General features: G+C 73.9%; 52 protein-coding genes and 2 pseudogenes (1 of these 54 cut by a window edge). 25 read left to right on the forward strand and 29 right to left on the reverse strand.

From position 1 onward, the window contains the following. A pseudogene (locus tag ACZ6EM_RS32950) lies at positions 1 to 131 on the reverse strand (electron transfer flavoprotein subunit beta); the annotation flags it as partial. A gap of 370 nt (positions 132 to 501) precedes the next feature. Here ACZ6EM_RS32950 and ACZ6EM_RS32955 point away from each other — a divergent pair. After that, positions 502 to 1,773: a hypothetical protein gene (locus ACZ6EM_RS32955; protein ID WP_465773975.1), complete on the forward strand. Its 1,272-nt coding sequence runs from the start codon at positions 502 to 504 to the stop codon at positions 1,771 to 1,773. Further along, positions 1,770 to 2,339 carry a hypothetical protein gene (locus tag ACZ6EM_RS32960; RefSeq protein ID WP_465773976.1) on the forward strand — a complete coding sequence of 190 codons (570 nt, stop codon included), beginning with the start codon at positions 1,770 to 1,772 and terminating at the stop codon, positions 2,337 to 2,339. The genes ACZ6EM_RS32955 and ACZ6EM_RS32960 overlap by 4 nt, the downstream gene beginning before the upstream one ends. On the opposite strand, the gene ACZ6EM_RS32965 is transcribed toward ACZ6EM_RS32960, so the two are convergent. Beyond that, positions 2,308 to 4,473, reverse strand: a complete 2,166-nt coding sequence (locus tag ACZ6EM_RS32965) for a tetratricopeptide repeat protein (protein WP_465773977.1) — start codon at positions 4,471 to 4,473, stop codon at positions 2,308 to 2,310. The two genes, ACZ6EM_RS32960 and ACZ6EM_RS32965, sit on opposite strands and share 32 nt — an antisense overlap. Positions 4,474 to 4,585: 112 nt before the next feature. Between ACZ6EM_RS32965 and ACZ6EM_RS32970 the strand changes: the two genes are divergently transcribed. Beyond that, on the forward strand, positions 4,586 to 7,786 hold the full coding sequence (locus ACZ6EM_RS32970) for an AfsR/SARP family transcriptional regulator (RefSeq protein WP_465773978.1): 3,201 nt from the start codon (positions 4,586 to 4,588) through the stop codon (positions 7,784 to 7,786). A 402-nt stretch (positions 7,787 to 8,188) separates the two neighbouring features. Here the strand turns inward: ACZ6EM_RS32970 and ACZ6EM_RS32975 are convergent, their stop codons facing one another. From ACZ6EM_RS32975 to ACZ6EM_RS33010, 8 genes are all read right to left on the reverse strand, one after another. Next, the gene (locus tag ACZ6EM_RS32975; protein ID WP_401053675.1) at positions 8,189 to 8,995 is read right to left on the reverse strand and encodes a family 1 encapsulin nanocompartment shell protein; all 807 of its coding nucleotides are present in this window, start codon (positions 8,993 to 8,995) and stop codon (positions 8,189 to 8,191) included. 38 nt (positions 8,996 to 9,033) lie between these two features. After that, complete coding sequence (locus ACZ6EM_RS32980; RefSeq protein ID WP_465773979.1) at positions 9,034 to 10,089, reverse strand: Dyp-type peroxidase; 1,056 nt, start codon at positions 10,087 to 10,089, stop codon at positions 9,034 to 9,036. A 15-nt stretch (positions 10,090 to 10,104) separates the two neighbouring features. Next, the gene (locus ACZ6EM_RS32985; RefSeq protein ID WP_401055154.1) at positions 10,105 to 10,236 is read right to left on the reverse strand and encodes a hypothetical protein; all 132 of its coding nucleotides are present in this window, start codon (positions 10,234 to 10,236) and stop codon (positions 10,105 to 10,107) included. 254 nt (positions 10,237 to 10,490) lie between these two features. Beyond that, on the reverse strand, positions 10,491 to 11,114 hold the full coding sequence (locus tag ACZ6EM_RS32990; RefSeq protein WP_401055155.1) for an FMN reductase: 624 nt from the start codon (positions 11,112 to 11,114) through the stop codon (positions 10,491 to 10,493). After that, complete coding sequence (locus ACZ6EM_RS32995; RefSeq protein WP_401055156.1) at positions 11,111 to 12,217, reverse strand: LLM class flavin-dependent oxidoreductase; 1,107 nt, start codon at positions 12,215 to 12,217, stop codon at positions 11,111 to 11,113. Before ACZ6EM_RS32995 ends, ACZ6EM_RS32990 begins: the two co-directional genes overlap by 4 nt. 186 nt (positions 12,218 to 12,403) lie before the next feature. Continuing rightward, the gene (locus ACZ6EM_RS33000) at positions 12,404 to 14,695 is read right to left on the reverse strand and encodes a M9 family metallopeptidase (RefSeq protein ID WP_465773980.1); all 2,292 of its coding nucleotides are present in this window, start codon (positions 14,693 to 14,695) and stop codon (positions 12,404 to 12,406) included. Positions 14,696 to 14,982: 287 nt separating this feature from the next. Beyond that, on the reverse strand, positions 14,983 to 17,274 hold the full coding sequence (locus tag ACZ6EM_RS33005) for a M9 family metallopeptidase (RefSeq protein WP_465773981.1): 2,292 nt from the start codon (positions 17,272 to 17,274) through the stop codon (positions 14,983 to 14,985). Positions 17,275 to 17,595: 321 nt separating this feature from the next. Beyond that, positions 17,596 to 18,165: a DoxX family protein gene (locus ACZ6EM_RS33010; RefSeq protein ID WP_380452029.1), complete on the reverse strand. Its 570-nt coding sequence runs from the start codon at positions 18,163 to 18,165 to the stop codon at positions 17,596 to 17,598. Positions 18,166 to 18,374: 209 nt separating this feature from the next. On the opposite strand from ACZ6EM_RS33010, the gene ACZ6EM_RS33015 reads away from it, so the two are divergent. Then, positions 18,375 to 18,971 (forward strand): TIGR03086 family metal-binding protein, encoded by a 597-nt coding sequence (locus tag ACZ6EM_RS33015; RefSeq protein WP_401051040.1) that lies wholly within the window; start codon positions 18,375 to 18,377, stop codon positions 18,969 to 18,971. Between the two features lie 251 nt (positions 18,972 to 19,222). Further along, positions 19,223 to 19,681, forward strand: a complete 459-nt coding sequence (locus ACZ6EM_RS33020; RefSeq protein WP_452180192.1) for a hemerythrin domain-containing protein — start codon at positions 19,223 to 19,225, stop codon at positions 19,679 to 19,681. A 33-nt stretch (positions 19,682 to 19,714) separates the two neighbouring features. Here ACZ6EM_RS33020 and ACZ6EM_RS33025 read toward each other — a convergent pair whose 3' ends face one another. Continuing rightward, positions 19,715 to 20,503 carry a VOC family protein gene (locus ACZ6EM_RS33025; RefSeq protein WP_359912392.1) on the reverse strand — a complete coding sequence of 263 codons (789 nt, stop codon included), beginning with the start codon at positions 20,501 to 20,503 and terminating at the stop codon, positions 19,715 to 19,717. A 121-nt stretch (positions 20,504 to 20,624) separates the two neighbouring features. Beyond that, positions 20,625 to 20,729, reverse strand: a pseudogene (locus ACZ6EM_RS33030) (Uma2 family endonuclease); the annotation flags it as partial. Positions 20,730 to 20,994: 265 nt separating this feature from the next. Here ACZ6EM_RS33030 and ACZ6EM_RS33035 point away from each other — a divergent pair. The 4 genes from ACZ6EM_RS33035 to ACZ6EM_RS33050 all read left to right on the forward strand — a co-directional run bounded on the left by ACZ6EM_RS33035 (position 20,995) and on the right by ACZ6EM_RS33050 (position 25,663). Beyond that, positions 20,995 to 21,672, forward strand: a complete 678-nt coding sequence (locus ACZ6EM_RS33035) for a TetR/AcrR family transcriptional regulator (protein ID WP_401051035.1) — start codon at positions 20,995 to 20,997, stop codon at positions 21,670 to 21,672. Between the two features lie 147 nt (positions 21,673 to 21,819). Next, positions 21,820 to 23,346 carry an MFS transporter gene (locus tag ACZ6EM_RS33040; protein ID WP_465773982.1) on the forward strand — a complete coding sequence of 509 codons (1,527 nt, stop codon included), beginning with the start codon at positions 21,820 to 21,822 and terminating at the stop codon, positions 23,344 to 23,346. 235 nt (positions 23,347 to 23,581) lie between these two features. Further along, positions 23,582 to 25,192, forward strand: coding sequence for a cytochrome bc1 complex cytochrome b subunit (qcrB, locus tag ACZ6EM_RS33045; RefSeq protein WP_401053798.1), 1,611 nt, complete (start codon positions 23,582 to 23,584; stop codon positions 25,190 to 25,192). Positions 25,193 to 25,222: 30 nt separating this feature from the next. Then, complete coding sequence (locus tag ACZ6EM_RS33050; RefSeq protein ID WP_380538840.1) at positions 25,223 to 25,663, forward strand: PPOX class F420-dependent oxidoreductase; 441 nt, start codon at positions 25,223 to 25,225, stop codon at positions 25,661 to 25,663. 186 nt (positions 25,664 to 25,849) lie between these two features. Here the strand turns inward: ACZ6EM_RS33050 and ACZ6EM_RS33055 are convergent, their stop codons facing one another. Continuing rightward, positions 25,850 to 26,119, reverse strand: coding sequence for a DUF1876 domain-containing protein (locus tag ACZ6EM_RS33055; RefSeq protein WP_359900185.1), 270 nt, complete (start codon positions 26,117 to 26,119; stop codon positions 25,850 to 25,852). Between the two features lie 168 nt (positions 26,120 to 26,287). Between ACZ6EM_RS33055 and ACZ6EM_RS33060 the strand changes: the two genes are divergently transcribed. The 4 genes from ACZ6EM_RS33060 (at position 26,288) to ACZ6EM_RS33075 (ending at position 28,768) form a co-directional block, all read left to right on the forward strand. Beyond that, complete coding sequence (locus ACZ6EM_RS33060; protein ID WP_465773983.1) at positions 26,288 to 27,220, forward strand: YndJ family protein; 933 nt, start codon at positions 26,288 to 26,290, stop codon at positions 27,218 to 27,220. Beyond that, positions 27,217 to 27,729, forward strand: a complete 513-nt coding sequence (locus ACZ6EM_RS33065; protein ID WP_465773984.1) for a DUF1990 family protein — start codon at positions 27,217 to 27,219, stop codon at positions 27,727 to 27,729. The genes ACZ6EM_RS33060 and ACZ6EM_RS33065 overlap by 4 nt, the downstream gene beginning before the upstream one ends. 149 nt (positions 27,730 to 27,878) lie before the next feature. After that, on the forward strand, positions 27,879 to 28,526 hold the full coding sequence (locus ACZ6EM_RS33070; protein ID WP_401054810.1) for a hypothetical protein: 648 nt from the start codon (positions 27,879 to 27,881) through the stop codon (positions 28,524 to 28,526). Then, positions 28,523 to 28,768 (forward strand): hypothetical protein, encoded by a 246-nt coding sequence (locus ACZ6EM_RS33075; protein WP_401054812.1) that lies wholly within the window; start codon positions 28,523 to 28,525, stop codon positions 28,766 to 28,768. The genes ACZ6EM_RS33070 and ACZ6EM_RS33075 overlap by 4 nt, the downstream gene beginning before the upstream one ends. On the opposite strand, the gene ACZ6EM_RS33080 is transcribed toward ACZ6EM_RS33075, so the two are convergent. The 3 genes from ACZ6EM_RS33080 to ACZ6EM_RS33090 are packed head-to-tail and all read right to left on the reverse strand — an operon-like array spanning position 28,736 to position 30,753. After that, entirely contained in the window at positions 28,736 to 29,578 is an 843-nt protein-coding gene (locus tag ACZ6EM_RS33080) for a zf-HC2 domain-containing protein (RefSeq protein ID WP_465773985.1), read from the reverse strand. The two genes, ACZ6EM_RS33075 and ACZ6EM_RS33080, sit on opposite strands and share 33 nt — an antisense overlap. Further along, entirely contained in the window at positions 29,575 to 30,132 is a 558-nt protein-coding gene (locus ACZ6EM_RS33085; RefSeq protein WP_465774004.1) for a sigma-70 family RNA polymerase sigma factor, read from the reverse strand. Before ACZ6EM_RS33085 ends, ACZ6EM_RS33080 begins: the two co-directional genes overlap by 4 nt. Positions 30,133 to 30,180: 48 nt before the next feature. Next, on the reverse strand, positions 30,181 to 30,753 hold the full coding sequence (locus ACZ6EM_RS33090) for a hypothetical protein (protein WP_401054815.1): 573 nt from the start codon (positions 30,751 to 30,753) through the stop codon (positions 30,181 to 30,183). 195 nt (positions 30,754 to 30,948) lie between these two features. Between ACZ6EM_RS33090 and ACZ6EM_RS33095 the strand changes: the two genes are divergently transcribed. Further along, complete coding sequence (locus ACZ6EM_RS33095) at positions 30,949 to 31,338, forward strand: thioredoxin family protein (RefSeq protein ID WP_359900171.1); 390 nt, start codon at positions 30,949 to 30,951, stop codon at positions 31,336 to 31,338. 93 nt (positions 31,339 to 31,431) lie between these two features. On the opposite strand, the gene ACZ6EM_RS33100 is transcribed toward ACZ6EM_RS33095, so the two are convergent. Continuing rightward, a complete protein-coding gene (locus ACZ6EM_RS33100; RefSeq protein WP_465773986.1) occupies positions 31,432 to 32,394 on the reverse strand; it encodes a helix-turn-helix transcriptional regulator in 963 nt (320 codons plus the stop codon). A gap of 295 nt (positions 32,395 to 32,689) precedes the next feature. Here ACZ6EM_RS33100 and ACZ6EM_RS33105 point away from each other — a divergent pair, with 295 nt between their 5' ends. The 5 genes from ACZ6EM_RS33105 (at position 32,690) to ACZ6EM_RS33125 (ending at position 38,340) form a co-directional block, all read left to right on the forward strand. Next, positions 32,690 to 33,424, forward strand: coding sequence for an alpha/beta fold hydrolase (locus tag ACZ6EM_RS33105; RefSeq protein ID WP_452177195.1), 735 nt, complete (start codon positions 32,690 to 32,692; stop codon positions 33,422 to 33,424). A gap of 221 nt (positions 33,425 to 33,645) precedes the next feature. Then, complete coding sequence (locus ACZ6EM_RS33110; protein WP_465773987.1) at positions 33,646 to 35,088, forward strand: dihydrolipoyl dehydrogenase family protein; 1,443 nt, start codon at positions 33,646 to 33,648, stop codon at positions 35,086 to 35,088. Positions 35,089 to 35,298: 210 nt separating this feature from the next. Next, positions 35,299 to 36,393 (forward strand): WD40/YVTN/BNR-like repeat-containing protein, encoded by a 1,095-nt coding sequence (locus ACZ6EM_RS33115; protein ID WP_401047881.1) that lies wholly within the window; start codon positions 35,299 to 35,301, stop codon positions 36,391 to 36,393. Between the two features lie 77 nt (positions 36,394 to 36,470). Next, entirely contained in the window at positions 36,471 to 37,223 is a 753-nt protein-coding gene (locus tag ACZ6EM_RS33120) for a GNAT family N-acetyltransferase (RefSeq protein WP_359900162.1), read from the forward strand. A gap of 100 nt (positions 37,224 to 37,323) precedes the next feature. Beyond that, positions 37,324 to 38,340: a LacI family DNA-binding transcriptional regulator gene (locus tag ACZ6EM_RS33125; RefSeq protein ID WP_401047878.1), complete on the forward strand. Its 1,017-nt coding sequence runs from the start codon at positions 37,324 to 37,326 to the stop codon at positions 38,338 to 38,340. Between the two features lie 50 nt (positions 38,341 to 38,390). On the opposite strand, the gene ACZ6EM_RS33130 is transcribed toward ACZ6EM_RS33125, so the two are convergent. The 3 genes from ACZ6EM_RS33130 to ACZ6EM_RS33140 form a co-directional block, all read right to left on the reverse strand. Next, entirely contained in the window at positions 38,391 to 38,909 is a 519-nt protein-coding gene (locus tag ACZ6EM_RS33130) for a GNAT family N-acetyltransferase (RefSeq protein ID WP_387692815.1), read from the reverse strand. A 119-nt stretch (positions 38,910 to 39,028) separates the two neighbouring features. Further along, the gene (locus tag ACZ6EM_RS33135; protein ID WP_359900154.1) at positions 39,029 to 39,490 is read right to left on the reverse strand and encodes a molybdopterin-dependent oxidoreductase; all 462 of its coding nucleotides are present in this window, start codon (positions 39,488 to 39,490) and stop codon (positions 39,029 to 39,031) included. 231 nt (positions 39,491 to 39,721) lie between these two features. Next, entirely contained in the window at positions 39,722 to 40,186 is a 465-nt protein-coding gene (locus tag ACZ6EM_RS33140) for a MarR family winged helix-turn-helix transcriptional regulator (RefSeq protein ID WP_359900199.1), read from the reverse strand. 118 nt (positions 40,187 to 40,304) lie between these two features. On the opposite strand from ACZ6EM_RS33140, the gene ACZ6EM_RS33145 reads away from it, so the two are divergent. Then, complete coding sequence (locus ACZ6EM_RS33145) at positions 40,305 to 41,087, forward strand: dioxygenase family protein (protein ID WP_401047874.1); 783 nt, start codon at positions 40,305 to 40,307, stop codon at positions 41,085 to 41,087. 126 nt (positions 41,088 to 41,213) lie between these two features. Next, a complete protein-coding gene (locus ACZ6EM_RS33150; RefSeq protein WP_465773988.1) occupies positions 41,214 to 41,807 on the forward strand; it encodes a maleylpyruvate isomerase N-terminal domain-containing protein in 594 nt (197 codons plus the stop codon). A gap of 15 nt (positions 41,808 to 41,822) precedes the next feature. Here the strand turns inward: ACZ6EM_RS33150 and ACZ6EM_RS33155 are convergent, their stop codons facing one another. From ACZ6EM_RS33155 to ACZ6EM_RS33165, 3 genes are read right to left on the reverse strand one after another with little or no spacing between them, the layout of a single operon-like run. After that, positions 41,823 to 42,209, reverse strand: a complete 387-nt coding sequence (locus ACZ6EM_RS33155) for a VOC family protein (RefSeq protein WP_401047868.1) — start codon at positions 42,207 to 42,209, stop codon at positions 41,823 to 41,825. Between the two features lie 10 nt (positions 42,210 to 42,219). After that, on the reverse strand, positions 42,220 to 42,765 hold the full coding sequence (locus ACZ6EM_RS33160; protein WP_465773989.1) for a GNAT family N-acetyltransferase: 546 nt from the start codon (positions 42,763 to 42,765) through the stop codon (positions 42,220 to 42,222). Continuing rightward, positions 42,762 to 43,220: a group II truncated hemoglobin gene (locus ACZ6EM_RS33165; RefSeq protein WP_465773990.1), complete on the reverse strand. Its 459-nt coding sequence runs from the start codon at positions 43,218 to 43,220 to the stop codon at positions 42,762 to 42,764. The genes ACZ6EM_RS33160 and ACZ6EM_RS33165 overlap by 4 nt, the downstream gene beginning before the upstream one ends. A 190-nt stretch (positions 43,221 to 43,410) precedes the next feature. Between ACZ6EM_RS33165 and ACZ6EM_RS33170 the strand changes: the two genes are divergently transcribed. The 3 genes from ACZ6EM_RS33170 to ACZ6EM_RS33180 are packed head-to-tail and all read left to right on the forward strand — an operon-like array spanning position 43,411 to position 46,157. After that, positions 43,411 to 44,175: an SDR family NAD(P)-dependent oxidoreductase gene (locus tag ACZ6EM_RS33170; RefSeq protein WP_465773991.1), complete on the forward strand. Its 765-nt coding sequence runs from the start codon at positions 43,411 to 43,413 to the stop codon at positions 44,173 to 44,175. Positions 44,176 to 44,195: 20 nt separating this feature from the next. After that, positions 44,196 to 44,570, forward strand: a complete 375-nt coding sequence (locus ACZ6EM_RS33175) for a MerR family transcriptional regulator (protein WP_401048962.1) — start codon at positions 44,196 to 44,198, stop codon at positions 44,568 to 44,570. A gap of 51 nt (positions 44,571 to 44,621) precedes the next feature. After that, positions 44,622 to 46,157 carry an AMP-binding protein gene (locus tag ACZ6EM_RS33180; RefSeq protein ID WP_465773992.1) on the forward strand — a complete coding sequence of 512 codons (1,536 nt, stop codon included), beginning with the start codon at positions 44,622 to 44,624 and terminating at the stop codon, positions 46,155 to 46,157. Here the strand turns inward: ACZ6EM_RS33180 and ACZ6EM_RS33185 are convergent. Continuing rightward, positions 46,150 to 46,926: a helix-turn-helix transcriptional regulator gene (locus ACZ6EM_RS33185; protein ID WP_401048956.1), complete on the reverse strand. Its 777-nt coding sequence runs from the start codon at positions 46,924 to 46,926 to the stop codon at positions 46,150 to 46,152. The two genes, ACZ6EM_RS33180 and ACZ6EM_RS33185, sit on opposite strands and share 8 nt — an antisense overlap. A 161-nt stretch (positions 46,927 to 47,087) precedes the next feature. Here ACZ6EM_RS33185 and ACZ6EM_RS33190 point away from each other — a divergent pair, with 161 nt between their 5' ends. Beyond that, the gene (locus ACZ6EM_RS33190; RefSeq protein ID WP_465773993.1) at positions 47,088 to 47,912 is read left to right on the forward strand and encodes a TIGR03084 family metal-binding protein; all 825 of its coding nucleotides are present in this window, start codon (positions 47,088 to 47,090) and stop codon (positions 47,910 to 47,912) included. Positions 47,913 to 48,073: 161 nt separating this feature from the next. On the opposite strand, the gene ACZ6EM_RS33195 is transcribed toward ACZ6EM_RS33190, so the two are convergent. The 5 genes from ACZ6EM_RS33195 to ACZ6EM_RS33215 all read right to left on the reverse strand — a co-directional run. Further along, positions 48,074 to 51,364, reverse strand: a complete 3,291-nt coding sequence (locus ACZ6EM_RS33195) for an error-prone DNA polymerase (RefSeq protein WP_465773994.1) — start codon at positions 51,362 to 51,364, stop codon at positions 48,074 to 48,076. Between the two features lie 58 nt (positions 51,365 to 51,422). Beyond that, complete coding sequence (locus tag ACZ6EM_RS33200; RefSeq protein ID WP_452177200.1) at positions 51,423 to 53,147, reverse strand: DNA polymerase Y family protein; 1,725 nt, start codon at positions 53,145 to 53,147, stop codon at positions 51,423 to 51,425. Between the two features lies 1 nt (position 53,148). Further along, positions 53,149 to 53,841: a hypothetical protein gene (locus tag ACZ6EM_RS33205; RefSeq protein ID WP_465773995.1), complete on the reverse strand. Its 693-nt coding sequence runs from the start codon at positions 53,839 to 53,841 to the stop codon at positions 53,149 to 53,151. Positions 53,842 to 54,627: 786 nt separating this feature from the next. After that, positions 54,628 to 54,864 (reverse strand): SRPBCC family protein, encoded by a 237-nt coding sequence (locus tag ACZ6EM_RS33210; RefSeq protein ID WP_465773996.1) that lies wholly within the window; start codon positions 54,862 to 54,864, stop codon positions 54,628 to 54,630. 150 nt (positions 54,865 to 55,014) lie between these two features. Further along, positions 55,015 to 55,105: the 3' end of a DUF1062 domain-containing protein gene (locus ACZ6EM_RS33215; protein ID WP_452177203.1), read on the reverse strand. Its footprint extends 602 nt past the window's final position; 91 of the gene's 693 nt are visible here — the last part of the coding sequence; the start codon falls outside the window, past its right edge; its stop codon occupies positions 55,015 to 55,017.

A 55,105-nucleotide genomic window follows, 5' to 3' on the forward strand; every position in this document is an offset into this window, starting at 1 on the left:
ACGCCGTACTCGTCCAGCTCCGACAGGAGGCCGTCCACACCCTCCCGGTCGGTGGTGTGGTCGTCCGCGAAACGACGGTCACCCGTCGCGTCCGGGACGTGCTTCACACAGACGACGATCCTCAAGCTCATGAGCGGTTCTCCTGTCACGGGTGCACGGGTGCACTGGATCCATGGCCTCAGGCATGCCGAGGGTACTGAGTGCCAAGTCCGGCCCGGCGCGGCCCGCGCACCGCAAGCACCACCTGGACCGGCATACCGTGTCGGCTCTCTTCGACTGGCGTCAGAGGCTCCACGGAGAGAATACGGCACTCAGTACCCCTCGTAAAGGAACTCAGTACCCTTCCCGGCTCCGGGGGCCGGGCGGCGGCGCGGGAAGCGGACACAAGGTTTCCGCAAGCACCGACCAGATCGCGTCATGGAATCCGCCAGACGCCCCGGGGACCATCGACCCCGGGGCCCGCGAACGGCCCCGAACCTGGGATCAAGGAGGGGGAGAAGGATGACCTTGGTGCACGGGGAACAGGACATCACCACGACGGACGGAACGCGACGGACGCCGGCGCCCTGGAGCAACAACGGGCCCTGGGAAACCCTGCGGGACCGCAAGGAGGTGCTCGTGGTCGCACAGACCATGGTGTACGCCAAGCGGCTGCACGACTTCTACTCGCTGCTCGCCCCGGACCTGCGGGTCCACGTGCAGTTCACGGTGGCACCGCACATGTTCAACGGGGGCGCCGCGGAGATCCTCCGGGCGCTGGGCGGCACCGTACTGCCGTGGGAGCAGGCGGTCCGGCGCGAGTTCGACCTGATCCTGGCCGCCGGCTCCCAGGGGATCGAGCAGCTGCACGGCCCGGTCGTCCGGCTGCCGCACGGGGCCGGCAACATCAAGCTGGCCCGGCGCAGCGCCCCGGACGGCGAGCGGGCGGCCATCGGGCTCGGTCGGGACTACCTCTACTGGGAGGGACGGCTCGTCCCCACCTCGTTCGCCCTGGCCCACGAGGAGGAACTGCTCGAACTCCGGCGCGGCTGCCCGGACGCCCTGCCGATCGCCGAAGTGGTCGGCGACCCGTGCTACGACCGCATCTCCGCGGCACTGCCGCACCGGGAGGACCACCGGAGCGCCCTGGGGCTGCGGCCGGACGAGAAGCTGGTGCTGGTCTCCTCCACCTGGGGCGACGGCTCGCTCTTCACCCGGCTCGACGCCGTGCTGCCCAGACTGACCTCGGAACTGCCCCGGCACGGCTACCGGGCCGTCCTGCTGCCCCACCCCAACATCGCGGCCCAGCACTCCGCCTACGCGGTGCGCTCCTGGGCGAAGGCCACCACCCGGGGAGCCGTCACGGTGATCCCGCCCGAGACGGACTGGCGGCCGCTGCTGGTCGCCGCCGACTTCGTCATCGGGGACCACGGCTCGGTCACCCTGTACGGCGCGATGACCGGCGTCCCCGTCCTGCTCGCCGAGTACCCGCACCGGCACGTCAACCCGCGCTCGCCGGCCGCGCAGCTCGCCCGGACCGCCCCCGCGCTCGCCCCAGGGCACCCGCTCACCGGCCAACTCGCCTACGCCGCCGAGCAGTACCGCCCGGAGGACTACGCGGCCATCGCCGACCGGATCAGCTCCGAACCGGGCCGCTTCGACCGCAACGCCCGCCGACTGCTGTACCGCGTCCTCGGGCTCGGCCAGCCGGCGCACACCCCGGATCCGGAACCGCTCCCGCTGCCCGAACCGCTGGACGCGATCGCGGCGGCCGACGCGCGGCGGGCCGGATGACCGCCGCGCTGCACACGGTGCGCCTGGCGCCGGTCCGCCCCGGCGCGCACGACGGCTCGGCGACCACGCTGTTCGAGGCCCGGGTGACGTCCACCGCCGGTGTCCGCCACGGGCTGCTGGCCGCCGACCCGGCGGCCACGGCTGCGGCGGAGCGGCCGGGGCCCGGGTTCGTGGACGAGCACCTCGTGCTCGACCTCACCGAGCCCGGCGGCCTGCGCTGGCGCCGGCACGCCGACGTGCTGCACCTCGGTCCCGTTCCGGCGGCGGACGCCCACGCACGGCTCGCGGGACTGCTCTCCGCGCACCCCGGGTGTGCGGTGGTCACGGCCGAACACCGTCCGGGAGCGGTGCTGGTGCTCGCCCGGACCGGGGAACGGCTCGTCCTGTGGGCCTCCGGTCCGGGCGGCGGGCCCGTCCCGCCGCCGGCCCTCGGCTCGCTGGCGCACGCCTGGCTGGCGGCCGGACGGACGCTGGACGAACTCGACCGGGTCAGCGCCGCCGGGTGCCGCACCCCGGGCTCCGGGTGGAACCGGCTCACGCCGCCGGTTCGCCCGGACAGGGAGTGACGGCGCCGTCCACACCGTACGCGGCGAGGCGGTCGGCCAGTCTGGCCGCCTCGGCCGTGGCACCGACCTCCTGGTACCGGGCCCTGGACTGCTCGAACCGGGCCCGCGCCGCGTCCGGTCGGCCGCGCAGTTCCTCGACCTGCCCGGCGAACTCCAGCGTCCGCGCCTCCCAGTGCGCGGACAGCCGGGCCCGGAACCCCGCCAGGGCCTCCTCCAGATGGGCCTCGGCACGCTCGTACGCACCCAGCCGACCGTGCGCCAGGCCCAGGAAGGCCGTCGCGCGGGCCGCCTCGTAGTCGTCCTCGATCGAGGCCAGCTCGCGGCCCGCCCGCTCGACCGGCTCCACCGCCTCGGCCGCCCGGCCGGCCAGCAGCAGCACCTCGCCGTACGCCAGCCGGGCCAGCGCCGAACCGCGCAGGTAGTCCTCGGCCTCGCGGAGCCGGACCACCTCGTGCAGGCACTCGGCGGCCGCGTCCAGCCGGCCGGCCATCCGGTGGGTCTGGCTGAGCCCGTACAGCGCGTCCGCCTGCACCAGCGGACGGCCCAGCTCCCGGGCGAGGACGAGGGCTTCGGTGAACCAGCGCGCCGCCTCCTCCCCCTCCCCCGCGTTCCGCAGTCCGTTCCCGCCGTCGGTCAGCATCCGCAGCTCGCCGCTGCGGGAACCGGCCGCCCGGGCCGCGTCCAGGCCGATCCGGGTGGCCTCGACCCACAGCCGGGCCGGGCGCAGCCGCAGGAACAACGGCCACATGGCGTCCGCGAGTTGCCACGCCGCCGTGGGGCGGTCCAGTTCCCCGCACCAGCGCAGGACACCCGCCAGCCGGTCGCGTTCCGCGTCGTACCACTCCAGGGCCGGGACGTCGCCCCCGAACTCCCGCGCAGGATGGACGGGGCGGCTGCGGTAGTCGCGGGCGAGGGTGCGGTGGGTCGGCGAGACGACCGCCTCGGCGGCCGTGGCCGAGGCGAGGTACCAGTCGACGAGCCGGTCCAGCGCGGCCCCGGTGGACCCGGCCGCCCGGACCCGCGCCCCGTGCGCCCGGGCGTGCAGCCGCACCAGGTCGTGGAAGCGGAACCGCTCCGGCCCGGTCTCCTCCAGCAGGTGCACATCGATCAGACCGTCCAGCAGCCGATCGGCCCCGGCCACGTCCACGTCCGCCAGCACGGCGGCGTTCTCCAGGGTGAACTCGGCGAAGGGCAGCAGGCCCAGCAGCCCGTAGAGCCGGGCGGCCTCCGCTTCCAGCACGCCGTAGGACGCGTCCAGCAGGTCCCGCACCGTCTCCCCCTCCACGTTCAGCACCGCCAGCCGGTCGGTGCCGCGGCCGAGCATCTCGGCCGTCGCCGCGAGCGACTGGGCCGGGCGCGCCGCGATGCGGGCCGCCGCCAGGCAGATCGCCAGCGGCAGCCCGGCACAGGCCTCCACCACCTCGGCCGCGGCGGCGCGCTCGTCGACCACCCGGTGCCTGCCGACCCGCGCGGCGAGGATCTCGGTGGAGGCCTCCCGGGCGAGCGGGCCCAACGGCCGGAACACCGCACCGTCGATGCCCAGCCCGGTGAGCCGGCGGCGGCTCGTCACCACGACCACCGTGTGGTCCGAGCCGGGCAGCAGCGGCCGCACCTGGGCGGCCGTCGAGGCGTTGTCCAGCAGCACCGCGATCCGCCGCTCCGCCGCCAGCGAGCGCCAGAGCGCGGCCCCCTCCTCCAGGCTCCCGGGCACCGGGGAGATCCCGAAGGCCCGCAGGAAGCCGCCGAGGGCCTCGGCCGGGTCGGCGGGGCCACCGGGCGCGTAGCCGCGCAGGTCCGCGTACAGCTGGCCGTCCGGGAAGCGGCCGGCCTGGCCGCGCAGCCACTGCGCGGCCAGGGCCGTCTTGCCGACCCCGGCGGGGCCGGTCACCACGAGGGTGACGTCCGCCGCCCCGGCGTCGGGGGCCAGCGAGAGGTCCAGCGCCTCCAGGTCCGCCTCCCGCCCGATCAACCGCCGCGGACAGGGCGGGAGTTGCCTGGGCGTGGGCAGGGCGGACGCGCCGTGCAGGTGCAGCCCGCCGTGGATCGTTCCGGCCTGCACCACCGGACCGGCGACCGTCGTGGCACCGGCCAGCGAGTTCCGCACCACTCCGTACGGCAGGTTGACGTCGTTCACCGGCGCCCGCCGACCACGGTCGATCCTGTCACTGGGCCCCCCGGCCTCGGACGAATTACCCCTGCGGCGCTATCACATGACGCCTCGTCATGTCGAGACAATTCCCAAAGGCATGGGCACCGAACCCTGCGGTGGTATGGCCGATTACCTCACGTGCATGCGATGCTCACCCGCGACACGGCAAGCTGGTAGCCAACCGGCGGGGGGCGTCAAGATGCGGGTTCATCTCCTGGGTTCAGTTGAACTATCGGTAAACAGTGAGCAATTGGCGATCCCATCGGACAAGCGGCGACAGTTACTGGCGGCCTTGGCCCTGGAGGTCGGAAGGCCGCTGTCCCACACGTCACTCGCGGACCGACTATGGGACAACGAACCGCCTCCCAGCGCGCTGGCCAGCCTGTACAGCCATATCTCCCACCTTCGCGCCCTGTTGAGACGGGCAACCCGGTTCGCCGGGGGGCAAAGCCCGCCGGACGCCCCGGCGATCGACACCCGATCGCACACGTACACCCTCAGGGCCGACCCCCAACTGATTGACTGGCATCAGTATCTGGACCTCGCCCGACAGGCCAGACTCCTCGCCGAGAACGGGCAGGATCACCAGGCCAGAACCGTACTGAACCGAACCGAGGAGCTCTGGTGCGGTGAGCCGCTCGCCGGGCTTCCGGGCACCTGGGCCCAGACCGCCCGCACCGCCATGGCCGACCAGCACTTCACCACCACGCTGCTGAGGGTCGAGGTCGACCTACGCCTCGGCCGGCACCACGAGTTGATCCCCGAGCTCACCGCGCTGCGCGAGGACCGTCCCACCGACGAACGTCTTGCCGGGCACCTGATGACCGCCCTTCACGCCGCCGGCCGACAAACGGAGGCGCTGGCCGTCTACCCCGCCGTCGTCCGCCTGCTTCACGCCCACTTCGCCACCGAGCCCGGTGGCCCGCTCACCCGCCTGCATCAGCGCATGCTGCGTGGCGAACCGCTCCCCGGTGAACGGGGGCGAGCCGCGATCACTCCACCCCCCTCACTGGTTCCGGCCCCTCGCGTGACGCCTCCGGCGCGGGTGCCCGGACGGCACCGCATGGTCGGCAGGGAGGAGGACCTGCGCCGGGTACTGCCCCGCCCCCACGACCGGCTCGCCCACGGCGGCGTCGTCACCGTCTCCGCGATCCTCGGCATGCCGGGGGTCGGCAAGACCACCCTGGCCCTGCACGCCGCCGACCTGATGTGCGAGTACTTCCCGGACGGCTACGTCTACCTCAACCTGCGCGCCCACGTCGGCAACCAGCCGCCGCTCACCCCGCAGGCAGCGGGCGCCCTCCTGCTCAGACGCCTGGGCGTTCCGGCCACCAGCATCCCGCTCGACGCGGAGGAGGTCTTCGCACTGTGCGTGGAGGCCCTGTCCTCGCGTCGGGCCGTCGTCATCCTCGACGACGCCTCGAATGCCACTCAAGTCCGCCCGCTGCTGCCGCCCGCACCGACCGCCCTGGTCATCATCACCAGCCGTCAGCGCCTCACCGACCTCCCGGACGCCAAGACGGTGTTCCTGGACGTCCTGACGGTGGATGACGCCGTCGCCCTGTTCCTGAACGTGGTCGGCCCGGAGCGCGCGGTGGAGCGGGAACACATCATCGAGATCGTGAAGCTTTGCGGCCTGCTTCCACTCGCCATCGCACTGGCCGCCAGCCGCTTCAAGGCACGCCCGTCCTGGACGCTCCCCCATCTCGCGCGGCGGCTGGCCCGCAAGACCGGACGCCTTGCCGAATTCCGCAATGGGTCGGAGAGCATCGCCCGGGCGTTCGAGCTCTCCTACCGCTATCTCCCGCCGAGCGAGCGCTCGGCCTTCCGACTGCTCGGGCTCCATCCGGGCCCGGACTTCGGGCTCCACGCGGCAGCCGCGTTGCTCGGGCAGCCGGTCGACGTGACCGACCGCATTCTCGAGGCACTGTTGAACTGCCATCTGATCCAGGAGATCTCACCGGAGCGCTACCAGTTCCATGACTTGATCAGGGAATTCGCCGCCGCTCTGGATCCGGGCGAGGAGCAACGAGCGGCGGCCGTCAATCGGCTGTTCCGCTACGCTCTCCACGCCGCTGACGCCGCGGACCGCCTCCTCTATCCGCGGCGTTCGAGACTGCCGGTTCCCGAGCCCGTCGGCGGGCCCGACCTGGCCGACCTGCTGACGGACCTCGCCCTGGACTCCCACGAGTCGGTGAAGGCCTGGCTGACCACGGAACGTCCGGGCCTGCTGGCCCTGGTGGCGAACTCCGGGGAGCTCGGATTCCCCGAGAGCGGCGCCTGGATCTCCCATGTGCTGGCCGGCCACCTCGAAGCCGAGGCCTACTGGAGCGACGCCCATGACATGCACCGGACGGCCGCAGCCCACTGGCGATCCGTCGGGAACGACCGCTGCGAGGCGCGGGCGCTGATCGACCTCGGCGCGACGCTCGCCAACGCGTCCCGCTATCCGTCCGCCGTCGAAGCCCTGTCGCACGGACTGGACCTGGCCCGGGCGGAGGGCGACCGGGATGCCGTCGCCAACGCACTCGGGATCCTCGGCCTCGCCCGATGGCACCAAGGGGCGCTGTCCGAGGCCCTGGCTCATCAGGAGGAGGCGCTGGGCATCCGTCGGGAGGCCGGCGACCACTGGAATGCCGCCCGCTGCCTCGCGAACGTCGGCATCGTGCACAGCTCTCTGGGCAATGCGGAATCCGCGCTGTCCGCCTACAGCAACGCCCTCCCGCTCGCCCGCGACTTCAACGACCGGCCGTTCGAGTTGCGCATCCTCAACAACATCGGCGACCTCCACCTCGGAGCCCGGAACCTCCTCGCGGCCCGATCAGCCTTCGAACTGGTCCTCAGCCTCGGGAGTGGCCACCTGCCCCAGTTCGACCTCGCCATCGTGAAGATCAATCTGGCGGCCTCTCTCTCGATTCCCGGAGAGCTCGACCGCGCCCTGGAGCTGTACGGGTCGGCCCTCGCGACCTTCCGGGAGAGCGGTGGCGTGCGAACGGAGGTGAACGCCCTGATCGCCCTCGCGGACACCCTCCGCGCCGCCGGGCGCCACACGGACGCCCGCGACCAGTACACCACCGCGCTGGGCCTCGCACGCTCCGTCGGAACCACCCGCGAGCAGGCCATCGCCCTCCGCGGGCTGGGTCTGTGCTCGGACGCGCTCGGCCTGCCCGACGAGGCTGCCGAGCACCTGGCGACAGCCGCCCACCTCGCCGAGCGGATCCACGCGGTCGAGGAGGCCACCCGAGCCAGGGACGCACTCGCCGAGATCCGCGACCGCCAGGACCGATGCTCCTCGTGACGGAGTACCCCTCGCCCCACAGCTGTCACACATATGACTATCAGTCAAGATGCCTGCTACGCAAGCGACTTGATTGACACGGGTGTCTCCTGATGCACTGGTGTTCCGAAGGGGAACGCCCCTTCGAGCACAGCTGAAGGAGAACGACAACCTTGCACCACGTAACATCACCCCGGGTACGTTCGACCTCTCGCGCGAGGGTCTCGTTCGACCACAACCACAACCAGGATGGCTCGTCGTCGTGCTGGGAGTGGTTGCCCATCTGGTGTGCACTGCCCCGGGGCGCCAGCGGCACGCTCCCCAGCTGCTGATGTGAGCGAGCCTCCCGCCCTCGTGCCCACGCACGAGGGCGGGAGGGCGCGGGAGACCGGGTCGCGCGCACCGGACCGTACGAGCCACCGGTCAGGGTCTGCTGCGGACCAACGTCACGGCCGCCTCTCCCGTGTACACCCGGAACGTCAGCGTCTCCTGAAGGTAGAGCTGAATCGTTTCGGCATCGTGGGAGAGGTAGCCCACCGAGGCGTCCTGGCCAAGGAAGAGCTCGAAGTCCCCGCCGCGGGCGGAGAGCAGGTAGGCGCCTTCGATGGCCGGGGCCCAGATGATGTCCCCGTCGAGGAGGCGGGCGATGTGGTTGTGGACGGGGTAGCCGTGGTCGCTGGTCTCGTTGACCGCGGTGAAGGCGTCCGCGCCGAGCAGGAGTGAGTACGGGCCGCCGACGCCGGCGAGGCGGAGGGCGGTGAGCCCGCGGCTGACGGCCTCCGGGTATTCCCTGACGTCCTGCGGGAGTTGGACCGCAGGGTTGGTGGAGGCGGCGCGGATGCCGTCGATGCCGGCGGCGCGGTAGCCCTCGAAGACGGCGCGGTCCTCGGCCAGGGCGAGCTTGCGACCGGCGTCCTTGACGGGCTGCCAGTCGGAGTCCCGGGAGCCGCGTTCGACGTCGTCCACGGCGTCGCGGCGGACGGTGAAGGGGACGCGCAGCTCGACCACCGGCTGGGCGGCGCGGGCGCGGGCCTGGATGCCGTCGGTCGGGGGGTCGATGGCGGTCAGGTGGCCGGTGCCGACGGCCGCGAGGGTGGCGCCCTCGGGGCCGTTGAGGTCGACCACCCGGCGGCCGGCGATGTGGAGCTTGAAGGTCTGGCGGGCCTCCTCCTCGATCTCCTCCCACGCGGCGGCGGAGATCGGGGCGAGGTCCCGGTGGAGGTTGTTCATGTGCGGGGTCCTGTTCAGGTGGTCTGTCAGGGCGTCTGTCAGGTGGTCTGCTTGAGGCTTCCGATGCCGAGCGAGCCGTCCCCGGAACCGGCCACGGAAGCGGGGACGGCCGCGGGAACGGCCGCAGGGACGGGGACGGACGCGGAAGCAGCCGGCGCCGGCGGCGGGGAGTCGAGGAAGTCGGCGGTCGGGACGAAGAACAGCCCGCCGGTGACGGCGGTGGAGAAGTCGAGCAGCCGGTCGGTGGTGCCGGGCGGGTTGCCGATGAACATGTTGCGCAGCATCTCCTCGGTCACCCCGGGGTCGGCCGCGTAGCCGATGAAGTAGGTGCCGACCTCACCGTCACGGCCGGCGGAGCCGAAGGTGCCGTACGGCATGTTGAAGCGGACGATCTGCCGCTCCTCGCCGTCCGGACCGGTGATCACGGTGAGCGCCACGTGCGAGTCGGCGGGTTTGACGTCGTCGGACAGCTCGATGTCGTCGAGCTTGGTGCGGCCGACCGCCCCCTCCTGCTGCTCGACGCTCAGCGCGTTCCAGGTGTCCATGTCGTGCACGTACCGCTGCACGACGACGTAGCTGCCGCCGGTGAACTCCGGGTCCTCGGCGCCGATCAGGGCCGCGCGTTCGGCGGCCCGGCCCTCCGGGTTCTCGGTGCCGTCGACGAAGCCGAGCAGGTCCCGGTCCTCGAAGTACTTGAAGCCCTGGACGGAGTCGACGACGGCCGCCGCCCCGGCGAGCCGTTCGGTGAGCTTCGCGGCCAGCTCGAAGCAGAGGTCCATCCGTTCGGCCCGCAGGTGCAGCAGCAGGTCGCCGGGGGTGGCCGGGGCCCGGTGGCGGGGCCCGGCCACGTCCCGGAAGGGGTGCAGGGAGGACGGCCGGGGGCCGGCGAAGAGGCGGTCCCAGAGTTCGGAGCCGATGCCGGTGACGCAGGTGAGGGCGCCCTCGGGGGCGCGGAAGCCGACGGCGCGGCGCAGTCCGGCGAGCTCGGGCAGCAGGTCGCGGACGGCGTCCTCGCGGCCGGGTTCGACGGTGAGGATCAGGAAGACGGCCGCGCTGGTCAGCGGGGAGAGCACGGCTTGCGGTTCGGTCTGCATGGTGCGTGACCTCTCTCAGGACGCCCGGGAGGCGTCCCACTCGGCGCGGTAGTCGGCGAAGATCCGCTGGAGGTGGTGTCCGATCTTCAGGCCGAGCGCCAGGCAGGTGAACAGTGCGAGGACGGGGTTCTCCCGCAGCAGGCTCACGGCAGCCGCTCCCGGCGTGGCACGGGGACGCCGGGCGGGGGATGGACCAGCACTGATCCGATCATGGGAATGATTACATCGCAAAGCGGACAATCCGGCACGGCCGACGCACAGCCGAACGGCCCCACCGGGCGGACCGGACGGACCGGACGGCCCCGCCGGAAGCCGTTCCGACGGGGCCGTTCAATGCGGGCCGTTCTACGCGGGCCGTTCGACGCGGACGGGCGGCCCTCCCCCGCGGGCGTCGGGCGGCTTCAGACCCGCAGCGCCGCCAGCTGCTCGGCGAACGGCACCACCTGCTCGGGCAGCTCCGGCGCCGCCGGGTCGCGCCCGGCCAGCAGCGCCGCCAGCTCCCCGGCCGCCCGGTCGATCCGGCGCGGCAGGCCGTCGGTGAGGCCGTCCCCCGCCGTGCCCCAGTCGTCGGTGGCCGCGTAGACGGCGGTCGGCAGCACCACCGCGCGCAGGTAGCTGAACAGCGGGCGGACGGCGTGCTCCAGGGCGAGCGAGTGCCGGGGCGTGCCGCCGGTGGCGGCGATCAGCACCGGCTTGCCGGTGAGCGCGTCGTTGTCGATCACGTCGAAGAAGGACTTGAACAGACCGCTGTACGAGGCCGTGAAGATCGGTGTCACCGCGATCAGGGCGTCCGCCTCCGTCACCGCCTCGATCGCCGCGCGCAGCCCGGCGCCGGGGAAGCCGGTGACGAAGTTGTTGGCGATCTCCACCGCCAGGTCCCGCAGTTCGACCACCGTGACGTCCACCTCGCGGCCCTCCGGGGCGAGCCGGCGCACGGTCGAGTCGGTGAGCCGGTCCGCCAGCAGCCGCGTCGAGGACGGCTTGCTCAGTCCGGCGCTCACCACCACCAGCTTGTACGCGGTCACTTGGCCACCTCCGCCTTCTCGTTCTCCCGCGCGTCCCGGGCCGCGACCAGCGCGGCGTGGGTCGGCCCCTGCGGCACTCCGGCCGGGCGGCCCTTGGCGAACTCCTCGCGCAGCACCGGCACGACCTCCTCGCCGAGCAGGTCCAGCTGCTCCAGCACCGTCTTCAGCGGCAGGCCGGCGTGGTCCATCAGGAACAGCTGGCGCTGGTAGTCGCCGAAGGTCTCGCGGAAGGTCAGGGTCTTCTCGATGACCTCCTGGGGGCTGCCCACGGTCAGCGGGGTCTGCTCGGTGAACTCCTCCAGCGAGGGCCCGTGCCCGTAGACCGGCGCGTTGTCGAAGTACGGACGGAACTCGCGCACCGCGTCCTGGGAGTTCTTCCGCATGAACACCTGCCCGCCGAGGCCGACGATCGCCTGCTCGGGCGTGCCGTGGCCGTAGTGGGCGAAGCGCTCGCGGTAGAGGCTGATCAGCTTCTTGAAGTGCTCCTTGGGCCAGAAGATGTTGTTCGCGAAGAAGCCGTCCCCGTAGTAGGCGGCCTGCTCGGCGATCTCGGGGCTGCGGATCGAGCCGTGCCAGACGAACGGCGGGACGTCGTCCAGCGGGCGCGGGGTGGAGGTGAAGCCCTGCAGCGGGGTACGGAAGCGGCCCTGCCAGTCCACGACCTCCTCGCGCCACAGCTGGTGCAGCAGCGCGTAGTTCTCGACCGCGAGCGGGATGCCCTGGCGGATGTCCTGGCCGAACCAGGGGTAGACCGGGCCGGTGTTGCCGCGGCCCATCATGACGTCCGCCCGGCCCTCGGCCAGGTGCTGGAGCATCGCGAAGTCCTCGGCGATCTTCACCGGGTCGTTGGTGGTGATCAGCGTGGTCGAGGTGGAGAGGATGATGCGGTCGGTCTGCGCGGCGATGTAGCCGAGCATGGTCGTCGGCGAGGACGGGACGAACGGCGGGTTGTGGTGCTCGCCGGTCGCGAAGACGTCCAGGCCGACCTCCTCGGCCTTGCGGGCGATGGCCACCATCGCCTTGATCCGCTCGTGCTCGGTGGGGGTGCGACCGGTGGTGGGGTCGGTCGTCACGTCGCCGACGGAGAAGATTCCGAACTGCATGCTGCTCACCCGTCCCAGGTAGTCCAACTTTCAACCACCTTAGCACCCTGGTGCGGATCGTTATTCCCGCCGGCCCCGTTCCCGTCGGTCGGCGCCGACCGCCGGCCGCGGAACGCGGACCCGCCCCGGGCGGGGCGCCGTAGCGCTCCGCCCGGGGCGGTCACCTGTCCGTTTGCCGTTCTCGGCTCACATTTCGCTCGTGACGCTCACCCCGCTGAAGCCCTGCTGGGCGTAGAGGCTGAAGAAGACGTAGCCCGCCGGCGGGTTGGTGACGGTCAGCGTCTCCGAGTTGTCCGGGCCCGTCGAACGCGCGGTGTTCGCGTTGGTGTAGGCCCAGCCGCCCGGGTTGTAGTAGAGGTCGCCGTTGCCGGTGCCGCCACTGGTGGTGATCTTCACCTGCTTGGTGCCGGCCGGCACCGTCAGGAAGAAGTGCGCGTAGTTGCCCGTGGTCGCCGCGACGTTGCTGCGCGCGCAGTTGGCGTCCAGCTGCCGGGTGTCGGCGCCGGTGCACTCCGGCAGCTGCGGCGTGGTGGGCGTGCCGCCGTCGGTGGCGCAGGCGCCGGCGGCGCACCTGGTCAGCCAGCTGTCGAAGTCGGCGTCGTAACGGGTGCCGATGGTGGTCTTCAGGATGGTGCGGGCACCGTTCCAGTCACCGGCGCGGTACTTGGCGAGGACCGCGTCCATGTCGGAACGGTGCTGCTCCAGCATGTAGCGCACGGCCAGGTATCCCCAGCGGTACACCCGGTCCTGGTCGCCGTAGGCGGTGTCGAAGAGGTCGCTCAGCCTGTAGGTGTGGCGGCCGGCCGCCGCGATGGCCGCGTCGTTGTTGACCTTGCGGTACGACCAGGAGACGTACTCGGCGAAGCCCTCCACCCACCAGACGGTCGGGGTGGTCATGCCGGCCTCGAAGTCGCCGTACATGTCGAACCGGCCGTCGAGGTAGTGGGTGTACTCGTGGTTGAGGTTCCAGATCTCGAAGGACGGGCGGGCCCACTCGGCCTCGTAGCAGAGGAAGCGCGGCTGGTTGCCGGCCGTGGCCGGCTCGCCCTCCAGGTACATGCCGCCGTTGTTGGTGTCGATGCCGTAGATCGCGGCGGCGAGCACCTGGTAGTCGAGCGAGGAGTGGAAGACCACGACCTCGATCGTGCTGTTGCCGTCGTCCTTGACCGGGCCGCTGTCCTTGGCCACCGCGTGGAAGAACGCGTCCTGACCGTTCAGGCTGGTGCAGGCGGTGCCGACCTGGGTGCTGTCCAGCGCCTGGGCGAGGATCGTGATGCTCGGGCTGCAGGTGTGCTTCACGGTCAGCACGCCGGCCTTGAGCTGGTCGGCCTTGTTGCAGGTGCCGTAGTACGAGCAGTTGCCGGCGTCGTAGTAGTCGACGCCCTCGGCGACCGCGGCCCACTGGTAGACGGTGCGGCCCTTCGGCTCCGAGGTGCCGACCAGCCCCTTGGCGAGGGGGCGGACCTTGGCCTGGAGGGCCGTGTCCTTCAGGAAGCGGGTGAGCTCCTTGGTCGCGTTGTAGACCAGCACGCCGTAGGTGTCGCCGAGCAGGGCGTTGTTGCGGGTCGCGAAGTCGGACAGCGCGTCCAGCACGCTCGGGTCGGCCTCGACGGCGGCGTCGAAGCCGGGCACCTGGTGGCCGCGGAACAGCACGGTGAAGACCGGGTTGACCGCCCACGCCATGCCGGCCGGGTTCCAGGTGTCGGCCTTGTAGTCGCCCAGCAGCCGCTTGACGACCGGCAGGTAGCGGACGTTCTCCTGGGCGCTGTCGATCAGGGTGACGGCCTCGCCCAGGATGGGCCCGTTGCCCGCCGCGACGTCGCGCGAGTGCGCGCTGTTGAAGAAGGCGTCCAGGCCGGACTGGATCGCGGTCTTGAGGCCGGCGCCGTACTCGCCGACGTCCTGCTTGTGGTACCACTGCACGAAGTAGCCGGCGCGCAGGTAGAGCACCAGCTGCTCGACCGACGTGCTGTTGTCACCGGGGTAGTTGGCCGCCGCGTCGCGCAGCGCGTAGGCCACCGTGCTCATCTGCTCCTCGCGGAACGCGCCGCGCGCGTCGCCGCCGGTGAGCTGGAACAGGCTGTTGATGCACTGGACGTCGGCGTCCTTGATGTGCTGGACCAGGTCGCTGCCGGTCCGGCCGGTGAAGTCGCCGACGGTACAGGGCTTTTCGGCCGCCGCGCCGAGGCGCAGGGCCTTGGCGGTCGGCCGGACCTCGGCCGGCCGGGTGTCGACCGGGAGCGGGGCGCGCTGGTCGACCGAGGCCAACTGCTGCCCGCTGTCGGCTCGTTCGGGGGCGCCGGTGGCGGGCTGCGGAGCCGGTCCGGTGGGGACGGGCGTGGGCGTGCCGCCGGGGGTGGGGGCGGCGGGAGCGGCCTGGGACTGCGGGGCGAACAGGCCGACCGCCAGGAACAGGGACAGGACGAGCGTCAGCAATCGTGCCAGCTGCGGGAGTCGCAGCAGACGTGAAGGACTCACGTGGGGGCCTCCGGGCCGTCGTCGGCCGCGACGTGGGGCGCGGCCGGTGGGGGTGTCGAGGACCGCTGGTGACGGCGCCGCGTGGGGGCGGTTCCGTCGGGCACGGTGGGGGATGTGACATGTACCATGGCACATCTCACATGGCCTTGGGAACCCGGGGCGTTGTGCGCAGTTCGCGGGGAATTCGGTCAGGACCCGTGATGGCGGTCCACCGACGGACCCGCCCCGGGCGGGGCGCCGTAGCGCTCCGCCCGGGGCGGTCACCTGTCCTGCATGCCGAGGTCGGCTCAGAATTCGCTCGTGACGCTCACCCCGCTGAAGCCCTGCTGGGCGTAGAGGCCGAAGAAGACGTAGCCGGCCGGCGGGTTGGTGACGGTCAGCGTCTCCGAGTTGTCCGGGTTGGTCGACCGGAGGACGTGGGAGTTGGTGTACGCCCAGCTGCCCGGGTTGTAGTAGAGGTCGCCGTTGCCGGTGCCGCCACTGGTGGTGATCTTCACCTGCTTGGTGCCGGCCGGCACCGTCAGGAAGAAGTGCGCGTAGTTGCCCGTGGTCGCCGCGACGTTGCTGCGCGCGCAGTTGGCGTCCAGCTGCCGGGTGTCGGCGCCGGTGCACTCCGGCAACTGCGACTGGCCCGGCGTGTTGGCGGCGCAGGCGCCGGCGGCGCACCTGGTCAGCCAGCTGTCGAAGTCGGCGTCGTAACGGGTGCCGATGGTGGTCTTCAGGATGGTGCGGGCACCGTTCCAGTCACCGGCGCGGTACTTGGCGAGGACCGCGTCCATGTCGGAACGGTGCTGCTCCAGCATGTAGCGCACGGCCAGGTACCCCCAGCGGTACACCCGGTCCTGGCTGCTCCTGGCGTAGACCGTGTCGAAGAGCTCGCTCAGCTTGTAGGTGTGCTGCGAAGCCACCGCGATGGCGTCGGTGTTGACGGCCTTGCGGTACGACCAGGAGACGTACTCCGCGAAGCCCTCGACCCACCAGTCGATCGGCTGGACCTGGCCCGCGTCGTAGTCGCCGTAGACGTTGAACCGGCCGTCGAGGTAGTGGGTGTACTCGTGGTTGAGGTTCCAGATCTCGAAGGACGGGCGGGCCCACTCGGCCTCGTAGCAGAGGAAGCGCGGCTGGTTGCCGGCCGTCGCCGGGTCGCCCTCCAGGTACATGCCGCCGTTGTTGGTGTTGATGTCGTAGATGACCGCGGCGAGCACCTGGTAGTCGAGCGAGGAGTGGAAGACCACGACCTCGATCGTGCTGTTGCCGTCGTCCTTGACCGGGCCGCCGTCCTTGGCCACCGTGTGGAAGAACGCGTCCTGACCGTTCAGGCTGGTGCAGGCGGTGCCGACCTGGGTGCTGTCCAGCGCCTGGGCGAGGATCCTGATGCTCGGGCTGCAGGTGTGGTCGACCGTCAGGTTGGCGGCCTTGAACTTCGCCGGGTCCTCACAGGTGCCGTAGTACGAGCAGTCGGCCTTGTCCCACCAGTTCACCGCGAGCGCCACCGAGCCGCGCTGGTACATCGTGGGTCCGGTCGGGGCGGACTGCTGAGCCAGGGCCCGCGCGTAGGGGCGCACCTTGGGCAGCAGTTCCGGGTACTGCATGAAACGGGTCAGCTCGTTGGTCGCCTCGTAGACCGTCCGCCCGTAGGTGCCACCGTGCAGGCCCTGGTTGCGGGAGATGAAGGTGAACAGGGTGTCCAGCACGCTCGGGTCGGCCTTGACGGCGGGGAGGAAGTCGGCCTCCCAGTGTCCGGCGAACAGCGCGGTGAGCACCGGGGTCAGCCCGTAGACCATGCCGGTCGGGTTCCAGGTGGCGCTGTCGTAGTCGGACAGCAGTCGCTTGACGACCGGCAGGTAGCGGGCGCTGTCCTTGGCGCTGTCGATCAGCGTGGTCGCCCGGGCCAGCGGGCCCGCGTTGTCCGCCGTGACGTCCCGCGAACGGGAGTTGGCGAAGAACGCGTCCAGCGCGGAGCGGGTCGCGGTCTTCAGGCCGGCGCCATAGGGGCCCACCACGTCGGGGTTGTAGAACTGCACGAAGTAGCCGGCCTGCAGGTAGAGCATCAGCTGCGAGATCGACGCGCCGTTGTTGCCCTGGTAGCTGTTCGCGGCGTCGCGCACCGCGTACGCCACGGCGGTCATCTGCGACTCGCGGAACGCGTTCGCGGCGTCGCCGCGGCCGATCTTGAACAGCGAGTTGACGCACTGGAGGTCGACGGACTTGATCTGCTGGACCAGCGCGCTGCCGGTCCGGCCGGTGAAGTCACCGACGTTGCAGGGCCGGTCGGCGGCCGCGCCCAGCCCGAAGGCCTTGGCCTGCGGCTGGTCGGCCGTCGGCAGGCCGGTGAGCGGGGCCGTCGGCGACTGGGGTACCAGGTCCTCCGGGCTGAGCCGCTTCCGGCCGTCCGGCCGCGCGGGGGCGGTGTCGACGCGGTCCGCGCCGATCGCGGGCGGCGGCGCCAGGTGGGCGGGCACCGTGCCGACGGGCGCACCGGCGGGGGTCGTCCCGCCGGGGGTGGGAGCGGCGGGGGTGGCCTGGCTGAGCGGGGCGAACACGCCGACCGCCAGGACGAGGGTCAGAACGAGCGTCAACAGTCTTGCCAACTGCGGGACTCGCAGTAAGCGTCGGCCATTCACGTGGGGGCCTCCGGGCCGTCAAAGGCCGCGAGTTGGGGCGCGGCCTACGGTGGAGCGAGGTCCGTCGGCGACGGCACCGCGTGGGGCGGTTCCGCCGTGGAGACGGTGGGGATGTGCCATGTACCATTGCACACATCACACAATATTGTGAAGGCCTTTACCCAAGGTCCACCCATCCACGACAGCGGAAAGGGCATGGCGACGAGTCGTCACCATGCCCTTTCCGCTTGCGAAGGAGGGGATTCCGGGAATTCCCGGCCGCCCCTCCCGGAGCGGCTACTTGCGGAGCAGCAGGATCACGCCCGCCGTCACCAGGCCGACCACGACGGCGGCCACGCCGTACGCCAGGCGGTGCGCCCGCAGCACCGGCAGGAAGCGGTCCACGGCGTAGCGGCCGGGGCCGGTCAGGGCGAGTGCCGCGGCGCCCGCGGTCAGCAGCAGCTCGTACTCGCTGCCCTTCGGGGCGAAGAAGCCGCCGCCCCAGGTGACGGCTATCGCGTTGACCATCGTGCCGACGATCGCGGCGCCCGCCAGCGGGGTCAGCAGGCCGACGGCGAGGGCGAGTCCGCCCAGCGTCTCGGTGAGGCCCGCCACCACGGCCATGGCGTCGCCGGCCGGGTAGCCGCTCATGGTGAAGAACTGACCGGTGCCGTCGATCCCGCCGCCGCCGAACCAGCCGAACAGCTTCTGGCTGCCGTGCGCGGCCATGGTCAGGCCGAGGGCCAGGCGCAGGAGCAGGAGTCCGGCGTCGTAGGCGTGCGGGGAGGTCGTCGCGGACCCGGCGGTGTCCCGGGCCGGGCTGACGGTGGTGGTGGCGGCGGTCGTGCTCGGGCTGCTGCTCGGCATGCGCGTCTCCATCGATCGGGGTTCGGTCGTCGTCCGGCGCGGCCGGACGTGGTCACGGGTTGTGGTGGTGCGGCGGGCAGGGGTCGTCACCCCCACCGTTGTTCAAATTTGAACCGCCGCTCTTCGACCGTACCGCGAAGTTCGAATTTGAACAACTGACGGATCGTCGGCGACTCGCGGAGCCCGTCCGGGCCGGAGAGGGTGGAGGCATGGCTCAACACAGGCACCACCGACGGGAGGCGCGGACCGGCACCCCGTACCCCGAGGCGCTGGACGCCTTCGGCGAGCGCGTCCGGCTCATCACCCCCGGCCAGTGGGACTCCCCCACGCCGTGCAGCGACTGGTCCGTCCGCGACCTGGTCAACCACCTCACCGGCGAGCAGCTCTGGGTACCCGAACTGCTGATGGGCGCCACCGTCGGCGAGGTCGGCGGACGCTTCGACGGCGACGTGCTCGGCGACGACCCGGTCACCGCCTGGACCGACGCCGCCGAGGCCGCCCGGGAGGCCTGGGCCGTCCCCGGCGCCACCGAGCTGACCGTCCACCTCTCCTTCGGCGACACCTCCGGCCAGTACTACCTGGACCAGCTCACCACCGACCTGGTGATCCACTCCTGGGACCTCGCCGAGGGCATCGGACGGCTCACCCGGCTCCCGGACGGGCTCGTCGGGTTCGCGCTCGGCGAGTTCGCCGGGTACGGGGACCTCTCCGGCAGCGGGCTCTTCGACCCGCCGGTGCCGGTGCCCGAGGACGCCGGACCGCAGACCCGGCTGCTCGCCCTCGCCGGGCGGCAGGACGGCGGGTGACCGGGCTGCGGGTGACCGGGCGGCGGCACGGAGGGTGACCGGATCGCACGACGGCGGGTGACCGGGATACGCGACGGCGGATGACCGGGCTGCGGCGCGCAGGGCGGACGGCGGCGTCTCCGGGCGGGCGGGCGCGACTCCGCGTGACCGGCCGCGCCCGCGCGTGAACGGGCGCGCCTCCGGGTGAACGGGCCGGCGCCGGATACTGGAAGGCGACGGGGGAAGTCTTCCGTGCGAGAGGCGGGCGGGCCATGAGCCGCAGGCCTGACATCCTCGGCGAGTTCACCGCCGACCACCGGGCGGCGATCGAGCTGCTCGACCGGATCGAGGCCGCACCGGCCGACGACCCCGGGCGCGGCGAGCTGCTCGCCCGGCTGACCGACCTGCTGTTCACCCACTGCGCCGCCGAGGAGGAGCACCTCTTCCCCGTGGTGCAGCACGACGTGCCCGACGGCGGGGCGCTGGTCTTCCGCAGCATCCACGACCACCTGGCGATCGGGCAGTACCTCGCCGACCTCCAGGGGCTCGGACCCGCCGACCCGGCCCTCGGCACCCTGCTGCGCGGCCTCGCCGAAACCCTGCGCCGGCATCTGCGCGACGAGGAGGAGCAACTCTTCCCGGCCGCCCGCAAGGCCCTGCCGGCGGCGGCCCGCACCGCGCTGGGCGACCGGCTGCGGGCGGACCGGGCCGAGCTGGACTCCCCGGGCTGATCAGGCCCCGGGCCGATCGATTCTCCTGGCCGATCAGTCCTTCGGGCCGATCACCGCGAACCGGGCGCCCTCGCGGTCCCGCAGCCGGGCCACCCGCCCGTACGGGGAGTCGAAGACCGGCCCGAGCGCGCCGCCGCCCAGCTCCACGGCCCGGGCCAGCGCCCGGTCGGTGTCCGGGACGGCGAAGGACACCTCCCAGTGCGGCGGCATCCCGGCCGGGCCGCCCGCCTGTTCCTTGGCCAGCGCCGCGACGCTGTGGCCCTCGGCGCGCAGCACCACCCGGTCGTGCTCCCAGCGGACGTCGAAGCGCTCCGGGTCCCGGCCGTCCCAGCGGAACACCTCGCCGTAGAACAGTGCCGCCGCGAACGGGTCCGGGGTGCGCAGCTCGATCCAGACCGGCGCGCCGGGCACGTCCAGCTTCCGGGCCCGGCCCGGCGGGCCCTCCCAGATGCCGAACACCGCGCCCGCCGGGTCCGCCGCGAAGGCCACCCGTCCGGCGTCGAAGGTCAGCGGGCCGACCGCCAGCGTCGCGCCGCGCTCGCGCACCGCGTCGGCGGCGGCGTCGGCGCTCTCCGTCCCGAAGTAGCTGGTCCACGCGACCGGGATCGCCCCGAAGCCGGCGACGCCCAGCCCGGCCACCGCCTCCCCGCCGGTCACCGCGTGCACGTACGGGCCGAAGCGGTCCGGCCCGGGCTCGAACTCCCAGCCGAGCAGGGGCCCGTAGAACTCCTCGGCGTCGTCCAGGTCCCGGGCCATCAGGCTCACCCAGCACGGTACGGCCGCCACACAGCGCACCCTGGCGGCCGTCTCACCGCTGCCCATCGCGAACCTCCTCGCCCACCCGGCCGCCGGGCCCCTCCCGACTCCCACGGCCCACCGGCCGCCCGGGACGCCCACAGCCTAGGCCGCCACCCGCACCGCCCCGGGGACGCCATGCCCGGGATCAGCGCACCCAGTTCTTGAGGGGCTCGGTGTCCAGGGAGATGCCCACCGGGTCGGGCAGCTGGACGGCCTTGCCGAAGGGGAGGGTGTGGACCGTCTCGTAGCGGAACGAACTGCTCGGGCAGCATCTGCGGGCGCTCGGAGATCACAGTCACGGGCCCCTCCTTCTCCTGGACACCCTTCGGGCCAACGAGGTCCCGGCGGGTGGTCACGGGCCGCTCGGCTTCGATCACAGCCCAGCCGGCCGAGGCACCCCTCGTATGACGCAGGTCACATGGGGGGCGGAAATTCCGGGGACGGATTCCCCGTTTGCGAGTACGTTGGAAGAAGCGGGGAGAATTTCCCCGGTATCCTGATGAGGAGCAGTCGTCGTGGCCACCACCGCCGAGTCGGTCCGTCCCGCCGGGAGCGCGCGTACGCCGAAGTTGCGTGCGGACGCGAGCCGGAACCGGGAGCGGATCGTACTGGCGGCCCGGGACGCGTTCGTCGAGCACGGTGCGGACGCACCGCTGGACGAGATCGCGAAGCGGGCGGGGGTCGGCAATGCCACGCTGTACCGGAACTTCCCGGACCGGGTGGCGCTGATCCACGAGGTGGCGGTGCTCGTCAAGAACCGTATCCTGGCCCTCGCCGAGACGGCGACGGCCGAGGCGGACGCTCCTGACGGCGGCGGCCCGTTCGACGCCCTCCAGCGGTTCGCGCACGCGTCCGTCGGGGAGAAGGTCGGCGGTCTCTGCACCCTGTTCAGCAACCATGTCGACCCGTTCGACCCGGAGTTGACCGAGATCCGGGAGCGCCTGCAGGCCGCCGTGGGCGGGCTGATGGAGCGCGCCCGGGCCGCGGGCGAGCTACGGTCGGACGTCGACCACGGTGACCTGTTCATCGCGATGAGCCAGCTGACCCGGCCACTGCCGAACACCGCCTGCCGACTGCTCGACGACTTCGTCCACCGGCACCTGCAGATCTTCCTGGACGGCCTGCGCGCGCCGGCCGCTTCGGTGCTGCCCGGCCGGGCCGCGACCTTCGAGGACTTCCAGCCCCAGAACTGACCCGACCACCAGGACCGACCGCCCGACGGCGCCCTGTCGCGCCCCGGCACACCCTTTCACCGCACCTTCCCCGTGCGGCAACCCGCCGTTCCCGTACGGCACTCGACCGTTCACGCACACCACACGCACCGTGAAGTGAGTACCCCCATGCCTCAAACCGACGCCCGACCGGCGACGCTGCCCGATCCCCGGCGCTGGAAGGCCCTGATATTCATCGGGCTCGCCCAGCTGATGGTCGTCCTCGACGCCACCATCGTGAACATCGCCCTGCCGTCCGCGCAGCGCGACCTGGGCATCTCCGACGGAAACCGCCAGTGGGTGATCACCGCCTACGCGCTGGCCTTCGGCGGCCTGCTGCTGTTCGGCGGCCGGATCGCGGACCTCTGGGGCCGCAAGCGGACCTTCATCGTCGGCCTGACCGGCTTCGCCCTCGCCTCCGCGCTCGGCGGCGCCGCGGCCAACACCGCGATGCTGCTCGGCGCCCGCGCGCTCCAGGGCGTGTTCGGCGCGCTGCTCGCGCCGGCCGCGCTGTCGCTGCTCGCGGTGAGCTTCACCGAGGCGCGTGAGCGCGCCAAGGCCTTCGGCATCTACGGCGCGATCGCCGGTGGCGGCGGCGCCATCGGTCTGATCCTCGGCGGCCTGCTCACCGAGTACATGAACTGGCGCTGGACCTTCTTCGTCAACATCCCGTTCGCCATCGTGGCCGCCGCGGGCGCCGTGCTGGTGATCCGCGAGCCCGCCGAGGGCCGCAACCGCAACCGGCTGGACGTCCCCGGCGTGCTGCTGGTGACCACCGGCCTGGTCGCGCTGGTCTACGGCTTCACCCGCGCCGAGTCCGACGGCTGGTCGTCCGGCAGCACCATCGGGCTGTTCGTCGCGGCCGCCGTGCTGCTGACCGCCTTCGTGCTGGTGGAGCGCCGGGTCAAGGCCCCGCTGCTGCCGCTGCGCGTGGTGCTCGACCGCAACCGCGGCGGGGTGTACCTGTCGCTGGGCATGGCCGTGATCGGCATGTTCGGTCTGTTCCTCTTCCTGACCTACTACCTGCAGATCGTGCTCGGCTACAGCCCGGTGCTGACCGGCGTCGCCTTCCTGCCGATGGTGGCGGGCATGATCACCGGCTCGACCCAGATCGGCGCCCGGCTGATGACCAGGGTCCCCGCGCGCTACCTGATGGCGCCCGGCTTCCTGGTCGCCTCGGTCGGCATGTTCCTGCTGGCCCACATCGGCGTGGACACCTCGTACCCGGCGCTGATCCTGCCCGGCCTGGTCCTGATGGGCCTCGGCATGGGCACCGCGTTCATGCCGGCCATGAGCCTCGCCACCCACGGCGTCCAGCCGCGCGACGCGGGCGTGGCCTCGGCCATGGTCAACACCTCGCAGCAGGTCGGCGGCGCCATCGGCACCGCGCTGCTGAACACCATCGCGGCCAGCGCGACCACCGGGTGGCTGGCCGCGCACGCCACCGCGGCGGCCACCTCGCCGGAGGCCGCCAAGGCGTTCCAGTTCCAGGGCATGGTGCACGGCTTCTCGACCGCGATCTGGGTGTCCTTCGGGATTCTGGTGGCGGCCGCCGCGGTCGCCTTCACCTTCGTCAACGCCGGCCGGCCGGGTGCCGCGGCGGGCTCGGACACGGGCGCGGCGAAGGAGAACGAGGTGCCGGTGCTGGTGCACTGACGGCCGGGGGTTTGCTCGGGTGCGTACGCGGCCCGTCCGGTGTCCTCCAGGACACCGGACGGGCCGCTCGCCGTTCGGGGCCGCGGAGCCAGGTGACCGGGGGCCGGGGCCCCGAACGGCTCCGGGGAGCCGCCAAGGACCCCGGGGTAGAAGTGGGGATCACTCCCCGATTATGGTGGCCCTCAGTGCGAATCGGGGACTCCTCCCCGTTTCCTTCGGACCGAGGTGCGTGCACATGACCCGGAATCAGAGCCCTGGGCGGGGGCAGCGGGCCGCCGACTGGGCGGACGGCCGGCTGGGGATCCACTCCCTGGCCAGGGCGAACCTGCGGAAGATCTTCCCGGACCACTGGTCCTTCATGCTGGGCGAGATCTGCCTCTACACCTTCCTGATCATCATCCTGACCGGTGTCTGGCTGACGCTGTTCTTCAAGCCCAGCATGGGCGAGGTGGTCTACGCGGGCTCGTACGTCCCGCTCAAGGGCGTCCCGATGTCGGAGGCCTACGCCTCCACGGTGGACATCAGCTTCGAGGTCCGCGGCGGTCTGCTGATCCGCCAGATCCACCACTGGGCGGCGATCGTCTTCGTCGCCGCCATGTTCGTCCACATGATGCGGGTGTTCTTCACCGGCGCGTTCCGCAAGCCGCGCGAGATCAACTGGGTCTTCGGCTTCCTGCTGCTCTTCCTCGGCATGCTGGACGGCTTCTTCGGCTACTCGCTCCCGGACGACCTGCTCTCCGGCACCGGCATCCGGTTCATCGAGGGCTCGATCCTCGCCGTCCCGCTGGTCGGCACGTACATCCAGATGTTCCTGTTCGGCGGCGAGTTCCCCGGCCACGACATCGTGCCGCGCTTCTTCACCATCCACGTGCTGCTGATCCCGGGCATCATGCTCGGCCTGCTGGTGGCGCACCTGATCCTGGTCTTCCACCACAAGCACACCCAGTGGGCGGGCCCCGGCAGGACCGAGAAGAACGTCGTCGGCATGCCGCTGATGCCGGTCTACCTGGCCAAGGCCGGCGGCTTCTTCTTCCTGGTCTTCGGCATCATCGCACTGGTGGCCGCGATCGCGACCGTCAACCCGATCTGGGCGTACGGCCCGTACCGGCCGGACCAGGTCTCCACCGACGCCCAGCCCGACTGGTACATGGGCTTCGCCGAAGGCCTGATCCGGATCATGCCCGGCTGGGAGGTCGGGCTGTGGGGGCACACCCTCAACCTCGGGGTGCTCATCCCGTTCGCGCTGTTCCCGCTGGTCCTGGGCGCCATCGCCGCCTACCCGTTCCTGGAGGGCTGGGTGACCGACGACAAGCGGGAGCACCACCTGCTCGACCGGCCGCGCAACGCGCCCGTCCGCACCGCGCTCGGCGCCGCCTGGATCAGCGTCTACCTGGTGGCACTGGTGGCCGGCGGCAACGACCTGATCGCCACCCACCTGCACCTGTCGCTCAACTCCATCACCTACGCCGCCCGCGTCGGCTTCTTCGCCGTCCCGGTCGCCGTCTTCGTCATCACCAAGCGCTGGTGCCTGGGCCTCCAGCGCCGGGACCGCGACAAGGTGCTGCACGGGCGCGAGACCGGCATCGTCAAGCGCCTGCCGCACGGCGAGTTCACCGAGGTGCACGCCCGGCTCTCGCCGCAGGAACTGCACCGGCTCACGGCGCACGAACAGCCCCGCCCCCTCGAACTGCCCGCCCCGGTGGACGAGAATGGAGTGGCCCGCCCGGCCGGTGTGCTCACCCGCACCCGGACCCGGCTCTCCCGCGGGTTCCACGGCGAGGGCAGCCGGATCCCCAAGCCCACCGCCGAGGAGTTCCGCGAGATCACCGAGGGCCACGGGCACTGACCCGCACCCCCGATGGCACAGGGAGGACAGGTGCACCACCGAACCGACCGGCTCGCCGACAGCAAGTACCTCCTGCTCACCACCTTCGGCGAGGACGGCAGCCGGATGGAATCGCAGCTCTGGGTGGTGCCCGACGGCACGGCCCTCGGGGTCTGGGCCCCGGCCCACTCCGGCGAGGCCGAACGGATCCGCCGCCACCCCCGGGTGCTGATCGGCCCCTGCGACGCCCACGGGCGCCCCACCGGCCGCCCGGTCCCCGCCCGGGCGCGGCTCTGCGACGCCGACGACACCGCCCGCTACCGCACCTCGCTGATCAACAAGTACGGCCTGACGGCGCTGGTCGTGCTGGCCCGCAGCCGGTTCCGGGTGGGGCTGGCCGGAACGGTCGGCATCCGGATCACGCTGAACGAACTGGAACAGCGGCTGGTCGGTCCGGACTGGCAGCCGCCGAGCGGCTACTGCGTCAACTGACGGACCGCGTCACCCGACGGGCCGCCGATCCCCACGGAGTGCCGGGGCCCCGGAAAAGGGCGGCCCCGGCGCTCGGCGCTTCCGAAGCCGTTCACGACGGCGGGTGGGAGGTCACGGCGGCGGGCAGGGCGTCGGGGACGCCGGGACGGGCCCGGGGCCTGCGGGCCGGGGCCTGCGGGCCGGAAGTCAGGACAGCGGATGCGTCGGGACCGGGCTGACCTCCTGGATCTCGCCGTGGGCCTTGGTGAGCAGCTGCGAGGCGAGCTCGTTGAGCGCGCGGGCCCCCGCGATCTCCTCACCGACCCTCAGCTGCTCCGGGTCGGAGGGGTGGCGGCTGCTGTAGCCGTGGGCGCGCAGTTCGCTCCCGTCGCCGAGCCGCAGCAGTGCGGCGGCGCTGGTCCGCGGCCCCTCTTCGCGGAACTCCATCTCGATGTGCCAACCGACCAGAGTCTGCATGGCGGATCACCTCCATCGGTTACTCCTCCAGAGTGCGCCGCACCCACGGTGAACACCAGGCCAGCCCGACGGGGGGCAACATCCGGGGCCGAGTTGAACGCGTTCAACTCGGCCGCGTAGAGTCGGCGACGCAAGCCATTTGAACACGTTCAAGGGGGTGTGCCCGCGATGGGAAAGGGCACCACGGAGCTGGTCGACCTGCTGATCCTGCTCGGCATGGGCGCCGTCGTCCCGCTCGGCCTCGCCCTCGTCGACGAGCCCGGGCTCACCCGGATCCGCCGGCTCTGGCCGCTCGTCGCCGTACCCGGCGCGCTCTCGCTCTGGCTGCCCCGCGGCGGTCCGGCCACCGGCTGCGCCCTGCTCTACGCGCTCGGCACCCTGGCCGTCGCCCTGCACGCGCCGCTGCGGCTGGCCCGCACCCGCTCGCTCGCGCCCGCCGAGATCGCGGTGCTCACCGCACTCGCCGCGCCCTCGGTGGCCGGGGTCGCCCTCGTCGCCGAACGCTCCGGCTACCCGCTGTTCGGCTTCGAACCGCACATCCTGGCACTCACCGTGCCGCACTTCCACTACGCCGGGTTCACCGCCGCCCTGGTCGCCGGACTGGTCTGCCGCGCCGCCCGCCCGGGCTCGGCCGCGGCCCGCTGCGCGGCGCTCAGCGTCCCGGCGGGCACCCTGCTGGTGCTGGCCGGATACTTCCTCGGCAACTGGTGGCAGTTCGCCGGGGCCGCCGTACTGACCACCGGAATGTGGCTGGTCGGCCTGGTCACCTGGCGCGAACTGCGGCCCCGCAGCGGCGATCCCGTCACCGCCCGGCTGCTCGCCGCCTCCTCGGCCGTCCTCGCGCTCACCATGCTGCTCGCCCTCTGGTGGGCACTCGGCCGGGCCGCCGGACTCCCCCACCCGACCCTGACCTGGATGGCCGCCACCCACGGCGTCGGCAACGCGCTCGGCTTCGCGCTCTGCGCCCTGCTCGCCTGGCGCCGGATCGCGGCTGATCGGACTGCCGCGGGCCGGACCGCCGTGGACCGCACTGCCGCGGAACGGACCGCCATGAACCCGACCGCCGCGGCCGGGACCGATGCAACGGAGACCGCTCGATGAACGACTACAGCTACCCCGAGCAGGGCGCCAGCCACACCGGCGAGCTGCCCGCCGGCTACAACCACCTGCGGCACAGCGCACTCATCGGCCACGGCCGCCCCGCGCTGGAGGCCGCCGGCGCCGCCCTGCTCGACTGGCGGATGCACCGGCTCGCGGGCGTCCGGATCGACGCGGCGGCCGACCGGGCCGCCCCCGGCGTCGCCGTGCGGTGCGCCATCGGCCTCGGCCCGCTGCGGGCCGGCGCCCCCAACCGGGTGCTGGCCGCGGTCGACGGCCCGGACCGGTACGGCTTCACCTACGGGACCAGGACCGGGCACCTGGCCCGGGGCGAGGAGACCTTCCTGGTCGAGCTGACCCCGGACGGCGGGGTCCGGTTCTCCGTCACCGCCTTCAGCCGACCGGTCGCCCGGTACGCCCGGCTCGCCGGCCCCCTGCTCCCCCTCGCCCAACGCGCCTTCGCCCACCACTGCGGCCGCGTCCTGGCCCGGATCGCGGCCCGGGCCGGCTGAGCACCGGCCGCCCCCACTCACCCGACGCACCTTCACCCACCACTGCGCACGCGCACCGACCCGGAGCACGGCGCGGGCCGGCCGGACGGCGGGCGGGCTGTGGGTAAATCCGCTCGTCGGGGCGGTGGTCCGTTCGGGATGATCGGCGGATGATGTCGATACGACCGGTCCTGGAGATCTTCGCCCCCGACGGCTTCGCGCTCTGGCCGACGGGCAGCCACGAGCCGTACGGGAGCCTCACGCTGAACGGGCGGCGGACGGCGGCCGAGGTCGGTACGGCGGTGTGGCGGCTGGCCGACTGCAACGACGTCGAGCCCGAATCCGAGCAGGCCGAGGAGCGCGGGCCGCGCCCGGCGGACCCGCTGGGCGGCTTCCTGCACGGGCTGCTCACCGAGTCGCACCCGTACGCCCCCGGCGGCCTGGTGGTGACCGACTCCGTCACCGGCGCCGTCTTCGAACCGGGCTGCTGCAACGGCCTGGAGGACTGGCGCGAGTGGCTGAACGTCACGGACGGCTCCGGCACGGCCTGGTTCGGGCACGACCCCGACGCCCGGGCCGAGTGCGTCGGCCGGGTCGTCCGGCTGACCCAGAACGCCGAGAACGGCGAGGGCCCGGTGATCGAGCTGCCGGTGGACGAACTGCGCCGGCTGCTCGCCGGAGTCGAGCGGGACCTGCGGGACTTCCTCGCCCTGGCCGCGCGCTGGGCCGGGCAGCAGCTGCCCGAGCACGCCGCCGCCGTCACCGCCGCGCTCGCCCGGGCACTGGACCTGGAGCCGGCCCCGGAGCTTCCGTCATGACCAGCTTCCACACCCACCGGGCCCGGGTGCACGACGCCGTGCTCCCGCCGTACCGGCGGCACAGCTTCGAGCCCGCGCTGCGGGTCGGCTGGAGCCGGACCTGGCGGCGGGAGCACATGACCGGCTCCGGCGAGCCGAGCCCGCACTGGCCGGGCGTGCGGGGCACGGCCCGGGTGGAGCGGCTGGAGTCGTACACGGTCGACCTGGAGTCAGGTGTGGTGCGCCGGGACCGCGACCAGTAGCGCGCCGCTGTCCTGGACCCGGACCTCGAAGTGGTCGATGTCCCCGGGCTGGAGGGCCGCCCCACCGGTGGTGCGCACGGTGCCGTCCCCGCCCCCGTAACCGCTCGCGGGGACGGACCAGCTGGTGACCGTCTGCTGCTCGCCGGTGCGCGGGACGGCGACCAGCCGGCACGTCAACGGGCCTTGGACGCCGGAGAGTTGCAGGCTCACGCGGGTGCCCCAGGTGGTGCCGTCCAGGCCGACGGTGGCGTGCGCGCCGGTGCTCGGGTCGGTGGCGCTGAACTGCTCGGCCACCGCGACCACGGCGGGCGCGTGCTCGGCGGTGAGCACCGCGGCGGTGACGGCGGGGCCGGCCGCCACCATCGCGGTCGCGGCCAGGGCCAGCACCAGTCGCCGGATCCGGCCCCGCCGCCGGGTGGTGCCGACCTCGGCGACCAGTCGGTCCAGCAGCTGCGGGCCCGGCTGCGGGGCGGAGCCGGCCGGGTCCGTTCCGGCCGCCCGCGCGGTGGCCGAGTACTCGGCCAACATCGGCTCCACGGAGCCGAGTTCGGCCACCTTTTCGGCGCACTGCGGGCAGTCGGCGAGGTGCTGTTCGAAGGCGGTGTGCTCGGCGGGCTCCAGCAGGCCGAGGACGTACGCGCCGACGTCCACGTGCTCCGGGCCGACGACGGGATCACGAGGTGTTCCGGAGCTGCCGCGATGAGCGCCGGAGGCCTCGGGGTGTGCACCGGAGGCCTGGTGGTGAGCGCCGGAGGCGTCGCCCGGCGGGCCGGGCGTCCGGTCGGGGTCCGGGTCGGGGTGTCCGGTCACGATGTCACTCCCCGTTCCTCCAGCGCGAGCCTGAGCGAGCGCAGCGCGTAGAACACCCGCGAGCGCACCGTCCCGGCCGGGATGCCGAGTTCGGCGGCCGCCTCGACGGCCGTGCGGCCCTTCAGGTAGGTCTCGACGATGATCTCCCGGTGCGCGGGCGAGAGGTCGGCCAGTGCGTCCGCGACGGTCATCATCCGCAGGGCCCGGTCGGTCTCCTCCTCGGCGGGCAGCTGCTCCAGCACCGCGGCGTCCACCTCCCGCGGCCGGGCCATGGCGCTGCGGTGGCCGTCGATCACGATCCGCCGGGCGACCGTGACCAGCCAGGGCCGCAGTGAGCCGGCCTCCGGGTCGAGCCGGTGGATGTTGCGCCAGGCGCGGACCAGCGTCTCCTGCACCACGTCCTCGGCCCGCTGCCGGTCCCCGGCGACCAGGTGGAGCACGAACCCGAACAGCGGACCGGCGTGCTCCCGGTAGAGGGCGCGCATCAACTCCTCGTCCGGCGCCGCCGTACCGTGGCCGCCGGCGCGTCCGACGGGGTGCTGCTCGGTCACCACTTCATCGTTGCGCACCCGGGCCTCCCGGTCGAGGGCGGTCGGGACCGGTCAGTAGCCCGGGGTGCTGGGCATCGGGTTGCTGGGTGCCGGCGTGCTGGGCGCCGGGGTGCCGGGCATCTGCGGGGAACCGGCCGCGGTGCCCGCCCTGCCGCCGCTCGGGGTCAGCGCGAACCAGGTGCCGCCGACGCCCTGGCCCTTGGTGTCGCCGGGCTTGGTGTCCGGCGAGTAGCGGTAGGCCGGCCAGCCGTTCAGGGTGACCTGCTTGGTGCCGTCGGCGCGGGTGACGGTGCCGACCAGCTTGCTGTCGATGCCCTTCACCGTGACGTTGCCGTTGGCGTGCTCGGGCGGCCAGATGACGGCGCAGCTGCCGTTGCAGGAGGACTCCGGCGGGCTGTTCCGGTCCTGGTCGAAGCGGTAGAGCGTGAAGCCGGCGCTGTCGGTGACGATCGTGCCCAGCTTCGGGTCCTGGGCGGTCTGCATGGTGACTCCCGCCGGGGCGCTCGGGCTGCTCGACGGGTGCGACGAGCCGCCGGATGACCCGCAGCCGGCGATCAGGGCGGCGGCCGCGATGCCGGAGGCGGTCAGGACCAGGGTCCGGCGGGTGCGGAGTGTGGCGGGCATGGGGTGCCTCCCGCGGGGGAAGGGGTCGGGACGGACCGGACACCCTTCTGTACGGGTGGTGGCCGCCGAGTGCTCAACCCCGGCGCCGGGAGTTCCCCGAGCCCCCCGCAACTCCCCCGGAATACGCCGCCGACCGGCACCGTTGTGCCGGGCGACGGTCTGAGCCGCCACCTCCGGAAGGGAAGGAATCACGAGATGAGCAGCACGGTCGAGCTGACCAAGGAGAACTTCGACGACATCGTCCCGGGCCCGGAGGGCAAGGACTTCGTCTTCATCGACTTCTGGGCCGGGTGGTGCGGGCCGTGCCGCCAGTTCGCCCCGGTGTTCGAGAAGGCGGCCGAGCGCCACCCCGACCTGGTCTTCGCCAAGGTGGACACCGAGGCGCAGCACGAGCTGGCCGCCGCGTTCGAGGTCCAGTCGATCCCGACGCTGGCGATCGTCCGCGAGGGCGTACTCGTCTTCTCGCAGCCCGGCGCCCTGCCGGAGACGGTGTTCGAGGACCTGATCAACCAGGCCCGCAACCTGGACATGGCCGATGTGAAGCGCAAGGTCGCCGAGGAGAGGGCGGCCGGCGGCCAGGCCTGATCCGGACGCGGCCGGTACCGGTCCGGACGCCCGGGGGCCGGGGCCCGGGGAGCACCGTCTCCCCGGGCCCCCGCCCTACCCGGCCGCGGCCGCTCAGGCCGGTTCGGCGCCCCAGGCGGCGAGCCGGGCCGCGAGCGCCCGCACCTCGGCGCGCAGCGCGGCGGGCTCCCGGACGGTGAACGGCCACCCCAGGCCGGCCAGCAGCACCGCGACGCCGTCGAGGTTCTGCGCCCGGGCCCGCAGCAGCACGCGGTCCTCGGCGAGTTCGGTGAGCGTGCCGACGGCGGGCGGAAGCCGGCGGCGGGCCTCGGCGAGGCCGACCGCCAGCTCCACCTCCACCCGGTGCCGCCAGGGCGCACCGGCCAGTGACTCCACCACCCGCTGGACCGGGTCGAAGTCCTCGGGCGGCTCGAAGCCCGACTCTCCCTGCTCGACCCGGGTGATCCGGTCCAGCCGGAAGGTGCGCGGCTCGCCGCTCCGGTGGTCGAGGCCGGTGGTGTACCAGCGCCCGGAGTGGAAGACCAGCCCGTACGGGTCGAACTCGCGCTCACTGGGCCGGTCCTCGCGGTCCCGGTAGGCGAGCCGCACCCGGCGCCGCCGGCGGGCCGCCTCGGCCAGGGTGAACAGCGCTGCGGCGGCCGGGCCCGGGCCGGTGGCCCGGACGGCGGTGAGGCCCAGGGTCTGCTCGACGGCGGAGACCCGGTCGCGCAGCGAGGGCGGGAGCACCCGCTGGATCTTGGCGAGGGCGGTCCCGGTGGCCTCCTCCCCCACCGACAGGCCGGAGCTGCGGCCGGCCAGCAGGCCGAGCACGACGGAGACGGCCTCCTCCGGGTTGAGCATCAGCGGCGGCAGCCGGTAGCCGGGCCGCAGGCGGTAGCCCCCGTAGCGGCCCCGGTCGGCCTGGACGGGGATGCCGAGCTCGGCCAGCCGGGAAACGTAGCGGCGGACGGTGCGCTCGTCCACGTCGAGCCGGGCGGCCAGTTCGGCGCCGGTCAGGCCGGGGCGGTCCTGGAGCAGTTCCAGCAGGGCGAGGACACGGCTGACCGGGTGCTCCACCGTGCGTTCCTCCCGTCTCCTCGTCGGCTCCGAACCGGCTCCGTGCCGACTCCTCGCCGACTCCGTGCCGCCCTTGCGGACGCCTCTTCCGCCGGCCCCTTCCGGACGCCGTCCGGACACCCTCCGGACGCGCGGGGACGACGCGGAGGAAATGCGGGCGACTTCTGTCCGGATCCGATCCTAGAGTCGGCGGTGGAGGAGGCCCCAGCGGGGCGAAGCCCTCCCACGGGCCCCTCGACGCCTCCGGCCCGTCGAGGCCTCCCCCGGCATCCCCACCGACGAAGGAGTGATCCCCATGAGCACGTTCGTACTGGTCCCCGGATTCTGGATCGGCGCCTGGGCCTGGGACGAGGTGGCCGCGCCGCTGCGCGCGGCCGGGCACCGCGTGTACGCCGTCAGCCTGCCCGGGGTGGCCGAACGCGCCGTCGAGGCGGGCGAGTTCGGGCTGGAGGACCACATCGCCGACCTCGCCGCACTGCTGGTCCGGGAGGACCTGTCGGACGTCGTCCTGGTCGCGCACAGCGGCGCCTGCGCCCCGGTGGGCGGGCTCGCGGACCGGATGCCGGAGCGGATCCACCGGGTGGTCTACCTGGACAGCGGCCCGCTGATCGACGGCTCCGCGGTCCAGGACCTCTGGGAGCCCGACTACCGGCGGACGGCCGAGGCCTCGCTGGTCGACGGCCGTCTCCCGATGCCCTCCTGGGAGTACCTGGCCGAGCACGGCGCCAGCGTGGCGGGGCTGGACGGGGCCGCCCTCGCGCGCATCCGCTCCCGGGCCACCGCGCAGCCGGCCGGGGCGTTCCGGGACCGGCTGCGGCTGACCGGCGCCGGGGCCGCGCTGCCGCAGGCGCTGGTCTCCTGCTCCTTCCCGCTCTCCCAGGTTCGCGAGCTGATCGCCGCCGGGCACCCGTACTTCGCCGGGATGTCCGGGCCGAACTGGGAGCTGCGCGAACTGCCCACCGGGCACTGGCCGATGTTCTCCCGTCCGGCCGACACGGCGGCCCTGCTGGCGGAGCTGGCCGCGCTCTGAGCCCGTCGGCCCGGCCCCTTCCGTCCCGCGCCGGGCCGACGGGCCGTCCCGTCCGCGCCCAGCGGTGTGCCCCACGGCGCCCTCGGCGTGTCCGACCGTCGCGCAACCGCGCCCGGACCGGCAGGATGGGGCCCACGCCGTACCCGAGCGAGGAGCGAGCACACGCCCGTCATCCCCGCCGTGCGGACCGGGGTGGCCATCGAGACGACGGAGGACAGGGCATGACCAGCACCGCCGAGGAGTACGACGTCATCGTCCTGGGAGCCGGTCCGACCGGCGAGAACGTGGCCGACCGGACGGTCGCCGCAGGGCTGAGCACCGTGATCGTGGAGGCCGAGCTGGTCGGCGGCGAGTGCTCGTACTGGGCCTGCATGCCCAGCAAGGCGCTGCTGCGGCCGGTGGCCGCGCTGGCCGACGCCCGCGCGGTGGCCGGCTCCCGGGAGGCGGTCGACGGCCGACGGCTGGACCCGACCGCGGTGCTGGCCCGGCGGAACTCCTTCGCCTCCGGCTGGAAGGACGACGGCCAGGTGCGGTGGCTGCGGGACACCGGCATCGAGCTGGTCCGCGGCCACGGCCGGCTGGCCGGGGAGCGGACGGTGACGGTGGAGGCCGAGGACGGCAGCGAGCGGGTGCTCACCGCCCGGCACGCCGTCGTGGTGTGCACCGGCAGCCGCCCGGTGCTGCCCGCGCACGTGCCGGGGCTCGCCGAGGCCCACCCGTGGACCAACCGGGAGGCCACCGGCTCGCAGACCGTCCCCGGGCGGCTGGCCGTGGTCGGTGGCGGGGTGGTCGGGGTGGAGATGGCCGCCGCCTGGCGGGCGCTCGGCTCCGAGGTGACGCTGCTGGTGCGCGGTGACGGACTGCTGCCGAGGATGGAGCCGTTCGCGGGCGAGCTGGTCGCAGAGGGCCTGCGGGCCGCCGGGGTCGACCTCCGCTTCGGCACCGAGGTCACCGCGCTGGAGCGGGCGGACGGCTCCGGGCCGGTGACCCTCGCCCTCGACGGCGGCGGGACGCTGACCGTCGACCAGGTGCTGTACGCGACCGGCCGGGCCCCGCGCACCGCCGACGTCGGGCTGGAGCAGGTCGGCCTGAAGCCGGGCGACTGGCTGGAGGTGGACGACAGCTGCACGGTGCTCGGTGTGGACGGCGAGTGGCTCTACGCCGCCGGGGACGTCAACCACCGGGCGCTGCTCACCCACCAGGGCAAGTACCAGGCCCGAATCACCGGCGCGGCGATCGCCGCCCGCGCCCAGGGGCTCCCGCTGGACACCTCGCGCTGGGGCGCGCACGCCGCGTCCGCCGACCTCGCGGGCGCGCCCCAGGTGGTGTTCACCCAGCCGGAGGTCGCCGCCGTCGGTCTGACCCGCGCCGCCGCCGAGGCGGCCGGGCTGCGGGTGAAGACCGTCGACCACGAGATCGGCTCCGTCGCCGGGGCCTCGCTCTACGGCGACGACTACCGCGGCCGGGCCCGGGTGGTCTTCGACCTGGACCGGAAGGTGCTCGTCGGCGCCTGCCTGGTCGGCCCCGGGGTGGCCGAACTGCTGCACTCGGCCACCGTCGCGGTGGTCGGCGAGGTGCCGATCGACCGGCTCTGGCACGCGGTGCCCTCGTACCCGACGATCAGCGAGGTCTGGCTGCGGCTGCTGGAGGACTGCCGGGGGTAGCGACCTACGGTCCGCGGGCGGGCGGGCGGCGCTCCCGCGGGCGGGCAACCCGGGCGGCCGGCGCTCCCGCGGGCCCCCGGACGGCCCTCGTTCGTGTCGGCCTCCCGGGTGACCGGCGCGGCGAGATGTGGCCGCCGGTGGTCGGCGGGACACTGGCGGTCGGAGGGGCCGTCCCGGGGGGGCCGTGCACATGACCAGGTGGTGTGAGGCATGACCGAGGTGCTGTTGGCCGTCGGAACCGAGAAGGGCCTCTTTCTCGGCCGCAGCCGCGACCGGCTGACGTGGGAGTTCAGCGGGCCGCACTTCCCGATGAACGCGATCTACTCGGTCTCCATCGACCGCCGCGACGGCCGGACCAGAGTGCTGGTCGGCGCCGACAGCAGCCACTGGGGCCCCTCGGTCTGGCGCTCCGACGACCTCGGCGCCGGCTGGTACGAGCCGCCGCGGCCGGCCATCCGCTTCCCCGAGTCCACCGGCGCCTCGCTCACCCGGGTCTGGCAGCTCCAGCCCGCCGGGGCGGAGGCCCCCGGCGTCGTCTACGCGGGCACCGAACCGGCCGCGCTGTTCCGCTCCACCGACGGCGGCGAGAGCTTCGCGCTGGTCGAGCCGCTCTGGAACCACCCGCAGCGGTCGCAGTGGGGCGCCGGGTACGGCGGCCAGGGCCTGCACACCATCCTGACCGACCCGCGCGACCCGCAGCGGCTGCTGGTCGCCGTCTCCAGCGGCGGCGTCTACCGCAGCAAGGACGGCGGCGACAGCTGGCAGCCCTCCAACACCGGCCTGCGCGCCGAGTTCCTCCCGGAGGAGGGCCAGTACCCCGAGTTCGGCCAGTGCGTGCACAAGATCGCCCAGGACCCCGTCCACCCGGACCGGCTCTACCTCCAGAACCACGGCGGCGTCTACCGCAGCGACGACTGGGGCGCCGGCTGGCGCTCGATCGTGGACGGGCTGCCCGCCGAGTTCGGCTTCGCCGTGGCCGCCCACCCGCGCCGGGCCGGCACCGCCTACCTCTTCCCGCTCGGCGGCTCGGACGACCGCATCCCGCCCGGCCGCCGCTGCCGGGTCTTCCGCACCACCGACGGCGGCACCAGCTGGCAGCAGCTCGCCCAGGGCCTGCCCGGCGAGGACCACTACGGCATCGTGCTGCGCGACGCCCTGCGCACCGACGACGCCGACCCGGCGGGCATCTACTTCGGCAACCGGACCGGCGAGGTGTACGGCAGCCGGGACGAGGGCGAGAGCTGGTCGCTGCTGCTCTCCCACCTGCCGGACGTGCTCTGCGTCCGGGCCGCGGTGGTGGCCTGAAATAACCGGTTGCCGGACGGCCGGGCCTCGGTGAGCATGGGCCGCCGACGAACGATCGCACGATTGTGGGGTGGGCCATGGCCGAGGACTGGGTGGTCAGGCGCGGTGCCGACGGCGAGCCGGTGCTGCGCTACCTGCTGGACGAGCGGGAGGGGCGGCCCTGGGCCGACCTGCTGGAGGTCCTGGACGGATCGGTGGACGCCGCCGGGTTCATCCGGGCCGAGCTGCCCGGCTGGGTGGTCTCCGGCCCTCCCGCGCTCGGGCAGGAGCTGGTGACGCACGGCGCGCGGGTGCTGCGGCACGCCCACACCTTCCGCCGCGACCTGCGCGCCGATCCCCCGCCCGCCGACTGGGCCGGGACGCCGCTGCGCGAGGGCCTGCGGACGGTGCCCTGCGACCGCGCGCCCGAGGAGCTGTACGAGGCCTGGCGGGGCGCGTTCCACCCCGGCCACGTCGACTTCTACCCGGGTGAGAAGGCCCAGGTGCTGGCCGAGCGGCTCGGCCTGCTGCTCGAAGGGAAGGTCATCGGCCCGGTACTGCCGTCCAGCCTGCTGGCGGTGGACGCCGAGGACCGCGTGGTCGCCGGGCTGATCCTCACCGACCGCGACGGCCGGCCGTGGATCGCCGACGTCTTCCGCCACCCGGAGCGCGGCTACCGCGGCCTCGGCGCCGACCTGCTGCGCCGCACCGTCGGGGACGCCGCCGCACGCGGGCTCGCCGACGTGACCCTCGTGGTGTCCGAGGGCAACCCGGCCCGCCGGCTCTACGAGTCGCTGGGCTTCCTGCTCCAGGAGACCTCGCTCACGGTGGTCGTGCCCGACGCGGCCTAACTGGCACTTGTGCCCGGCACGGGGCCGATCGGGGCGGCCGGACGCCGGCCGAAGACTCGGCAAACAGGCTGGTCGCAGGGGCTGTGTAGGCTCAACGGTCATGGCGAGGGTGACACGGGACGATGTGGCGCGGGTGGCGGGGACGTCCACGGCGGTCGTGAGTTATGTGATCAACGACGGGCCGCGGCCGGTGGCGGCGGCGACCCGGGCGCGGGTGCTCGCGGCGGTCGAGGAGCTCGGCTACCGGCCGAACCGGGTCGCCCAGGCGATGGCCCGACGGCGGACCGACCTGCTCGGGATGGTCGTGCCGGACGCCCGCCAGCCGTTCTTCGCCGGGCTCGCGCACGCCGTCGAGCAGGCCGCCGCCGAGCACGGCCGGCTGCTGCTGATCGGCAACTCCGACTACGCCGACGAACGCGAGGCCCACTACATCCGCGCCTTCCTCGGGATGCAGGTGGACGGTCTGATCCTGGTCACCCAGGACCCGGCCACCCCCGGGCTGACCGGCTTCGACGTGGCCGACGGCACCCCCGTCGTGCTGCTGCACCACCGGGCGGAGAGCATCGGCGGCGTCGCCGTGGTCGCGGACGACGAGGGCGGCGCCCGCGAGGTGGTCCGCCACCTGCTCGGGCACGGCCACGCCGAGGTGCACTGCTTCGGCGGCACCCTCGCGCTCAGCCCGCACGACCCGGTCACCGGGCGGACGGCCGGCTGGGCCGCCGCGCTGGAGGAGGCCGGGCTGCCCGTCGACGGGCGGCTCGTCCCGGCCCCGTTCGACCGGGTCCGGGCGCACGCCGAGGCGCTCGCCCTGCTCGCCCGGCCCGACCGGCCGTCCGCCGTGTTCTGCACGACGGACGACCAGGCGATCGGCCTGCTGCGGGCCGCCGACGACCTCGGCATCCGGGTGCCGGAGGACCTCGCGGTGGCCGGCTTCGACGACATCGCCGAGGCGGTGATCGCCGGGCCCGCCCTGACCACCGTCACCACGGCGCAGGACGAGATGGCCCGCGCCGCGCTGGAACTCGTCCTCGGCGGGCCGGAGCGCCGTGCCCGGGGCGCCCGCACCTTCCCGGCCCAGCTGGTGGTCCGGCGCTCCTGCGGCTGCCCGCCGGCCTGACCCCCGGGGCGCCGGGGGCGCAGACCGACGGCGAGAGGATCCGGGGCCGCTCAGCCTTCGAGCAGTTCGTCCGCGAGCAGGTCCATCAGCAGGTTGTCGTGCCAGGTGCCGTCCGGGCCGCGCTCGTACTGGCGCATGGTGCCGACGGTGCGGAAGCCGACCTTGGTGTAGCAGCGGATCGCGGCGAGGTTGTCCTCCGCCGGGTCGATCACCAGCCGGTGGTAGTGGTGGTCGTGCACCAGGTGCCTGGCCATCGTGCGCACGGCGTCGGTGCCCAGGCCCAGGCCGTGCACCGTCGGATCGAGGTAGAGGTCCATCCCGGCGTGCCGGTACTCGTCGTCGTTGTTGGCGTACCACTGGATGGCACCGACCACCTTGCCGCCGAGGTCGATCGCGAAGGTCTCGGTGCCGGGCGATTCCAGGTCGTTGGCGACCTCGCCGGCCAGGTCGTCGCCGCCCCGCCAGCGGGAGAACACCTCGGGCGTGCCGCGGATGGCCGCCAACGCCGGGATGTCCTCGCCGGTGGCCGGGCGGAGCGTGACCAAGGTGCCGTGAAGAATCGTCCCCATATGGGGCATGTTGGCACGGAAACCCGGCTCCGGCGAGTGTTTTCGGACCGCCGTCCGGCCCTTCCGGCGTGCGGCCGCCGGGCCGGGGCCGCAGGGCCCGTGGGACGGGCGGCCGGGCGTCAGGCCGCGGGGGGCGCCGGGTCGCCGAGAGGGCCGAGCCAGACGGCGGTGACGGAGCTGACGTAGCGGGCGCCGCAGCGGTCGTCGGGGACGACGAGCTGCGGGCCGGCCGCGTCCAGCGGGGCGCCGTCCATGCTGGTGGCGAGCAGGATCTGCTGGCCGCCGAAGTCCGGGTCGATCTCGGCCCAGGAAACCACCGCCCGGTGGCCGTCGGCGCCGGCCACCGAGAGCAGGAAGCGCAGCCGCTGCTTGCGGCCGGAGAAGTCGATCCGCGGGCGGGCGGCGCGCAGCACGTCCAGCAGTGTCGGGCCCTCGTAGCCGTGGCGCTGCTCGCCCGCGCTCCGGCAGTCGAAACCGACCTCGACCCGGCGGGCGGGGAGGGCGCGCAGTTGCGCCACCGTCAGCTCGGCGGGGCGGTCGAGGTGGCCGTGGAGTCGGACGGTGGGTCTCGCCGGGGTCATGGGTGCTCCCTCCTCGCGGGCCACGGCACCGCGGCCCGCGAGGAGGACTACCCGAGGGGCCGCTCGGGCATTCGCAACTGCCAGGATGGATGCCGCCATTCATCCGCAATTGCGATGGCGAACCCCCTGTACCGTCGGAATCTGCGATCAGTCGCCGTCGAACTGCGGCGGACGGCGGACGGGGCGGACGGCGGACGGGGCGGAGGGCGGACGACCGGGTCCCGCGGCAGGCTAGGCGTCCTCCAGGCGCAGCCGGGCACTGACCGTACCGAGACCCTCGGCGAGCACGGCGAGCTGCTCGCGGGTGAGCACGTCGATCAGCAGCTCGCGCACCAGGGCGACGTGTCCGGGCGCGGCCTGGCGCAGCGCCTCCCGCCCCTGGTCGGTGAGTTCGGCGATGACGCCGCGCACGTCGCTGGGACAGGAGCGGCGGGCGACCAGGCCGGCCCGCTCCAGCTGGGTGACCTGGTAGGTCAGGCCGCTCTTGGAGGTGACCAGCTTGTCGGCGAGTTCGGTCATCCGCAGCGAGCCGCCGGGGGCCGCGGACAGGTGCACCAGGATCTCGTACTGCTGGTGGGAGAGCCCGGAGTCCTCCTTGAGCTGGCGTTCCAGCCGCCGGTTCAGCAGGTTGCTCGCGACGACGAAGCCCCGCCAGGCGGCCGCCTCGTCCGGGTCCAGCCAGCGGGGTTCGTTCAGTGAGGACATGGGGTGAAGCCTACTCCTGTTGTTCAAATTCGAACGAAGGTGTACCGTCGATCCCGTAGACGGTTCAAATTTGAACTACCACCTGTCGAACGGTCCCGAGGAGGACGCCATGAGCACCGCGGCCCCCGAGCGCATGCCCGCCCTGTACCTGTCGCACGGCGCGCCGCCGCTGGCCGACGACCCGGTCTGGCCGGGCGAACTGGCCGCCTGGTCCGCCGACCTGCCCCGGCCCAAGGCGGTCCTCATGGTCTCCGCCCACTGGGAGGAGGCCCCGCTCGCCCTCGGCGCCGTCACCACCGTCCCGCTGGTGTACGACTTCTGGGGCTTCCCCGAGCACTACTACCGGGTCCAGTACGCCGCCCCCGGCGCACCGGAACTCGCCGAACGCGTGCGCAAGCTGCTGCGCGCCCCCGGCACGCCCGTCCAGGACATCCCCGAGCGCGGACTCGACCACGGCGCATACGTCCCGCTGGTGGAGATGTACCCGGACGCCGACGTCCCGGTGCTCCAGGTCTCGCTGCCCACCCTCGACCCGCAGCGGCTGATGGAGATCGGCCGCAAGCTCGCCCCGCTCCGCGACGAGGGCGTGCTGATCGTCGGCAGCGGCTTCTTCACCCACAACCTCCGGGCGCTCAGCAACGACGGCCGGATCACCTCGGTGATGGCCGAGTTCGACGACTGGGGCCGGCGCGCCCTGGAGGCCCACGACCTGGACGCACTGCTCGACTTCGAGCACAAGGCCCCGGCCGGACGCCTCGCCCACCCCCGCACCGAGCACTTCGCCCCGCTGTTCGTCACCCTCGGCGCCGGCGAGGGCGACCTGGACAGCCAGCGCAGCGTCATCGACGGGTTCTGGATGGGCCTGGCCAAGCGCTCGATCCAGCTGGGCTGAACCCCTCGTGCGGGACCCCCCGGGGTTCCGCGCGAGGAACGGCCGGCGGGGCGCCCGCCGGTGCACCCGGGCTGCCCTGACCCCGCTGCCTGGTTTATCGTGTGACGCTCCGTCGAAGGAGTGATCATGCGCAACGGCGACGCCGTACGAACCGCCCTGGAAGCCTCGCTGGCGGCCCTCGCCCCGCACACCGCGGACCGCGACTGGGACCTGCCCGCCGGGCTCCTGGAGTGGAGCTGCCGCGACACCGCCGCCCACATCGCCCACGACCTGCTCGCCTACGCCGGCCAGCTCGCCGCCCGCCCCCGGGACCGCTACCTGCCGCTGGACCTCACCGTCCGGCCCGAGGCCGACCCGGCCCGGGTGCTCACCGTGGTCACCGCCGCCGGGCAGCTCCTCGCCACCGCCCTGGACGCCGCCCCGCCCGAGCTGCGCGCCTACCACCACGGGCCCTGCGATCCGTCCGGCTTCGCCGCCATGGGCGTCGCCGAGACCCTGCTGCACACCCACGACATCACCAGCGGCCTCGGCCTGCCCTGGCGGCCGCCCGCCGAGCTGTGCCGCCTCGTGCTCGACCGGCTCTTCCCGCACGCGCCGCAGGAGCCGGCCGCCCACCCGGCGGAGGTCCTGCTCTGGTGCACCGGGCGAGGGGAACTGAACGGCCGCCCGCGCAAGTCCTCGTGGATCTGGCGGGCGGCCGTGGGCGAGTGGCCGGACTGAGGCCGGTCCGACCGGTCAGGCGGCCCCGGTCGCGACCCGCTCGGCCTCGCTGCGCTCGACGCAGAACTCGTTGCCCTCGGGGTCGGCCAGGGTGACCCAGCCCTTGCCGTCCGGGGTGCGGTGGTCGGCCAGCACGGTGGCGCCCAGGGCGACCAGGCGCTCCACCTCCTCGTCCCGGCCGCGGTCCTGCGGCTGGAGGTCGAGGTGGGTCCGGTTCTTCACCGACTTGCCCTCGGGCACCCGGATGAAGAGCAGCGAGGCGCCGGCGGAGTCCACCAGCGCCTCGTCGTCACCGGGGTTGTCGTCCTCGCCCAGGGTGCCCTCCAGCGCCCGGGCCCAGAAGGCGGCCAGGGCGTGCGGGTCTGCGCAGTCGATCGTCACATGTCGTACCAGAGAAGCCATGCGTCCACTCTCACCTGCACCGTTCGATGTCGTCCAGCCTTTTCCGGGAGTGCCGGTGCCCGTCCAGCGGGTACGGCGGGAAGGCCGGGACGATCTCCGTGAAGGCGTAGCCACTCTTCTCCGCGACCCGGCAGGAGGCGTGGTTGTCGCCCGCATGGAGCAGGTCGATCCGGCGCAGACCGTCCTCGGCGAAGGTGGCGAAGGCCCAGGTGGTGAGGGCCTCCACCGCGCGCGGGGCCACGCCCCGGCCGCGGGCCGGGGCGGCCGTCCAGTACCCCACCTCGGCCGTCCCCCCGCCGGGGGCGGGGTACTTGAGCGCGACGTTGCCGACCAGCTCGCCGCCGTCCAGGACGGCGAAGCTGTACCGGGTGCCGGCCGCCCGGCCCTCCTCCTGGGCGCGCAGCCAGTGCGCGGCCTGGTCGGCGTCGTCCACCAGGGTACGGAGGAAGCGGCGCAGGGTCTCGTCCCGGTAGGCCTCGATCAGGGCCGGCGCGTCGGCGTCCTCGAAGGGGCGCAGCAGCAGGCCGTCGGCCATCGGCAGTGCGGCGACGGTCACTTGAGACCATCCCAGCCCCAGCGCGGGGTCGGGCCGGGATCGCCGAGGTCGGTGCCGACCGGGGAGGCGGAGACGTCCTCGGCGATCCTGGTGCCCCAGTCGAAGTACTCCAGCACCCGGCGGCGCAGCAGCTCGTCCTCGGGCAGCTCCGCGCGGACGGCCTCGGCCATCAGCTCCATCCAGCGCAGCCGCTGCTCCTCGGTGATGGCCAGGCCCAGGTGGGCGCGGAGCAGCGCCTGGTGACCGCCCAGTTCACCGGTGTAGCCCGCCGGGCCGCCGAAGACCTCGGCCAGCCAGACCGCGACGCGCTCGATGTGGGTGGGGGTGAAGTCGGCGAAGACCGGGGCGAGCAGGGGGTCGGCGAGGACGTCCCGGTAGAAGGTGCGGCTGAGCCGGCGCAGGGCGTCGATGCCGCCGACGGCCTCGTAGAGCGGGCCGGACCGTTGATCGTTCATGGGTGTGCTCCCCGTGGTTGGACCGTGCGTTGCGACCTTCCTAGCAGGCTGGGGCGCGAACAGCGGGCCCGGGCCCGCTGTTCGCGCCGGGTTCGGCGAGCGCCGGGTTCGGCGAGCGGCGGGTTCGGCGAGCGGCGGGCGGGGCTCCCGCTTGACCCTGACGTTGGCGGCAGGGTCGCAGGGTGGGGACATGAACGACGAGAGCGGGACGCGGGGCAGGGTCGTGGTGGTCACCGGGGCCGGGACGGGGATCGGGCGGGAGACGGCGCGGGCCTTCGCGGCCGAGGGGGCGCGGGTGCTGGCGGTGGGACGGCGGCTCGAACCGCTGGCCGGGACGGCGGCCGCGCACCCGGCGCTGATCGAGCCGCTGACCGCGGACGTGACCGGGCCGGACGCCCCGGAGGAGATCGTCCGGGTGGCCGTGGAGCGGTTCGGGCGGCTGGACGTGCTGGTCAACAATGCCGCGATCGTGCAGAGCCGGCAGGGCCTCGGCGACTTCGACCGGGCGGGCGTCGAGGCGCTGCTGGCCACCAACCTGGTCGCCCCGGTGCTGCTCGGGCAGGCCGCGCTGCCCGAGCTGGAGCGGAGCCGGGGCGTGGTGGTCAACGTCAGCACGGCCGTCGGGCAGCGGGGCTGGCCGGGCAACTCGGTGTACGCGGCGAGCAAGGCGGCACTGGAGACGGTCACCCGCAGCTGGGCGGTGGAGCTGGCGCCGCGCGGGGTCCGGGTGGTGGCGGTGGCGCCCGGGGCGATCGACACGCCGATCGGCGAGCACTCCGGGTACGGCCCCGAGCAGCGGGCGGCGATCCGGCGGTGGCAGATCGAGCACACCCCGCTGGGCCGGATCGGCCGCCCGGCGGAGGTGGCCTGGGCGATCACCCAACTGGCCTCGCCGCAGGCCGCGTTCGTGACCGGCGTAGTGTTCTCGGTGGACGGCGGCGCGCTGGTGGGCTGACCGGGAGGGGACGGGTGGCGGTGCGGATCGGCGAGCTGGCGGCCCGGACGGGCAGTACCGCGCGCGCTCTGCGGCACTACGAGCAGGCCGGGCTGATCGAGTCCGGGCGGGCGCCGAACGGCTACCGCGAGTACGGCGAGTCGGCGGTCGTCCGGGTGCGCAACATCCGCGCGCTGGTCGCCGCCGGGCTCACCCTGGAGGACCTCCGGCCGCTGCTGGGGTGCCTGGACGGGGACGTGCTGGCGGGCCGGCCGTCCGCGCGGGTGCTGGGGATCGCCCGGGAGCGGCTGGCGGTGCTGGAGCGCCGGATCGCCGCCCAGACGGAGGCCCGCGACCGGCTGGTGGCGGCGCTGACGGCGGCCGGGGAGGCGGATCCGGTGCCCACGGGCGGGTGACACCCCCGTTCGGGGGTGTGCAGGGCGCGGGCGGGGGAGGACAGTGGGCGCATGCAGATTCCACTCTCCGTGATGGACTTCCTCGACCGGGCCGAGCTGGTCTACGGCGACCGGGTCGGCATCGTCGACGAGCCGGTACAGCCGGCCGAATCCTGGGGCGAGCTGAGCTACCGCAGGGTCGCCGAGCTGGCCCGGGCCCAGGCCGCCGGGCTGGACCGGCTCGGCGTCGGGCCGGGCGAGCGGGTCGCGGTCGTCTCGCACAACTCGGCCCGGCTGCTGACCTCCTTCTTCGGGGTGAGCGGGCACGGCCGGGTGCTGGTGCCGGTGAACTTCCGGCTGAAGGCCGAGGAGGTGTCGTACATCGTCGAGCAGAGCGGCGCCTCGGTGCTGCTGGTCGACCCCGAGGTCGCCGACTCCCTGCACGGGGTGGTGGCCAAGCACAAGTTCGTGCTGGGCGCGGACAGCGACGCCGTGCTGTACGACTTCGACGGCACCCCGCGGCGGTACGCGGTGGACGAGAACGACACCGCCACCATCAACTACACCAGCGGAACCACCGCCCGCCCCAAGGGCGTTCAGCTCACCCACCGCAACATCTGGCTGAACGCGACGCTGATGGGCCTGCACTACGGCGCGAACGACCGGGACGTCTACCTGCACACCCTGCCGATGTTCCACGCCAACGGCTGGGGCCTGCCGTTCTCGCTCACCGGCCTGGGCGCCCGGCACATCGTGCTGCGCAAGGTGGACGGCGCGGAGATCCTGCGCCGGGTCGAGCGGCACGGGGTGACCTTCCTGTCCGGCGCGCCGGCCGTGGTCCAGATGGTGCTGGACGCGGCCGCCGACCGGGACGGCCCGGTGCCCGGCCGGGACCGGGTGCGGATGATCGTGGCCGGCGCCCCGCCGCCGACCTCGGTGGTGCAGCAGGTCGAGGAGCAGCTGGGCTGGGAGTTCATGCAGCTGTACGGCCTGACCGAGACCTCCCCCGCGGTCACGGTCAACCGCACCCGGGCCGAGTGGGACGCGCTGCCGGCCGCCGAGCGGGCCGAGAAGCTGGTGCAGGCGGGCGCCCCGGCGCTCGGCACCCAGCTGCGGGTGGATCCCTCCGGGGAGGTGCTGGTGCGCTCCAACACCGTCCTGGACGGCTACTGGCAGCAGCCGGATGCCTCGGCCGAGGCACTGCGGGACGGCTGGTTCCACACCGGCGACGGCGGCACCCTCACGGACGGGCAGCTGACCATCTCCGACCGCAAGAAGGACGTCATCATCAGCGGCGGGGAGAACGTCTCCTCGATCGAGGTGGAGGACTGCCTGTACGACCATCCGGCGGTCGCCGAGACGGCGGTGATCGGCGTGCCGCACGAGAAGTGGGGCGAGACGGTGAAGGCGCTGGTGGTGCTCCGGGAAGGCCACGAGGCGGTCACCGAGGCCGAGTTGATCGCGCACTGCAAGCAGCGGCTGGCCGGCTACAAGTCGCCCACCACGGTGGAGTTCCGGGATGCCCTGCCGCGCACCGCCACCGGGAAGCTGCAGAAGTTCCGGCTGCGCGAGCCGTACTGGACCGGGCGGGAGCGCCAGGTCAACTGACGAGCCCCGACTCCCTCGCCGCGAGGGCGAGTTCGGTCCGGTTGCGGACGCCGAGCTTGCGCATCGCGGACTTGAGGTAGCCCGTCACCGTGTTGCAGGTCAGGCCCAGTCGGGCGGCGATCTCCGGGTTGGTCCGGCCGGTCGCCGCCCAGCGCAGCACCTCGTGCTCGCGCGGGGTCAACGGCGCTACGGGGGCGGCCTTCCGGGGCCGCTCGCGACTCCAGGCGGCGGCCCCGGCGAGCGCCCGGGCCGCCGCCCTCGCCAGCGTGCCGACCGCGGAGATCCGCACGTCCCCGAACGGGACGACGGTGCGCAGCGAGGCGTACACCACGCCGTGCACGGTGCCGCCGTCCATCAGCGGGACGGTGAGCATCGCGTACAGGTCCTCGGCGGCCACGGCCGCGTCGTAGTGGTGCGAAATCGTCGTCGCCGCACGGTAGTCGGGCACCCAGGTCGGCGAGCGCTCGGCGAGCGCCCGGCCGCCGAGGCCGAGTCCGGCCGGGACGGGGACGTCGTGCAGCAGGTCGGCCCGGGTGCCGGCCCAGTGCCGCAGCACCATGCCCTCGCTGTCGGGGCGGCTGCCGGGCAGCGGCTCGGGCACGCCGACCAGGCCGACGTCGACGCCGCACTCGGCCACCACCCGGCGGGCGAGGTCACCGAGCACGGCGTCCCGCACCAGCTCGGCGGCGCGCGCGGCCAGTTCGGGGTCGTCGGGTCGCGCAGCGTCGGCGACGGGTTGCGCAAGGTGGGGGTCCGCAGCCCTGGTCATCGCGGAATTGTCACACGCGGTGGGGCCGGTGGCGAGAGTCCTGACATGCGTGTTTCGTGGAGTCGCGGACACCGGCGGCCGGGCGGGCATAGGGTGCGCCCGTACGCTACCGGCGGGTAGCAACTGCCGGACGGCAACCGCCTTCGACCGGAGGGAAACCGATGACCGACCCGAACGCCCCGGGCGACGTCCTGGGCGGACTGCTGGCGGACCTGCGGGACGAGAGCGCGGTGCTGGACGACCTGGTCGCCGGGCTGCCCGCCGGGGACTGGGCCCGCCCGACGCCCGCCGAGGGCTGGACGGTGGCGCACCAGATCGCCCACCTGGCCTGGACCGACGACTGGACGGCCCTGGCCGCGCGCGACCCGGAGGGCTTCGGCACCTCGCTCGGCGGGCGCTTCACCGAACTGGTGGCGGCCGGCGCCGACCCGGTCGAGGAGGGCGCCCGTACGGGTGCGGCCGCCGAGCCCGCGGCACTGCTCGCCCGCTGGCGGGCCGGTCGGGCGCAGGTGCTGGCCGCACTCGCCGCCGCCCCGGCCGACGTCCGGCTGCCCTGGTTCGGCCCGCCGATGAAGCCCGCCTCGATGGCCACCGCCCGGCTGATGGAGACCTGGGCGCACGGCCAGGACGTCGCGGACGCACTCGGCGCCACCCGTGAGCCCACCGACCGGCTGCGGCACATCGCCCACCTGGGGCTGCGCACCCTGGGCTTCGCCTTCACCCTGCACGGACTGCCCGCGCCCGAGCAGCCGGTCCGGCTCGACCTGACCGCGCCGGACGGCGGGACCTGGCCCATCGGCCCGGCCGGGGCCGAGGACGTGGTGTCCGGCCCCGCCCTGGACTTCTGCCTGCTGGTGACCCAGCGCCGCCACCGGGACGACCTCGCCCTCACCGCCACCGGGCCGGTCGCCACCGCCTGGCTCCCGATCGCCCAGGCCTTCGCCGGAGCGCCGGGCAAGGGGCGGCAGCCGGGGGCGCAGGCGTAGGGCGGGGCGAAGGCCTGGGACGCGGGGGCAGCCAGGAGGTCTGGTACACCGTCCGCCTCACCGACCTGCGGATCTTCGACCTCGCCGACCAGCCCGCCTTCTAGCCGTACCCCGACGCGTCGACGCGCACCGACGGGCGGAAGCACACCGGCCCGCCCCGCTCAGAGGCCGATCCGGAGCGGGGCGAGCCGGGTGGCGATCAGGTTGGTGGCGCCCCGGTCGCGCTCGATGTGCCCGTGCACCAGCAGCCCGGCCCGGTCCAGGGCGGTGCGGCGCCGGGACTCCCAGACCGGGCGGCTGCAGATCACGTTGATCAGCCCGGTCTCGTCCTCCAGGCTGAGGAAGAGCACCCCGCCGGCCGTCGGCGGCCGCTGCCGGTGGGTGACCAGGCCGCCGACCACCACCGCCGTCCCCGGCGGCACGTCCGCGAGCCGGTCGGCACAGAGGGCGCCGCCGCGCTCCAGCCGGGCGCGCAGGTGCTGGAGCGGGTGGCTGGTGGCGGAGGTGCCGGTGGCCCACAGGTCGGCGATGGTCTCCTCGACCGGGCTCATCCCGGGCAGCTCCGGCGCCTCGGCACCGGGCGTGGTGCCGGGGATCAGATCGGCCGAGATCCCGGCGAACGCCCCTGCCGCCCACAGTGCCTGACGTCTCGTCAACCCGAAGCGGTCGAAGGCCCCGGCCGTCGCCAGCGCCTCCAGGGCGGGCCCGGGCAGACCGGTGCGGCGGGCGAAGTCCTCCAGGTCCGCGTACGGCTGCCCGGCCACGATCGCCTCGGCCTGCGGGGTGCCGATACCGCGCACCGTCTCCAGGCCGAGCCGGATCGCCGGCTGCGGGCGCCCTGCCGTCAGCGGCGGCCCGGGGGTCGGCCCCCGGTACGGTTCCAGGGTGGGCCGCGCCCCGCTGGCGTTGACGTCCACCCCGCGCACCCGCACACCGTGCCGGCGGACGTCCGCGACCAGGCTGAGCGGCGAGTAGAAGCCCATCGGCTGGTTGGCCAGCAGGGCACAGGTGAAGGCCGCCGGGAAGTGGTGCTTCAGCCAGGCGCTGGCGTACACCAGGTAGGCGAAGCTGATCGCGTGGCTCTCCGGGAAGCCGTAGTTGGAGAAGGCCTCGATCTTGCCGTAGACGTCCTCCGCCACCTCGGGCGGGATGCCGCGCTCGGCCATCCCGCCCAGCAGCCGGTCGCGCAGCCGGGCGACCCGCTCGTGCGAGCGCTTGGCGCCCATCGCCTGCCGCAGCCGGTCGGCCTCGGCCGGGGTGAACCCGGCGCAGTCGATGGCGAGTTGCATCATCTGCTCCTGGAACAGCGGCACCCCCAGGGTCTTGCCGAGCGCGTTCTCCATCAGCGGGTGCGGGCAGCCGGCCGGCTCCGCCCCGGCGCGGCGGCGCAGGTACGGGTGGACGGAGCCGCCCTGGATCGGTCCGGGGCGGATCAGCGCGACCTCGACCACCAGGTCGTAGAAGTGGTCCGGCTTGAGCCGGGGCAGGGTCGCCATCTGCGCCCGGGACTCGACCTGGAACACGCCGACGGTGTCGGCCCGGCGCAGCATCGCGTACACGCCCTTGTCGTCGTCCGGGATGGTGGCCAGGTCGTAGCGCAGACCGTGGTGCTCCGCGACCAGGTCGTAGGTGTCGTGCAGGGCGGCCAGCATGCCGAGGCCGAGCAGGTCGATCTTCACCAGTCCGGCGCCGGCGGTGGACTCCTTGTCCCACTGGAGCACGGAGCGCCCGGGCATCCGGGCCCACTCGGTGGGGCAGATCTCGCCGATCGGCTCCCGGGTGAGCACCATGCCGCCCGAGTGGATGCCCAGGTGCCGGGGCAGGCCGTGCAGCTGGGTGGCGAGCTGGAGCACGTCGGCGGGGATGACGGCGTCCGCGCCGGGGGCGGAGCGGAAGTCGGTCTGCCGGCTGAACGCGTCCACCTGCCCCTGCGGGTAGCCGAGCACCCGGGCGGCGTCGCGGATCGCCAGCCGGGGCCGGTAGGTGATCACATTGGCGACCTGGGCGGCGTGCTCGCGCCCGTAGCGGCCGTAGACGTACTGGATGACCTCCTCGCGGCGGCGGTTCTCGATGTCCAGGTCGATGTCGGGCGGCCCGTCCCGGGCCGTGGAGAGGAAGCGTTCGAACAGCAGCTCGTAGTGGATCGGGTCGACGGCGGTGATCCCGAGGGCGTAGCAGACCGCCGAGTTGGCGGCCGAGCCGCGGCCCTGGCACCAGATGTCCCGGCTCCGGCAGAAGTCCACGATGTCGTGCACGATCAGGAAGTAGCCGGCCAGGTCGAGGTCCTCGATCACGTCCAGCTCCCGGCCGAGCTGGCGGCGGGCGGCGGCGTTGCCGGGGCCGAAGCGGCCCGGGCCGCCGGCCGCGACCAGGGCGCGCAGGTGGCTGATCTCGCTCTCGCCCTCGGGCACGGGGAAACCGGGCAGCTCCGGATCCAGCCGGGCGAAGTCGAAGGCGCAGGCCCGGCCGAGTTCGGCGGTGGCCCGCTGCACCCCGGGGAAGCGGGCCAGCCGGCCGGCCATCTCGCGGCCCGAGCGCAGGTGCGCGGTGCCGGCCGCCCTGGTCCAGCCGACCGCGTCCTGGAGGGTGCGGCGGTCGTGCAGCGCGGCGAGGCTCTGCGCGAGGCGGCCCTGGGCGGGGCCGGCGTGGTGGGCGTTGGTGGAGGCGACGACGGGGAGCCGCGCCGTCGCCGCGAGGGCGGCGAGGGCGTCGTTGCGCCGGTCGTCGCCGGGCAGCCACTGGTCGATCAGCTCGACGTGGACGTTCTCGCGGCCGAACGCCTCGGTGAGGGTACGGAGCCGGCGCTCGGCCTCGCCCCGGTCGGGCAGCGCGGCGGGGACCCGGCCGAGCCGGCAGCCGGTGAGCACCGCCCAGTGGCCGTCGTGCGCCCCGGCGAGCGCCGCGAGGTCGTACACCGGATTGCCCTTGGCGCCGCCGGCCAGCTGGGCGGCGGCGATCGCGGCGGAGAGGCGGCGGTAGCCGGCCGGGTCGCGGGCGAGGACCAGCAGGTGCTCCTCCGCCCCGCCGGCGCGGACGGTCAGCTCGGCGCCGAACACGGTGGCCAGGCCCGTGCCCCGGGCCGCCTCGGCGAGCCGGACGGCCCCGTACAGGCCGTCGTGGTCGGTGATCGCGAGGCTCTCCACGCCCAGCCGGACCGCCTCGGCGACCAGGTCCTCCGGGTCGCTGGCGCCGTCCAGGAAGCTGAAGGCGGAGTGGACGTGCAGCTCGGCCCAGGGCTCGGCGGCCCTCCCGGGGCCGGGACCGAACTCGGGCTCCGGGACCGGGGATCCGGCCGGAGCGGGGGGACGCTCCGGAGCAGGGGGAAGCTCGGGAGCGGGGGGAAGCTCGGGAGCGGGGCGGCGCAGCGGGACGACCGTGCGGTCCGGCGCCGCGCCGGTCAGCCGGCGGTGCAGCTCGCTCCAGGGGAGGGTGGGGTGGCTGGTGAAGCCCATCGGGGTCGCCTTCGTCGTTCTCGTGCTCGTTCCACTCCCCCCGGGTCCGGGCCGGCCGCTAGTCGTAGCCGGCCTCCAGGTACCAGGCACCCCCCTCCACGGTGAGCAGCAGCGCCCGGCCACCGCCCACCACGACCTGGAACCGCGCCCGGCGCCGGGCCAGCGACTGGTCCCACCAGTACTCGACCGCCGGCCAGGGACCGGTCCAGCCGTCCACCCGCTCCTCCCGGCCCCGGACCACGACCAGGGCCGGCCGGGCCGACACCCCCGCCCGGCCGTCCACCGTGACCGGCTGCCCGGCCCCGTCCAGCACCCGCACCGGCGCGGGCTCCCGCAGCACCACGGCGGGCCACACCTCCGGCAGCCGCCCCGGCCAGGGCGCGTCGGCCGCCACCGCCGCCTCGTACGGCTCGCCCCACGGCACCTTGACCGCCTGCTCGCCCGGGCCGCGCCCGCCGGCCGGCTCGATCCGGCGCAACCCCGCGTGGCCGAGCACCGCCTGCACCCGGGCGACCGCGCGCTCCACCCGGTCGTCCGCGACGGCCTGGCCCCACAGCGCGAGCTGGCGGCCCTGGTCCGGGGAGAGGCCGTCGGGGGCCAGCCGGAGCAGGGTGAAGCCCGTGTCCTCCCCGCCTTCCCCGTTGCCGGCGAAGGTGCCCGCGCCCTGCCAGGCCTGCAGCTGCCAACGGACCCGCTCGGCCAGCGCCGTCGCGGACAACCGGCCCTCGTGCCGCCACAGCCGGGAGGCCGTCCGACCGTCCGCGCAGGCCACCTCGACGGCCACCCGGCGGCAGGTCAGCCCGGCCCCGGCCAGCCGCCGGTGCAACTGCTCGGCCAGCGTGCGGGCGACGAACACCAGCGGCTCGGCCAGCGGCTCCGGCGGGTCGAAGCGCTGCTCGACGGCGAGGTCCGGCTCCTCGTCGCGCGGCACCAGCGGGCGCGGCTGCAAGCCGCGGGCCAGCCGGTGCGCGACCGTCCCGGACGGGCCGAAGCGGTCCGCGACCGACTCGGCCGGCAGGGCGGCGAAGGACCCGACGGTGGGCAGGCCGAGCCGCCCCAGCAGTTCGGCCAGCGTCTCGTCGCCCAGCGCGCTCACCGGGTACGGGGCGAGGAACTCCGCCGTCCGTCCGGCCGGGACCAGCACTCCGGCCCGGGCGGCGAGCACGGCGGCGAACAGGCCGTCGGCGACACCGACCCGGGCCTGCGGGGCGGCTTCGGCCGGAGCGGCCCGGGTCTGCGGGGCGGCTGCTGCGTCCCGGGCCGCCCGGGTCTGCGGGGCGGCTTCGGGTCGGGAGGCGGTTGCCGGTCGGGAGGCGGCTTCGGGTCGGGAGGCGGTTGCCGGTCGGGCCTCGACGGCCACCGCGCCCGGGACGGCGTCCGGGACGAGGGGCCGTCCGAGGGCGTCCGCCACCGCTCTGCCGACCTTGCCGGCCAGCGCCTCCTCGCCGCCGAAGTAGCGGCCCGGGCCCTTCACCGGGATCGCGCACAGTCCCGGACGGATCACCTCCACCCGGGGCGTGAACGCCTCCACCGCCGCGACCACCGGCTCGAAGCGGCGGGTCTCCGCCTCCGGGTCGCGGTCGCGCAGCTCCAGCTCCGGGCAGAGCCGCTGGGCCAGCTTGAGCCGCTGCCCCTGCCGCACCCCGGCCGCCCGGGCGCCCGCCGAGCAGGCGAGGATCCGCCCGCCCTCGGTCACCGCGACCGGGTCGTCGCCGGTGACGGCCACCACCGGCCAGTCCGGGCACCAGACCACCAGCACCCGGGGGGTTCCGTCGTCCGCCATCTCAGACCACCGCCGCCACGCGGGGTGCCATCGGCTCCGCCGCCGGTAGCGCCGGTAGTGCCGGTAGTGCCGGTAGCGCTGGTAGCGCCGGCATCGCCGCTTCCGCCACCGGCTGCGGCCGTCCCTGTCGCGGCTGTTCCTGGAGCGGGCGCACCGCGCCGTGCTCGTCGGGCAGCCAGAGCCGGGCCGTCCGGCCGCGCACCGCCGAGCCGCGGCCCTCGGCCACCACCTCCACCTGCCGGCCGACGAGCTGCCCGTGGCCGTCGCCCAGCCCGAACCAGCGCCCGGAGCGCACCCCCAGCCGCAGCACCGCGCCCGGCCACGGCCCGGCGACCAGCAGCACGCAGCCGCTGCGCCGCAGCACCGCCGCCAGCCGGGCGGCCAGCTTCGGCGGCACCAGCCCGTCCGGGCGCAACATGATCAGCTCGACCGCGCCGGCCAGCACCGAGACCACTTCGGCCCAGTGCGGCCCCGGATCGTCCGCGACCAGCAGCCGCCGCAGGTCCAGTCCGTACCCCTCGGCGGCGGCCAGCCCCAGGTCCGGCAGTCCGACCGCCGCGGCCCAGCCGCCCTCGGTCTCCTTCACTCCGGCGGCGAGCGCCAGCAGCAGCCCGGTGTCCCCGCCCGCCACCGACACCGCCGTCCCCCGGCGCAGCCCGGCGTCGGGCAGCACCTCCCGCAGCGCGGACGGCACCGGCAGCAGCCCCGGGGGCTCCGCCGTCCGCCCGGTGGCCGGTGTCGCCCGTCCCTCTCGCTCCTCCCGTTCCCGCGGCTCCCCCCGCTCCCCCCGCTCCCCCGGTGCGGCAGCCGGGGACGCCACCGGGCGGAGCACGGGGCGTGCGGGCTGCTCGGCGGTGGATTCGAAAACAGATTCGAAAACGGGCACACCCCCAGGATCGAACATTCGTTCGCAAAGATTCAAGTCCGACCTGGTCAACCCACCCGCACTCTTGTGCCTGAACGCGATACCTGTCACTTCAACGCGGCATCTGTCACCACGGGCGCGACGCGCCGAACACCCCGACCCCGGGGGTGCCGCCTCAGCGGCGGTCGCCCCCGGGGTGATCGGGCCGGTGACCGCGTCCGGTGACCTGGGTACCGCTTCACCCGGGGACCGTCCCAGGGTTCGGCGGACCTTCGCGGCCGGGGTCTCGGTCAGGGGTTTCGGGGTGTGTCCGGCTGGTCGATCTCGGCAGCGAGGTCGCGTGCGCAGGCGTCGAGGGCGGCAGCGATCGGTCGGAGCTCGCCGAGCCGGTTGGTGCGTTGCCGGTGGCGGGTCCCGGCGAGTTGTCACCTGGCCGCGATGTCTGTCACCCCCCTTCCCGGAACCCTCCCCGAGGAGGGCACGGGCAGCTTGGCGCTGAAGGCGAGAGCCGTGCCGCCGCCCTCGTCGGTCAGGTCGACCGGACCCGCCCGTGCGGGTCGAGGTCCAGCTCCAAGAGGGCCGGCGGATCGTAGGCCGTGACGGTGCCGGAGGCGATCACGGTGCGGCCGTCGGGATCGGTGGCCGGCAGCGCAGCACCACCGCGCCACCCTCCGCCGGATCCAACCGGTCGGCGGCAGCCAGCCGGCGCCGCAGCAAGGTCGGGCGCGACAGGTACCGCCGCACCGCGGCCACCGGCTGCGGGTAGTGACGGTAGAAGCGCACAGCCTGGCGACCTGCGTCGATGGCGACGATCCTGCCGTCGGGCCTGGGGACGCTCGAGGTTCCGGCCACGCTCCGACCACCGCCTGCCGCCACCGTTGCGGCACCCCGGACTGCGTCGTCGGAGGAGGCTGGACCCACCACGCGGGAGCCCGCCGCGCGGCTCACGAACGGCGAGTCCGTGAGCCGCGCGCGGGTACCGCCCCGCACCGAGCCGTCGGCCTACGCCCCGGACACCGCGCGCGACAGGCGCAGCGGCGCCTCGACGACGTCGGCGGCGCCGAGTTCGCGCACCGCCTCCCGCCGCGTCGCC

Source organism: Kitasatospora sp. NPDC041917 (assembly GCF_055589745.1).

What these genes read in the sequence shown, in the direction of transcription:
- ACZ6EM_RS32980 (WP_465773979.1), bottom strand. Translation starts at nt 10,089, where the DNA reads ATGCAGACCGAACCGCAAGCCGTGCTCTCCCCGCTGACCAGCGCGGCC.
- ACZ6EM_RS33095 (WP_359900171.1), top strand. Translation starts at nt 30,949, where the DNA reads ATGAGCAGCACGGTCGAGCTGACCAAGGAGAACTTCGACGACATCGTC.
- qcrB (WP_401053798.1), top strand. Translation starts at nt 23,582, where the DNA reads ATGACCCGGAATCAGAGCCCTGGGCGGGGGCAGCGGGCCGCCGACTGG.
- ACZ6EM_RS32970 (WP_465773978.1), top strand. Translation starts at nt 4,586, where the DNA reads ATGGGCACCGAACCCTGCGGTGGTATGGCCGATTACCTCACGTGCATG.
- ACZ6EM_RS33180 (WP_465773992.1), top strand. Translation starts at nt 44,622, where the DNA reads ATGCAGATTCCACTCTCCGTGATGGACTTCCTCGACCGGGCCGAGCTG.
- ACZ6EM_RS33010 (WP_380452029.1), bottom strand. Translation starts at nt 18,165, where the DNA reads ATGCCGAGCAGCAGCCCGAGCACGACCGCCGCCACCACCACCGTCAGC.
- ACZ6EM_RS33170 (WP_465773991.1), top strand. Translation starts at nt 43,411, where the DNA reads ATGAACGACGAGAGCGGGACGCGGGGCAGGGTCGTGGTGGTCACCGGG.
- ACZ6EM_RS33135 (WP_359900154.1), bottom strand. Translation starts at nt 39,490, where the DNA reads ATGACCCCGGCGAGACCCACCGTCCGACTCCACGGCCACCTCGACCGC.
- ACZ6EM_RS33155 (WP_401047868.1), bottom strand. Translation starts at nt 42,209, where the DNA reads ATGGCTTCTCTGGTACGACATGTGACGATCGACTGCGCAGACCCGCAC.
- ACZ6EM_RS32975 (WP_401053675.1), bottom strand. Translation starts at nt 8,995, where the DNA reads ATGAACAACCTCCACCGGGACCTCGCCCCGATCTCCGCCGCCGCGTGG.
- ACZ6EM_RS33040 (WP_465773982.1), top strand. Translation starts at nt 21,820, where the DNA reads ATGCCTCAAACCGACGCCCGACCGGCGACGCTGCCCGATCCCCGGCGC.
- ACZ6EM_RS33075 (WP_401054812.1), top strand. Translation starts at nt 28,523, where the DNA reads ATGACCAGCTTCCACACCCACCGGGCCCGGGTGCACGACGCCGTGCTC.
- ACZ6EM_RS33185 (WP_401048956.1), bottom strand. Translation starts at nt 46,926, where the DNA reads ATGACCAGGGCTGCGGACCCCCACCTTGCGCAACCCGTCGCCGACGCT.
- ACZ6EM_RS33060 (WP_465773983.1), top strand. Translation starts at nt 26,288, where the DNA reads ATGGGAAAGGGCACCACGGAGCTGGTCGACCTGCTGATCCTGCTCGGC.
- ACZ6EM_RS33070 (WP_401054810.1), top strand. Translation starts at nt 27,879, where the DNA reads ATGATGTCGATACGACCGGTCCTGGAGATCTTCGCCCCCGACGGCTTC.
- ACZ6EM_RS33145 (WP_401047874.1), top strand. Translation starts at nt 40,305, where the DNA reads ATGAGCACCGCGGCCCCCGAGCGCATGCCCGCCCTGTACCTGTCGCAC.
- ACZ6EM_RS33115 (WP_401047881.1), top strand. Translation starts at nt 35,299, where the DNA reads ATGACCGAGGTGCTGTTGGCCGTCGGAACCGAGAAGGGCCTCTTTCTC.
- ACZ6EM_RS32995 (WP_401055156.1), bottom strand. Translation starts at nt 12,217, where the DNA reads ATGCAGTTCGGAATCTTCTCCGTCGGCGACGTGACGACCGACCCCACC.
- ACZ6EM_RS33025 (WP_359912392.1), bottom strand. Translation starts at nt 20,503, where the DNA reads ATGGGCAGCGGTGAGACGGCCGCCAGGGTGCGCTGTGTGGCGGCCGTA.
- ACZ6EM_RS33065 (WP_465773984.1), top strand. Translation starts at nt 27,217, where the DNA reads ATGAACGACTACAGCTACCCCGAGCAGGGCGCCAGCCACACCGGCGAG.
- ACZ6EM_RS33120 (WP_359900162.1), top strand. Translation starts at nt 36,471, where the DNA reads ATGGCCGAGGACTGGGTGGTCAGGCGCGGTGCCGACGGCGAGCCGGTG.
- ACZ6EM_RS33130 (WP_387692815.1), bottom strand. Translation starts at nt 38,909, where the DNA reads ATGGGGACGATTCTTCACGGCACCTTGGTCACGCTCCGCCCGGCCACC.
- ACZ6EM_RS33190 (WP_465773993.1), top strand. Translation starts at nt 47,088, where the DNA reads ATGACCGACCCGAACGCCCCGGGCGACGTCCTGGGCGGACTGCTGGCG.
- ACZ6EM_RS32955 (WP_465773975.1), top strand. Translation starts at nt 502, where the DNA reads ATGACCTTGGTGCACGGGGAACAGGACATCACCACGACGGACGGAACG.
- ACZ6EM_RS33150 (WP_465773988.1), top strand. Translation starts at nt 41,214, where the DNA reads ATGCGCAACGGCGACGCCGTACGAACCGCCCTGGAAGCCTCGCTGGCG.
- ACZ6EM_RS33195 (WP_465773994.1), bottom strand. Translation starts at nt 51,364, where the DNA reads ATGGGCTTCACCAGCCACCCCACCCTCCCCTGGAGCGAGCTGCACCGC.
- ACZ6EM_RS33165 (WP_465773990.1), bottom strand. Translation starts at nt 43,220, where the DNA reads ATGAACGATCAACGGTCCGGCCCGCTCTACGAGGCCGTCGGCGGCATC.
- ACZ6EM_RS33090 (WP_401054815.1), bottom strand. Translation starts at nt 30,753, where the DNA reads ATGCCCGCCACACTCCGCACCCGCCGGACCCTGGTCCTGACCGCCTCC.
- ACZ6EM_RS32960 (WP_465773976.1), top strand. Translation starts at nt 1,770, where the DNA reads ATGACCGCCGCGCTGCACACGGTGCGCCTGGCGCCGGTCCGCCCCGGC.
- ACZ6EM_RS33020 (WP_452180192.1), top strand. Translation starts at nt 19,223, where the DNA reads ATGAGCCGCAGGCCTGACATCCTCGGCGAGTTCACCGCCGACCACCGG.
- ACZ6EM_RS33125 (WP_401047878.1), top strand. Translation starts at nt 37,324, where the DNA reads ATGGCGAGGGTGACACGGGACGATGTGGCGCGGGTGGCGGGGACGTCC.
- ACZ6EM_RS33110 (WP_465773987.1), top strand. Translation starts at nt 33,646, where the DNA reads ATGACCAGCACCGCCGAGGAGTACGACGTCATCGTCCTGGGAGCCGGT.
- ACZ6EM_RS33105 (WP_452177195.1), top strand. Translation starts at nt 32,690, where the DNA reads ATGAGCACGTTCGTACTGGTCCCCGGATTCTGGATCGGCGCCTGGGCC.
- ACZ6EM_RS33200 (WP_452177200.1), bottom strand. Translation starts at nt 53,147, where the DNA reads ATGGCGGACGACGGAACCCCCCGGGTGCTGGTGGTCTGGTGCCCGGAC.
- ACZ6EM_RS33015 (WP_401051040.1), top strand. Translation starts at nt 18,375, where the DNA reads ATGGCTCAACACAGGCACCACCGACGGGAGGCGCGGACCGGCACCCCG.
- ACZ6EM_RS33055 (WP_359900185.1), bottom strand. Translation starts at nt 26,119, where the DNA reads ATGCAGACTCTGGTCGGTTGGCACATCGAGATGGAGTTCCGCGAAGAG.